Genomic DNA, 57671 nt, shown 5'->3' with positions numbered 1-57671 from the left:
TCCGGCTGGGTGAGTCGGCGTCCCGGCTGCTGGGCACCTGGGCCCGCCCCTACCTCGCCCGGCTGGTCGAGGAGACCGGCGAGACCGCGAACATGGCCCTGCTCGACGGCGACGAGATCGTGTATGTGGCGCAGGTGCCGTCCAAGCACTCCATGCGGATGTTCACCGAGGTGGGGCGGCGGGTGCTGCCGCACTCCACCGGGGTCGGCAAGGCGCTTCTCGCCGGGTTCCCGCCGGAGGAGGTGCGGGCTCTGCTGGCCCGGACCGGGATGCCGGCCGCGACGGAGAAGACGATCACCACGGCGGACGGCTTCCTCGCGGCGCTGGAGGATGTACGGCGCGCCGGATACGCGGTGGACGACAACGAGCAGGAGATCGGGGTGCGGTGCCTGGCCGTGCCGGTGCCGGATTCGCCCACGGCGGCGGCGATCTCCATCTCCGGGCCCGCGGGGCGGGTGACGGAGGAGGCGACGGAGCGGATCGTGCCGGTGCTTCAGGGGATCGCCCTGGAGTTGTCGGAGGCGCTCGCGAGTTCTGGCGCGTAGCCCCTGCCGGGGGGGGAGGTAGGGGGGCGGGTGCGGGTTGTGGTCGCTTCTCGCGCAGTTCTCCCCCAGCGGGGATGCCCCCAGCGCCCCTAAAAGATCCAAAAGACCTCAAAGACCAATAGCCCTCCCCCGGCCGCTAGGTCCTCGGCGATTCGGCGAGTGACTCCACCGCCCGCCTCACCTCCCCCAGGCCCCTTGACAGGGCGCTGACCGAGCCGATGGCCGCTGCGATGAGGAGGAGGGAGCGGCGCAGGCACGGGGGTTCGGGTGGGCCGTGGGTGACCATGGCGGCCAGGGCCGCGAGTTCGTCCTCGGCGATGGTGCGGTCCGGGAAGTCCGCCGGATGCGCGGCGAGTTCGCGGCGCAGCCGGGACACGGCGGTGCGCAGCTCCCTCACCCTCGGATCGTCACCACTGCCCGTCAGAGGCTTCTGCCCCAAGCTGTTGAACACAGTTCTCCCCCTGCGCACGCGCTCGTGCGCTGTCCCTTCGTGTTCCCGCCCTGTCGCCCGCCGGGGGTGGTCGGCACCGGCGGACGCGGGTCAGTAAACGCCACCCGGAGCGGCGCGCGCCACCACGCGGGCCGAAATTCAGTCCGCCGTGCGCGCCCCCGGCGCTCCGGGGAACGCGCGGTTGACTCCGCCGTGTGCGCCCCCGGGCGCACGGGTGGGGTAAGCAGGAGCCATGACAGAACGGGAAGACGGCCCTGGCCCGGTCGCCGGGGTACTGCTCGCGGCCGGTGGGGGGCGGCGGCTCGGCGGGCGGCCCAAGGCGCTGCTGACGCATCGGGGACGGCCGCTGGTGGAGCACGCGGTGGGAGTGCTGCGGACGGCCGGATGTGAGCGGGTGCATGTGGTGCTGGGGGCGGCCGGGGAGGAGGTGCGGGCACGGGCGCGGCTCGACGGGTGCGTGCTCGTGGACAACCCGGACTGGGCGCGGGGCATGGGATCGTCGCTGCGTGCGGGGCTGGACTCGCTGGCGGGGACGGGGGCCCGCGCGGCGCTGGTGCTGCTGGTGGACCAGCCCGGGATCGGCCCGGAGGCGGTCCGCCGGGTGCTCGGGGCGTACGCGGGCGGGCGCTCACTCGTCTCGGCCGCCTATGACGGCGTACGCGGGCATCCGGTGCTGTTCGGGGCCGCGCACTGGGAGGGGATCGCCCGGAGCGCGAGCGGGGATCAGGGGGCACGGGCGTATCTGAGGGCGCACGGGGCGCAGATCGCGCTCGTGGAGTGCGGGGACGTGGCGCGTGCGTACGACATCGACACCGAGGACGATCTCGGCCACCTTGAGTGAGTGCGGTGGCACCCTGCGCCACTTTGGCTCGAATCCGTGATTCTCGATATCGACAGACCGTTGAACTTCCACCATGAGGAAACTACTATCCACTGTTCAGAAGGGTCGTCCGTCTCTCTCGGGTGGGTGTCGCCCTTTTTGCCTGCATGGGCACCCGGTGCCACGCGTGTGCGTGGCGGCGATGCGCATGGTTCGCCGAAGCAGCCCGCCGATCTGGCCCGCCGAAATAGCTCGCTGAAGTAGCTCGCTGAAGGAAGTGACAGCTCATGTCCGCACCAGCGCCGTCTCCGCTGGCCATCGTCGACGCCGAGCCCCTGCCCCGGCAGGAGGAGGTCCTGACCGACGCGGCGCTCGCCTTCGTGGCCGAGCTGCACCGCCGGTTCACGCCCCGGCGGGACGAACTCCTCGCCCGCCGGGCGGAGCGCCGTGCCGAGATCGCCCGCACCTCGACCCTGGACTTCCTGCCGGAGACCGCCGCGATCCGCGCGGACGACACCTGGCGGGTCGCCCCCTCCCCCGCCGCGCTCAACGACCGCCGGGTGGAGATCACCGGCCCCACCGACCGCAAGATGACCATCAACGCCCTCAACTCCGGCGCCCGCATCTGGCTCGCCGACTTCGAGGACGCCTCCGCGCCCACCTGGGAGAACGTCATCCTGGGCCAGGTCAATATGCGCGACGCCTACACCCGGAACATCGACTTCACCGACGCCGTCTCCGGCAAGGCGTACGCGCTCAAGGCGGACGAGGAACTCGCCACCGTCGTGATGCGCCCGCGCGGCTGGCATCTGGGTGAGCGGCATCTCGTCGACGCCGACGGCACACCCGTGCCCGGCGCGCTGGTGGACTTCGGGCTGTACTTCTTCCACAACGCGCAGCGCCTCATCGACCTCGGCAAGGGCCCGTACTTCTACCTCCCGAAGACCGAGTCGCATCTGGAGGCCCGGCTCTGGAACGAGGTGTTCGTCTTCGCGCAGGACTACGTGGGCATCCCGCAGGGCACGGTCCGCGCCACCGTCCTGATCGAGACGATCACCGCCGCCTATGAGATGGAGGAGATCCTCTACGAGCTGCGCGAGCACGCCTCCGGGCTGAACGCCGGCCGCTGGGACTACCTCTTCTCCATCGTCAAGAACTTCCGCGACGGCGGTGAGAAGTTCGTCCTCCCGGACCGCAACGCGGTGACGATGACCGCCCCGTTCATGCGGGCGTACACCGAGCTTCTGGTCCGCACCTGCCACAAGCGGGGGGCGCACGCGATCGGCGGCATGGCGGCGTTCATCCCGTCCCGCCGGGACCCCGAGGTCAACAAGGTGGCCTTCGAGAAGGTCCGCGCCGACAAGGACCGGGAGGCCGGGGACGGCTTCGACGGCTCCTGGGTCGCCCACCCCGACCTGGTGCCGATCGCCATGGAGTCCTTCGACAAGGTGCTCGGCGACCGGCCGAACCAGAAGGACCGGCTGCGCGAGGAGGTGCGTGTGACGGCCGCCGAGCTGATCGCCGTCGACTCACTGGCGGCCAAGCCGACCTACGCGGGCCTGGTCAACGCGGTGCAGGTGGGGATCCGGTACATCGAGGCTTGGCTGCGGGGCATGGGCGCGGTCGCCATCTTCAATCTGATGGAGGACGCGGCCACCGCCGAGATCTCCCGCTCCCAGATCTGGCAGTGGATCAACGCGGGGGTCGTCCTCGACAACGGTGAGCCGGTCACCGCCGAACTGGCCCGCAAGGTCGCCGCGGAGGATCTGGCGGACATCCGCGCGGAGCTGGGCGAGGAGGCGTTCGCCGCCGGGCACTGGCAGCAGGCGCACGATCTGCTGCTGGCGGTCTCCCTGGACGCCGACTACGCCGACTTCCTCACCCTGCCTGCGTACGAGCAGCTCAGGGGTTAGTCAGTCGGCGGTGGCGGTCCGGTCGGAGTGGCCCAGGGTGCGTCCCGGGGCCACCCGGTCGCGGACCAGCCGCTTGACCGCCGTGGGCTCCGGGAAGCCCTGCTCACGGCGATCCCAGACCACCTCGCCGTCCACCCGGACCACGAACACCCCGCCGGTGCCCGGTTTGAGGGCCAGTTCGGTCAGCTCGGACTCGAAGGTGGTGAGCAGCTCCTGCGCCAGCCAGGCCGCGCGCGGCAGCCAGCGGCACTGGGTGCAGTACTCGATCTGAACACGGCTCATCCTGAATGCACCGACCCATCCTGTTCGACCTGTGGTCTGCCGTGCAGGTCGGGGACCTGCTGAAGCCAGGCCGGGCGGCCCTGCCGGGTCCTCGCGGCCCGCAGCTCCTCCTCGGCGGCGATCTCCTCGGACGTCGGGAAGCCGGTGGGCAGCCAGGCGGCGGACGCCCGCACCCGGGCCAGCAGAAACGCGACATACGCGGCGCGGGCCGCGTCCGGGGTCGCGAACCCCGGCTCGTCCGCCAGCCAGGCGTCCGGCACCTCGGCGGCGATCCGGGTGAGCAGCTCCCCGGTCACCTTGGGCGCCAGCTCGGCATCGGCGGCGGTGACATCCGGGCCGTAGGACCCGAGGGCGTGATGGCGGAAGTCGTAGCGCCTGGCCGGGTCGGTGGTGTCCCAGCGGTGGTGGAAGACCAGGGCCGCCCCGTGGTCGATCAGCCACAGCCGGGGCGGGACGGTGCCCAGGGTCGGCCAGATCATCAGGTTGGAGCTGTGGATCGTACGGTCCACATTCACGGTGAGCGCGTCCAGCCAGACGATCCGGCCCGCCTCCGCCGGGTCGACCCGGAACGTCCCCGCGACCTCGGGGGTGAAGTCCCGGGCGCCCGGCAGATAGTCCATGCCGAGATTGAGCCCCGCACTGGCCCGGTGCAGCGCCCGCACCTCCGCGTGCGGTTCATCGGCGGCGATCTCCGGGTCGAAGTGCGCCAGCACCAGCTCCGGGAAGCGCAGCCCGAGCGCCCGCGCCAGCTCCCCGACGATCACCTCGGCGACCAGCGCCTTGCGGCCCTGCGCGGAGCCGGTGAATTTCAGGACATAGGTACCGGAGTCGTCGGCCTCCACCACACCCGGGACGGAGCCGCCGGAGCGCAGGGGCTCGACGTACCGGGTGGCGGTGACCTCTCTGAGCATTCCTCCAGGTTATACGGCGAGGCTCCCGTTGATGCAGGCTCCCTGCCCCACCAGACGCGGACCCGGACACGCAGACATGAACAGTGATGACAGCTCGTAGTCTTGCGAGCGTTCTGGCACGGCACGCACGAGGGACTCGGGCAACTGCATGGTTTCTGATGAGCTGAACGGTCTGTTCCTCGTGTTGACCGGGCAGCAGATGCCCGATGCCGACCCGAAGTTGATGCGCCTCCAGCTGGTGGCACCGCAGCGTGAGCTGGAGGCACAGCTCACCGAGGTGCAGGAGCTGGTGGTGCGGCTGGCCCAGTCGGTGGCGGGTGAGTCGGACGGTCGGTTCAGCGAGGCGTACTACGAGGCGATGCTGACCCTGGCGCAGCCGGAGGGCCGGGCCGTGCTGACGGGTCTGCGGGACGCGGCGCGGCAGTTGGGCGACGCCATGGAGGAGTCGGCCTATCAGGTCGAGTATCTGAATCTCATGATCGCGTTCCAGCTGGGCATGTTCCTGGTGGAGTTCGCGGCGACGTTCGTGATGGCGCTCTTCAATCCGACCCAGGCGCTGATGCGGCAGGCGTTCCTGCGCAATCACTACGGCAGGCTCCTCGCCAGCCTCAAGTTCAGGGTGCTGGCGGCCATCGTGGAGCAGCAGGTGCTCCAGGTCGGGCTGGCGGTGGCGATGGACCGGCTGGCGCAGTGGAGGCTGGCGCGGCAGGGCAAGCACACCCGCCATGGGAAGTCGTATCTGACGCAGGCGGCGGGGTCCGGGGCGGTGGCCGGGTTCGTCGCGGTGCCCGTCCAGTTCGCCGCGTCCTGGCTGGCGCAGAACCTGCTGAAGGGGACGGCCCGCGGTGCCGGGGACGGTCTGTTCGACGAGCTCGATACGGCGCTGGCCGGGCGGCCGGGTGGGCCACCGGTCAAGGATGCCGCCGACCCGCCTGAGCGCGGGGCGGTGCCGAAGCCCGTGCCGAGGCCCCGGCCGGGTCAGGACGCCGACGGTTTCACCGGGAACACGGACACGGTGTTCGCGAGAGCCTTCGCCGATCAGGTGTCCGGTGTGGTGGGGCGGTTGTCGCGGGCCGGTGACCCGGTCACCGTGGGCCGGTCGTTCGTCGACGGCATGGGGGAGGTCTTCGCCCGCCGGTTCGGTGACGGCATGGGCGGCGACGGTCCCGCGCGGAGGCTGGGCAGGGACTGGGCGGACGCGTTTCTGGGGAACCTCGACCGCGACGGTCTCGGTGACGCGCTGCGGTCGGTACTGCTCGACGGGCGGTTACCGGTGTCCGGGCTCGGCGACGACGTGGTGCGGGTCATGTCCCAGCGGGTGGGGCACTGGTTCGGGCCACGGGGATGGGGCGGCAAGCTCCTGGAGTTCTCCGTCCATGGCCTCGGCGACGGTGTGACCGGCGTCGGTTCGGAGGTGGTCTACAACGTGATCACCCAGCAGAAGGTGAGCATCAGCGGTGGCGCCTTCCTGACCGCGATCTCCAGCGAACGCTTCGCGGACGCCTTCACCATGGGCGCGGACTGGCTCGCGGCCAAGTTCAAGCTGCCGGACCTGAACTTGAGTCTGAAGAACGCGGTCCTGAACGTGGGTGGGCCGGGGCCGCTCTCCACGACCAGTACCGACAACGGCACCACCGACCACGGCACCACCGGCGGAGCCTCGGCCCCGACCCGAGCCGTCACCGGCGACATCGACACCGGCCCGCCCGCGACCGGCATCGGGGGCGGTACGCGGTTCGAGGGAGTGGGTCCGGTGTCCGGCCCGCTGAGCGGCGTCGGCGCCTTCGACGTACCGGGCATGCCTGGTTTCGGCCCCACGCCGGTTGTGAGCACCACCGCCCACGGTTCCCTGAGCGATGCCTCACCGGAGAGTGCGGGGGGACTGGGCGAGCCGCTGAACGGCGGCCCGCGCCTCGACAGCCCGACGCCGACCCCCGACCGGCCCGGCGAAGTGCCAGTGCCGGAAAGGGTGGCGGAGACGGTGCCGGAGAGGGTGGCGGAGACAGGGGCGGGCAACGGTCGGGAGCAGCCGTCCGCCCCGCAGCAGCGACAGGGGCCCGCGCTCCCGCCGCTCCCGCCGCTCGTCGGGCCGGGCACCACACCGGGGGAGCCTCTCGGCGCGGTGCGGAACTCGGCCGACGTACCCAGGACCGGAGACACCAGGTCCGCCGACCCCAGAACCCCGGAGCCCAGGCCCGCCGAGCCCCGGCCAACGGTCGGTCAGCCCCTCAGCGACCGGCCCACGACCGCCAGCACCCACACACGCGGTGACCTCTTCACCGCACTCACCTCCGTGCCGGACACCCGCGCAGACGAGACGGATGTATCGGACCTGGATTCCGACAACGTCAGCGTCGTCTCCCGGGACAGCGACGACTCGGCTCTCACCGTGAGCACCGACTTCACCGACTTCACCGATGTCACCGAACTCACCGACATCGACCCCGACCCCCAACCCACGCCCCCTCCCCCAACCTTCGGCGTCCACAGCGAGCAGCGGCTGCGTACCGCCGTGGACGCCGCGATCACCGCCGTCCGTGCCGAGTCCGACGCGGCGGACGGCACGAACCGCACGGACCGCACAAACCACACAGGCGCCACGAACCGCACGAACGCCACAGATCGCACGGACGACCACGCACACGGCCCGGACACCACCCGGAGCACCCCGCCCCCTCCCAACCGCCTCGACTGCTTCCTCCTGCTGGAGCACCTCGTCAGCCGGCTCTACCCGGCTGCCTCCGACACCCCGTTCCCCCGCGCGGTACGGGCCGCGGCGTCCGTCGACGACAGTGTCATCCGTACCCGAGACGCCGAGGAGCGCCTGGCGCCCGGTCCCGGATGGGGCCCCGTCACCTCCTGGCAGGACCTGACCGAGGGGCTCGCCCACCTCGGTCCGGGCTCGACCGCGCTGATCCTCACCCAGCACCGGTCCGGCGCGGGGCATGCCTACGCGCTGTACCAGAGCGATGAGGGCGTCCGCTGGGTCGAGCCGCAGGCGGAACGTTCCGACAAGCGAGTGCGCGATGCGCTGCCCGCGCACTGGCCGTTCCGGACCCGTGCCGTCCTGATCGCCTCGGACGGGCGGATCACCGACCCCGCACAGCCCCTCGTCGGCGCGGAGGGGAAGGCCGCCGCGCATCCGCTGCGGACCGACCCGGCCGAAGCCATGGCCACGGTGCGGCGCACGGCCACGGTCGACGCTCTCGTCGACCCGCCCGGCAGCAATGAGTTCCACGGGCTGGGCTTCGAGGTGGAGCTGCTGTATCCGCTGGAACTGCCGCCGGGGGTGCAGCCTCCTCTGGAGGAGAAGGACGTACTGGCCCGTCATGTGTCGGGGGCGGAGCTGGTCGTCGACAAGCGGACGTTCTTCATCGCCGCCGACGGGACCGTTCACGCCTACGCCAGAGCCGCAGGGCCGGGGGCCAGGGCGGAGTGGAGGTTCATCCCGGAGCTGGCGTCAGCGCCCTCGGCGGTCCTGGCCGGTGAGGACTGGTCGCCGGCGGCGGAGGCGTTCGCGGTGCACAGGGACCTTCGGCTGGCCCTGGAACGCACGGACACAACGGGCAGCACCCTCAACCTCGCGACCCTGCTGGATACGGTTCCGGGGTGGACGGTGGAGCCCCGGATGACCGAGGTCTGGGTGACTCCCTCCCCTGCGGGGCCCGGCCACGCCGCCTACAGTCAGCTCACGGTGGGTGTCCCCACCAGCGGGTTCACCGCCATGCTCGATCTGGCACGGGCCCGCCTGGAGCAGGAGTGGCTGACGCCGCTCGTGGACGCGGCGCGGGACTACGCCGACCGCCTCACCGCGCTGTACGCCGAGGAGTTGCTGGGGCGGCGGCCGGAACCGTCCGAGTACCCCTTCCTGTCCCGGCTGCCGGGCCTGGCCGAACTGCACGGCTACGCCTGGGTGGGCTTCAACCATGTCGCCGCGTATCCCTTCCACCGGTTCGAGCGGCCGGACACGCTCCCCAAGAACCTGCTGCCGGGCGCGTTGCGTACGCCGTTCCACCAGGTGAGGGAGGCGCTCGCACCGGGGGTCGTCGGCTTCCTGGACCGGCGGACGGACGACGCCACCCGGCTGTTCCTGGAGCGCATGACGGCCCTCTACCGCGAGGTGGAGCCCGAGGTGGACGGGGACCAGCTCACCGACCTCCTCTCGGAGACGTACACGGACGAGGCCGAGGGCGAGTCGCACACGCTCGGGGACCGGCTCTCGACCGTGCTGAGCGGCACCTCGTCGCTGGGTGCCCCGCTCACCCAGTGGCAGATGACCGGTATGCAGGACTACGACGGGCTGGACGACAACGAGGGCGGGACCGATCCGCCGCTGGTCCTGATGGAACTGCGCCGCTACACGCCGCGCCCCGAACTGCGTCAGGGCCCCCGGCGCACGAGCATGACGCCCGACGCGCTGGAAGCCTCGTTCGACGAGGTCAGGGCGGTGGCCGCCCGGTCCCACCATGAGGCCCGCACGCTCGCCCCCGCGGACACCACCGGCCTGGGCGACCTGCTGAACAGACGCCTCGCCGACCCTTTGGTGCGCCAGGTCGGCCAGGTCTTCGGCGCGCTGGAGGACACGGTGGAGACCGACGACAAGGGGGCCCGGTGGCGCGCGCTGACGGTCCCGGGCAGTGCCGCGCTGGCCGAGGCCGTGCTCGACCACGCCGAGCGAGGAAACCGCGAGGAGGAGGTCACCGCCCTTCTCAGCAAGCTCCACCAGACGCTCGGGCAGCGGCTCTACGGCACCCGGACGGCCGGAGGGGTCCCGTACCCCGCGCTCCGGGACCGCTACCAGCGGGCCCAGGAGGACATCCAGGTCGCTCTGCGGGGCCTCGCGGGGCAGGGCTGGGACGCCGATCAGCGCCCCGGGACAGCCGGTCCGGCCCGCACCCGGCACACCCGACAGCGCAGCCTCCACCAGCCCTACGTCCTGAACGCGGACCTCAACGCGGTCATGGACGCGGGGCTGGACCGGATGATGGCCGACCTCCGGGCCGACGCCAGGGCACGCCTCGCGCAGGTGCTGGCGCGAGGCGTGCCGTTGAACCCGCCGTCCCGGCCCGTCGGTACGGCGGCGACGAGGAGCCTGCCCGCCCCCGGCACGGGCAGGGTCGCCCACCCGCCTCACGAGTCCGGCCGGACGGGCGGGGAGGCGCGGCCCGGTGACGACGCGTCGGCGGGTCGTATGCCGCCGGATCCGGTCACGGGCTCCGGCCACGGGTCGCCGCGGCCCCCCGGCCGCCCGGCCGACGGTGACGACGCGTCGGCGGATCGTGTGCCGCCGGATCCGGTCACGGACCCCGGCCGCGGGTCGCCGCGTCCCACCGGCCGCCCGGCCGACGGTGACGACGCGTCGGCGGATCGTGTGCCGCCGGATCCGGTCACGGACCCCGGCCGCGGGTCGCCGCGTCCGTCGGGCCGCCCGGCCGTCCGTACGGTGGCGGCGCTGCGCACGGTCGTGGACACCGCCGTGGACACCGCCCGCCGGTCCGGGCGGCTGCCCGGCGACGATCTCCACTCCTGGGGCGCGTGTGTGATCCTGCTGGAGTCCCTCACCGCCGTCCTGCATCCGCCCCGGCCGCTGGACGCGCGACGGGTACCGGCCGCCGCGCACAGCGATGTGCGCTCCCCGACCACGGTGGACGACTCCGTCCTCGACACCGGCACCGGCACCGGTTCCGCCGGGCCTCGTCCGGTGCACGGTGCGGGACGGGCGACCGAGCAGCGCCTGGCGCGGGGGCCGGGCTGGGCGACCGTCTTCTCGTGGCAGGCGCTGGAGCAGGCCCTCGCCCTCGTCGGTCCGGGCGCCACCGCGCTGATCCTGACCCGGCGCCCCCATGACGACGGCCATGCCTACGCCGCCCATCAGACGGACGAGGGGATCCGCTGGATCGAGATGCAGGCGGAGCCGGGCGCGCGGATCACCGAGGACCGCCCGGTCACCGCCCCGCACACCGTCGGCCGGCGGATCACGGAGGCCCTCGCCGTCACCTCCCCGGGGACCACCGGACCGGGCATCGGTCCCGGCCGGGGAGACACCCCCGCCCTGCACACCCGGGCGGTGATCATCGCTCCGGACGGGACGGTCACCGATCCCACCCGGCCGGTCCGCCGCGACGGGACCGAGGCCGACCACCCGCTCGGCCCCGCGCCCCGCCACCGTGTCCCGGATGCGGACGCCCTGACCGACGCGCCCACGTCGTCCGTGTTCCACCGGATCGGCTACGAGGTCGAGTTGCTGTTCCCGCTGAGCTGGGACGGGAAGCAACTCCAAGCCGGGATGGTGCTGGCCCGGCACCTGATCGCGGGCCGTCCCAGCGGGGCACAACTCGTCGTGGACGCCCACCAGTTCTTCCAGTCCGGTACCACCCTGCACGGATGGCGGTCCCAGGCGGGGCCCGGCGCCCAGCCTCGGGGCCTGTTCATCCCGGAACTGGTGGGAGCGCCGCTCCGGGCGCTGCGGGAGGACCGGGGGGCCGGGCGGGACGTGGGGTTCGCCCTGCACAGAAGCGTGCGCGCGATGCTGGGGCGGTCCACCGGCCCGCGGCCCAGGACGCTGGTGGACCTGCTGAGCGAGGACCCCTCCTGGGAAGTGGCGCCCGGGATGGAGTCCGTCAGGGTCCATCCCTCGACGGCGGGTCCGGATCACCCCGCCTACACCCAGTTCACCGTCGGGGTACCCGTCGCGGGACTCACTCCCCTGCTCGACCTCGCGCGCGGGCGGCTCCGGGTCAATCAGCTGATTCCGCTGGTCGACACGGCCCGCAGCTTCGCGGACACGGTCACGGAGCGCTATGCCGGGGAATCGCTCGGACAGCAGGAGCAGGGCGCCCAGTGGACGCTGGAGGCGCGGCACCGCCCGTTCCTCGCCTACCTCCCCGCCCTGACCGAACTGCACGGCTATCTGCAGATGGGTTACCTGCATGCGGCGGCGCTCGCCTACCAGACGCACGTCCAGCCGGAGCGGATCGTGAGGAACATGATCCCGGTCGCGTCCCGGGTGGCCTTCCCCGATCTGCACAGAGCGTTGAGCACACCGGCCAGGCACTTCCTGCTGAGGAACCGCGACCACATCACGCAGTTGTTCGGCACCAGTCTGACCGAACTGCTGCGCGCGACCGCGCCGAACGTGACGAACCGGGTCCTGGCACGGATCATGGACACCCGGCCCGACGTTTTCGAGAGTCCCCGGCGGAGCCTGGACACGGTGCTGATGGGACCGGCGACGCCGGGCGGCCCGGTCCACCTCACGTCCATGACGACGATGGCCGAGATGGGCATGGACACCAGCCTCGGCGCGAACCGCCCCCTGGCGCTGTTCGAGTTGCGGCAGTACTCGCCCCGCCCCGATCTGCGTCAGGGCACCGGCACCATGAGCAGGTTCATGACCGCCGACGCCCTGGAGGCGTCCTTCGACGAGATCGCCAGGACCGCCCAGCACGCCTACGACCAGAGCGCCCGCTTCGCCGCCTACCGGGCCTCCCGGCTCCCCGCCGTGTGGCGGCAGTACCTCCAGCACTCCCTGGTGGAGCGGATCGGCGCGCTCCTGGCATCCGTCGAGGGCCTGACGGAAGCCGGGCCCGACGGCCGTCCGGGTCCGGTCCTGCCCGGCGACATCGCCGCGGAGCTGGCCGCCGCTGCGGTCCAGCACGCCTCGGGCCTCAGTCTGCCCGACAACACCGCCTGGCAACTCGGGGTGGTGCACCGGAAGCTGCGGGACCTGCACACCATGACGGGACCGGACTCCGGCGCGCCCGAGGCGATCCGCGCCCGCCACTCGGCGGCACTCGCCGCCGCGGACAGTGCCGTCGTGGCCGTCGAGGCGGCCGGGCACGCGCAGCGGCAGGCCACCGAGGCGGGCCCGTCCCGTGAGACCCGCAGCGGAAAGAAGTACGCCCCCTACCCGTCCCCCCACACCATCACCCGCATGGTGAACACGGACGACGCCATGGACAGGGGTCTGCGGGCGGTGTTCGGGCAGCAGGGCGACGGCGCGTTCACCGGCCCGGACGGCGCTCCGTCGCCGCTGCCCCCGCTCCGTCAGCTCCAGGGGCTCCACGGCGGGGTGAGCCATGGCGAGTTCACCGCGATCACCGGCGCGGAGGCCGGTCTGCTCTCCGGGGCGGTGCTGCGTGCCGTCCTGCACGGCCTCGCCGGCAGCCTCGCCGTGTCCGCCCTGCTGTCCGGCATCGGGCCGACGCCGCGGAACGTCTGGAAGGAGGGGACCGGACCCGGGCGGACGCACCCCGTCGTCAACCGGTCGGCGCCGCCGCCGCGGCGTCCGGAGCCGGACGGCCTCGGCGGCGACCGGCCCGGCCCCGCCCGTCTCGCACCGACGGACGGCACCCCGGCCCGCACCGACGCGCAGGGCGCCCCCGGCACCACCCCCGGGTCTCTCTCCTCGGCGCAGCGCGTGTTCGACATCCTGTCCGGCACGCCGGACGACCCGGACCGAACGGTCGCCCCCGCCGACACCGCCGATACCGCCGATACCGCCGAGGGCACCGGTCTCCCCGGCACCTCGTACGGCCCCGGTCCCACCGCCGCCGGGAAGCGGCCCGCCGACGGACTCTCCCCGGCGGTCGACGCCGACGACCCTGCCTCCGCGACGGCGTTCGAAGAGGCGCTGGCCGACCACGGCCTCTCGGACATACCGCCGTCCTGGGTGCGGCGGGCCATGCTCATCCACCCCGCACCCATCGACCTCGGCCCCGCCACCACCACGACAACAAACCCACAGGAGCACCGGCAGACGTACTGGCGGCAGATCCAGCGGATCGCCGAGGCCCTCCAGGACACCTTCCCCACCGCCGACCCCGCCGACAGCCTCCCCGGCACACCGGACCCGTCCGACCGCCACGCCACCGAAACCCGCATCGTCAGCGACATCACCGGAGTCCCGCCACGCCCCGCCCCCGGTGTTCGCGGCGGTGCCCCGAACAAGAGGAACGAGAAAGGCGGAAAGGAGGAGAAGGAGAGCGAGCGCTCCAGTCCTTACCCCCCTGCCAAATCCAGGCAGGGCAACCTCTCCGGCGCCAAATTGGCCGAATTGATCCGGAGATACTATGAGCAGAACCCCAAAAAGGTGGGCGTAATGCCCAAAAAAGCGGAGGTGTTCGAAGGGCACAATATCGGAGGGCACTTCGAACGACTCAAGATCGGCAGAAGCGACGACCCGACACTGCGGGACGCCCTGACGGAGGCGGGTTTCCATTTCACCACGGAGAACAAGAAGATCAAACTCCTCGACCGGCGCGGAACGAATTGGGCCGCAATCCTCCGGAAGTACGCCAGCACCTACCCCCAGAGGCGAGGCGTAGTACCCGACAAGAACGCCACATTCGACGGGCACAATATCGGAAGCTTCTTGAACGGCATCAAGTCGACCGCCCGGAAGGACGATCCGGATCTTCGCGCGGCACTGCTGGAATCAGGTTTCGAGCTGGCCGACCTGCACAACTTCATCCTCCTGAAGTCCGAAAACCAGAAGCCCAACTCGGAATGGGCTGAGATAACCCGGAGATTCTATGCCGAGAACCCCGAAATGAGAGGCTTCACACCAGCCGAGTCCACCGTGTTCGAAGGTGAGAACTTCGGAACGTTCCTGAGAAACCTGAAGGCGACGGGCAGACTGTCCGACCCGGTTTTGCGCCGCGCGTTCGAGGACGTGGGGCTGGCCTTCTCGGAGTCGCGCGGCAGGATATGGCTGCACAGCGAATCGCGGCACGCTGCTGCCGTTCGGTCGGGCGGCCTGCGGCGCCGGGCCGCCGAGCAGGGACTGCGGGTGGAGGACATCGTCCGGGACGGGGACTGCTTCATGCATGTGCTGGCCCGGGTGATCCCTCAGCAGGACGGCAACGGGGTCCCGTGGCAGGCACAGCAGTTCCGCACCAGCCTGTCGTTCGGCCTGTTCGACGACCTGACGCGACCGCCGGGGCAACGGCGCTACTGGAGCGGGGCGCTGGACTTCACCGCCCGGACCATGTGGGCCGAGGACGCGGCCCTGCGGTCGGGGAGGTCGCGCGACGATCCGGGCTTCATGGACGCGGTGAACGAGGCCCAGCAGTGGTTCGGCGACGACCAGCGGTTGCAGATCGCCCATGACATCGGGAACGCGGGCCAGTACAACAACGTGACCGGGGATGTCGCACCGCACGCGGCGGCGAGGATCTTCGGCCGGAGACTGCGGGTGTGGAACTGGAACGGCGTCCAACTGACCCCGTACACGGTCGTCGGGCCCCATGACGGCGAACCCCCTGTGCCGGGGGCGCCCGCCGAGCCGGCGTACGAGACGGTCGACGTGGTCCGTGAGATCGGCGGCCCGGACGGCAGTGAGCACTGGCAGCCGGCCTTCCCGCTGCCGCAGACGGCAGCGCCGCCCCGGCGCATCCCGGTGTACGACGTCCAGCACCTCGACCAGAGCTGGGCCGTGCACACCATGGCGCCCGAGGACGCCGACGCGCCGATGGACGAGGACGAGGAACTGCGCATCACCTCCTACGTCGAGTACCGGCTGCACCCCGACCCGGACATGGACAACGCCTTCCCCTGGCGCGACCCGGCCGATCCCCTGCACCGGGTGCGCCCGGAGTTCGCCGATGAGAACGGCCGTCCGCACCCGAACGTCACCGCGACCGAGGCCGACTTCGCCCGCGAGGGGAAGAAACGACTCCTCGCCAGGCTCGGGCAGAATCCGTTCCGGATGAATCTCTCGCCCCAGCAGTGGGATCAGGTCTGGTCGGCCGTCCTGGAGGACGTTCTGCGCGAGGTCCAGCGGCTCATCCGGCACGAGCAGGCGCCGCCCAGGGCGGTGGTCCGCACCGTGCAGGCCCGGCACACCCGCCCGCACGAGAGCATGCTGATCGGGCAGTACGGCCTCTTCCTCGCCGATCCCGCCCGCCCCTCCGGCCCGGTGGACGACTCCACCCCGGCGGACCTCACCCACGTACCGCGGGAGCAGCTGCCGCTGCTGTCCAACGGCAGGATCCTGGGCCTCTATGTGGCTGCCTCGATGCGACCGCGTGAGGTGGACGCCTACCGGCAGACCCACCAGACCGTCTTCCCCGGCTACGCCCTCGAACTGGAAATGGGCACCCAGACGCTCACGATGAGCGCCGAGGGCGCCGCCAACGCCATGCCCTTCGCCAACACCGCGGTCCTGCCGGGAGAGGGTGCCCTGCGCTACGACCACTCCGTCATCAACACCGCGTTCGTCGAACTCAAAATCCGTATGACGCAGCGCAACGGCACCGTCCGCTGGTGGCCCATCGCGGCACTCGTGGCCTTCGACAACGCCGTCTCCCCGGCCAATCCCGAGGGAATGATCGTGCTCGACTACCGGGACAACTACCTCGGCCACCTCAAGGCGGAGATCACCACGATCAAACCCGAACCCGAGGAGCCCGCACTCGACCGCGACCGCACCGCCCCATGACGAGGAGCCCGCGACACTGCCTCCCGCTCCTCCGGCCGCCTCTGCTCGGGCAGCGGTCGTCCGGGCCATGCGATCAGTAGTTGCCGAGCCCCCCGCAGACATTCAACGCCTGGCCGGTGATCGAGGCGGCGGTGTCGGTCACCAGATAGCCGACCAGACCCGCCACCTCCTCCGGCGTCGAGTAGCGCCCCAGGGGGATCTTGGCGGTGAAGCGGTCGTGGACGTCCTGCTCGGTGATGCCCCAGTGCCGGGCGTAGCCCTCGCGGACCCGGACGGCCATCGGGGTCTCGACATAGCCGGGGCAGACGGCGTTGACGGTGATGCCGGTCTTGGCGAGTTCGAAGCCGACGGACTTGCTGAAGCCGACGACGCCGTGCTTGGACGCGGTGTAGGGGGCCGCGTACATCACGCCCTGTTTGCCGCCGGTGGAGGCGATGTTGATGATGCGACCCCAGCCCGCCTCGCGCATCCCGCCGTGGCGCAGCACCTCGCGGGTGACCCGGAAGACCCCGGTGAGGTTGGTGGCGAGGACCTCTTCCCACAGGTCGTCGTCGAGGTCGGCGGTCTGGCCGCCGCCGTTGCGGCCCGCGCTGTTCACCAGGATGTCGATCGAGCCGAACCGGTCGACGGCGGCGGACACGGCGGCGCCGACCTCGGCGGCGGAGGTGACATCGCAGGAGGTGCCGTCCGCCTCATGGCCCTCGGCCCGCAGTTCGTCCACGACGGCGGCGATGTTCTTGGCGTCACGGGCGCAGCCGTAGACGGCGATGCCCTGGGCGGCGAGGCCACGGGCGACCGCGAGGCCGATGCCGCTGCTGGCGCCGGTGATGAACGCGGTCCTGCGGGGGGTGGGTGCGGACGAGGACTTGGAGGGCATGGAGGGCATGGAGGGCATGGGTGCTCCGGGGGGGTGTCGTGGCGTACGGAGGGGAGGTCAGGCGGCGCAGGGGGGCAGGCCGCCGTGGAAGGCGACCATCTCGCGGAAGGCGGTGGCGACATCGATCCGGGCGCCGGGCGCGAGCCCCTCCGCCTCGGCGTAGGCCCGGTGCAGATTGGCGACCAGCCGCTCCGGGTCCTGGAGTGCGGCGAACGGCCCGAGGTCGGTCTCGCGGGCGGTGGCCATGGGGGTGCGGCCGGTGCGCAGTCCCTGCCGGGCGAGGTCGCGCAGCCGCTCCAGATAGGCGGCGGTGGCGTCCAGGACGTCCGGTCCGGCGACGGGGCCGTGCCCGGACACCACCACCTCCGGTTCCAGGGCCCGCAGTACCTCCAGGGCGCGGAGGGAGCCCTCGACCGAGCCCATCAGCACGAAGGGGGTGACCCCGGACCAGACCACGTCCCCGGCGAAGAGGACCCTGCGCTCGGGGATCCAGGCGACCACGTCACCGGGGGTGTGCGCGGGACCGATGTGGAGGAGACGGACCGTCAGGCCCCCGGCGCGCAGGGTCATCTCGTCCGGGAAGGTGATGTCCGGGAGGACGAGGGGGATGTCACCCCAGTCCACCGCGGGCCACAGCCGGCACAGACCGTGGCCCGCCTCCGCGATGTCCGAGCGGGTCTGGTCGTGGGCGACGACGGTGGCGGCCGGGGTGAACTCGACGTTGCCGAAGACATGGTCGCCGTGGAAGTGGGTGTTGACGACGGTGTCCGGGCCGCCCGGCACCACCCGCTCCACGGCCTCGCGCAGCCGCCGGGCACGGGCGCGGGTGGCCGCGGTGTCGACCAGCACGGCACGGCCCCGGTCCGCGATCAGCCCGGCGTTGTTCATGCACCAGCCGCCGGGCAACTGCTCGTAGGCGTGGACGCCGTCGGCGATCTCCAGGAGGGTGCCGTGGCCCTGGCCGGGCGGGGGGTGCGGGGCCGGTTCCGGGACGGGGGCGGCCGGGGCGGGGGCCGCGGCGGGAGAGGGCTCCCCGGCCCCGGTGCCGGGCCCCGGGGCCGGGGAGAGGGCCGGACCGGGGCCCGGCGCCGAAGCCGGGGCCGCGTGGGGGCCGGGCGCCGAAGCCGGGGCAGGGGCCGCGCGGGTGTCGGGCGCGGTCATCGGGCGACCTCGGCGAACCGCGCGAGGGTCTCGCCGGGGCTCGGTCCGTCCAGGGCCTTGAAGATGCGCTCCGCGTCCGCGCCGAGGCGGTCCAGCCGGATGTGCGCCAGTTCGACGCGGGTGGAGCCGCCGGGCTCGGGGGTGAAGAGGACCTCGATCTCGCTGGCCCCCTCGTCGTCGGGGAGCGGCCGGAAGGAACCGTCCACCCGCCAGGTCAGCAGCAGCCGGTGCGGCGGCTCCCAGGTGAGCACCCGCCCCCAGTCGACCTCCTGGCCGTCGGCGTCCCACTCGTAGTAACGGCCCCCGGTGCGCGGCTCCATGGCGAGGCCGGTGCGGGCGGTGGTGAGCAGGACGTGCGACGGCGGCCACCAGTCGGCGAGCCGCTCGGTGAACGCCCGGAAGGCGTCGGCGGGCGGCACCGGGACGACGACCGACTTCCGGACGTCGGGAATGGCCTGGGAGGTCATCGGGAGTTCCTTTCGCGCGGGCCCGGGGCTCGGGCCTGTCGGGGGATCGTCCGGGCGCGCTGCGCGACGCCTGCGCCACACGGTGCTCGGCACGGCTCGACCTCCCGTCGAGGGCGACTCGACGGGCGGCTCGGCGGGCGGCTCGAAGGGGGTCCCCGGGGCGGGCGCCGCGCCCCCGGCTCCGACGGGCCTGAAGCGCGAGTCGAGAGGGCGGACGCACCCTGCGTCCAACGATTCCCGAAGGAGGTCCCATGGTCCGAGACACGCCACGAAGGGCCGTGATCACCGGCATCGGCGTGACGGCACCGGGAGGCATCGGGACCGACGCGTTCTGGCGGCGCCTGGTCAGCGGCACCCCCGCGACCCGGACGATCAGCCGGTTCGACGCGAGCGGTCATCGGTGCCGGGTTGCCGCCGAGTGCGACTTCGATCCGCTGGCCCACGGACTGACCCGGCAGCAGATCCGGCGCACCGACCGGATGGTGCAGCTCGCGCTGGCCTCGGCCCGCGAAGCCCTGCTCGACAGCGGCCTGACCCTGGACGGCGAACTCGCCGAGCGGGCCGGGGTCGCGATGGGCAGCGCGGTCGGCGGCACGACCACGATGGAGCAGGAGTACGCGGTGCAGTCCGCGGAGGGCCGCTCCTGGCTGGTCGACGCCCGCTACGCCGGACCGCATCTGTACGACTACTTCGTCCCGACCTCGCTGGCCGCCGAGGTGGCGCTGCTCAGCGGGGCGCTGGGCCCGGCGTCGGTGATCTCCACCGGCTGCACCTCCGGTATCGACTCGGTGGGGTACGCCGCCGAGCTGATCCGGGAGGGCACCGCCGATGTCATGGTGACGGGCGCCTCCGACGCGCCGATCTCCCCGATCACCCTCACCTGCTTCGACGTCATCAAGGCCACCTCGACCCGCAACGACGACCCGGAGACCGCGTGCCGCCCCTTCGACCGCACCCGCAACGGGCTGGTGCTGGGCGAGGGCGCGAGCGTCCTGGTCCTGGAGGAGTACGAGCACGCCCGGCGGCGCGGGGCGACGATCTACGGGGAGGTCGCCGGGTACGCCTCGCGCTGCAACGCGTACCACATGACCGGGCTGAAGACGGACGGGCTGGAGATGTCCGAGGCGATCGACGCGGCGCTGGACGAGGGGCGGCTGAACCCCGTCGACATCGACTATGTCAACGCGCACGGCTCGGGCACCAAGCAGAACGACCGGCACGAGACGGCCGCGGTCAAGCGGAGCCTGGGCGAGCACGCCCACCGGACGCCGATGAGCGGCATCAAGGCGATCGTGGGGCACTCGCTGGGCGCGATCGGGTCGATCGAGATCGCCGCGTGCGCGCTGTCCCTGAAGCACGACGTGGTGGTGCCGACGGCGAATCTGCACGAGCCGGATCCCGAGTGCGATCTGGACTACGTCCCGCACACCGCGCGCGAGCGGCGGCTGGACGCGGTGCTGACGGTCGGCAGCGGATTCGGCGGATTCCAGAGCGCGATGGTGCTCACGACGGCGGGACGGTCCCGATGACAGACATGAGAGACAGCGCGCAGGACGCGGTGATCACCGGGCTCGGGGTCGCCGCGCCGAACGGCATCGGCACCGAGAACTACTGGGCGGCCACCCTGAAGGGCATCTCGGCGATCCGGCCGACGAGCCGGTTCGACGCCTCGGGCTATCCGGTGCGGCTGTCGGCGGAGGTACCGGCGTCCGAGGCGGAGGTGGCCGTGCCCAAGCGGATGCATCCGCAGACCGACCGGCTGACCCGGCTGGCGCTGCTCTCCTCCGACGAGGCCCTCGCGGACGCGGCGATCATCCCGGCCCAGTTGCCCGGCGAGGCGATGGGCACGGCGGTCACCGGGGTCACCGGCGGGCTGGAGTTCGGTCAACAACAGCTCCAGCTCCAGTGGGGCACGGGCTGGGAGTCGGTCAGCCCCTATATGTCGTTCGCCTGGTACTACGCCGTGCACACCGGGCAGATCTCGATCCGGCACGGGATGCGCGGGCCGGGCGGGGTGGTGGTCTCCGAGCAGGCGGGCGGCGTCGACTCGCTGTCCTACGCGCGCCGCCGGGTGCGCTCGGGCACACCGGTGATGACCGCCGGCGGCTTCGACAGCATGCTGTGCCCGTACGGGGTGTCGGTGCTGTCGGTGGCGGACGGGGTGTGCCGGGACGATGATCCGGCGCGGGCGGGGCTGCCGTTCTGCGCGGCGTCGACCGGCTATGTGCCCGGTGAGGGCGGGGCGGTGCTGATCGTGGAGTCCCGCGCGGGGGCGCTGGAGCGGGGGGCTCCGCACCGGTACGGGGTGATCGCCGGGCACGGTTCGGCGTTCGACCCCGACCCGGCGGGCTCCGGGCGGGGCCTGCTGCGGGCGGCCCGTACGGCGCTCAGGGACGCGGGGCTGGCCCCGGACGACATCGGGGTGGTCTTCGCGGACGCGGTGGGCAGCGGGCCGCTGGACCGGGCGGAGGCGGCGGTGCTGGCGGAACTGTTCGGTGCCCGGCGGGTGCCGGTGAGCGCGCCGAAGGCGCTGGTGGGACGGTTGCTGTCGGGTGGGTCGGCGCTGGATGTGGTGGCGGCGCTGCTGGCCCTGCGCGACGGTCTGATCCCGGCGGTGCCAGGGCTCGGACCCGAGGAGGTCGACCCCCGGGTGAACCTGATCACCGGGTCCGAGCCCCGCGCGGAGCGGGTGGACAGCGCGCTGGTCCTGACGCGCGGGCACGGCGGTTTCGCGTCGGCGCTGGTGCTGACCCGCCCGTAGCGCACGGGCACGGACGCGGACGCGGACGGAGGGGGCACGACGGCACAGTGATGCGCCGTCGTGCCCCCTCCGTCATGTCCCGAGGTCGCCTCCCCAGGTCGGGGTCGCCCGGAGGGCTCAGGCCGCCTCGGCGACCTGGTGGTTGACCAGGGACAGCAGATCGGCCGGGGTCTCCACGTCCGTGGTGGCCTCCTCGGGGAGTTTGACGCCGTAGTGGCGTTCGAGGCGGTTGAGGGTGTCGATGACGGCGAGCGAGTCGAAGCCGAGGTCGACCAGGCGGGTCTCGAGGATGTCGCCGGTGAGGTCGACGCTCTCGTCCTCGCCCGCCGCGTGCAGCAGGAAGTCCTTCAGTTCGTCCAGGGTCAGTGCGGCCATGAGGGGATCCCTTTCATGTTCATGAGAGTGGTGGGCGGTGGTGGTCGGGGGTCAGGGGGTCTGCGGCGCGGGCCGGGCGGCCTCCACGAAGGCGCGGGCGCGGGCCATCGTCGCCCGGCTGTTGCCGCCGAGCGCCGCGCGGACGGCGGCGCGGGCCGCGTCGAGTGAAGCGGGCGGCTCGGGCAGCGCGGCGATGCCCTCGGGGCTGAGCAGGACCTGATGGCGGGCGGTGACCCGGACGGTGCCGGGCTCGGTCTCCGCGAAGAGCCACTCGCCGTTGTGGGCCTGGAGGACCGGGGGCAGGGTGGTCTGCTTGTAGACGATCCGCCGGTCCCGCTCGCACACCCGCCCGGAGACGGTGGTGTGCACGGAGCCGTCCGGCGCCTTGGTGTCCATCCGCAGGTACTGCAACCCCTCGCTGTCCTCGCGCAGTTCGAGGGCGGCGACATGGTCGAGCCGCTCGGGCCACTTCGCGGCGTCGTGGAGGAAGTCGTACACCTCGGAGAGCGGGCCGTGGACGGTCTCGGTGTCGGTGAACTCCAGCAGCAGTTCCGCCTCCTCGCCGGACCGGACGACCGCGCGCCGCAGATTCTCCAGCTCGGCGGTGCTGTTGTGCTCGACGGCCCGCTCGATGCGGGCGAGGTGGGCGGGGTCGTCGTCCACGGCCCGGTAGTGGTGGTCGAGGACGACGGTGCAGCCGCCGGGCCGCTCCTCGACGCTCCAGGCGCCGCCCATCTCGGCGACCGGGGGCCGTGGATGGCTCTGGTGGAACTCGACGCGATGCCGTACGGGGTCGAGCAGGCGCCGGGACCGCCAGGTACGCAGTTCCCCGTCGGCGAGGGCCCAGATCCGCAGCTGCTCCTCCCGCCCGTCGAAGGAGAGCCGCTCGGCCCGCACGGTGGGCGGGAAGTACAGCGGCCACAGACTGACATCGGCGACGATCCGGTAGGCGGCCTCCGGGCCGGACGGCACGTCAATGCGGTGGGTGACTTCGGTGAGCGTCACGACGGCTCCTTGTGCGGGGGGTTGGGGGGTGGTGGGGCGAGGGACGCGGGGCTGTCGTTGGGCGGGGGTGCGGTGGGCGTCGGCTCCGCCGACCCCCGCCCTGCCGGGCGCGGCGGGGCGGACGCCGGGTCGCCGGATGCCAGGCCCTCCGGCGGCCACGCGACGGACGCCGGGTCTGCGGGCCCCGGGCGCGGCGGGGCAGACGCCGCGTCGCCCAACGCCGAGCCATCCGGCGGCCACACGGCGGACACCGGGCCTGCGGGTCCGGGGCGGCCTGGCGGCCACGCGGCGGACGCCGGGTCTCCGGGTCCCGGGCCGCCTGACGGCCACGCGACGGACGCCGAGCCTCCGGGTCCCGGGCGCGGCGGGACGGACGCCGGGTCACCGGACGCCGAGCCCTCCGGCGGCCAGGCGACGGACGCCGGGTCTGCGGGTCCGGGGCGGCCTGGCGGCCACGCGGCGGACGCCGGCCCTCCGGGTCCCGGGCCGCCTGACGGCCACGCGGCGAACGCCCGGCCCCCGGGTCCCGGGCCGCCTGACGGCCACGCGGCGAACGCCCGGCCTCCGGGTCCCGGGCGCGGCGGGACGGACGCCGGGTCACCGGACGCCGAGCCCTCCGGCAGCCACACGACGGACACCGGGCCTCCGGGTCCGGGGCGGCCTGACGGCCACGCGACGAACCCCCGGCCTGCGGGCCCCGGGCACGGCGGGGCAGACGCCAGGTCGCCCGACGCCGAGCCCTCCGGCGGCCACACGACGGACACCGGGCCTCCAAGCCCCGGGCCACCCGGCGGCAGCGCCCCGGACGCCGGGCCGGGCGGCGTCGGCGCGGCCGATGCCCGGCCACGTGGTGACACCGGCACGGCCGACGCCCCACCGGGCAACCCCGGCCCGGCGGTCGACACACCCGGCCCGGCGCCGGACGGCCGTGGCCCGGCGCTGGACGGCCGTGGCCCGGCGTCGGACGGCCGTGGCCCGGCGGGCGTCGGCACCTCCACCCCCGTACCGACGGCCCGCAGCGCCTCCCGGACCCGCTCCGCCGCCTCCCGGTCCGCCGCCTCCCCCCGGTATCGGTCGGGGAGGAGGGGGAGGACCGTGCTGCGGCCCTGGGTGATGGCGGTGCGGCGGCGGGTGAGCATGGTGAGGGTGTTGCCGGGGCCCGCCTCGATGAGGAGGCAGTCGTGGGCGGCCAGCAGGGCCGTCAGGGTGGGGGCGAAACGGACCGTGCCGGATGCCTGGGACGCCCAGAACTCCGGGTCCAGCGCCTGTTCCCGGGCGAGGACGCCCTCGGTGTAGGCGGAGTAGAGGGTCAGCCGGGGCGGGTGGAAGCGGACCGAGCGCCAGCCGGGCAGGGACGCCTTGACCGCGCCCTCCACGACGGGGCTGTGGAACGCCTGCCGGGCCGGTACCTCGCGGCAGACCGTGCCACGGGCGTGCAGGGCGCGGGCCGCCTCGGCGAGCGGGGCGCGCTCACCGGCCAGCAGCAGCTGGCGGGAGGCGTTGACCGCGGCGAGGTGGACGCCCCCGCGCAGCAGATCGGCGACCTCGTCCGGCGTGGCGGACACCGCGAGCATCCCGCCGGGCGGGGTCCGGGCGAACAGGTCGACCCGCTCGCGCATCATCCGTACGCCGTCCGCGAGGTCGACCACCCCGGCCAGGGTGGCGGCGGCGAACTCACCGACGCTGTGCCCGAGCAGCGCGACCGGCCGCACCCCCCACTCCAGCAGCATCCGGCCGAGCGCGTGGTCGACGGCGTACAGCAGGGGCTGGGCGACGGTGACATCGTCGTAGTCGGGTGGGGGGTGTTCGGCGAGCCACGCGCGGCGCAGGCGCGGGCCGTCGGGGCCGAGCAGCCGGAACGCCTCGTCCATCCAGTGGGTGAACGCCTCCTCGTGGCCGTAGAGTCCCGCGGCCATCCGCGGGTGCTGGGCGCCCTGGCCGGGCAGCAGCAGCGCCACGTCCTTCGGGGTGCGCAGGGTCATGGCCGGTTCCGCCTCCCTCTTCGTGCGTCGGGCCGTTCGTCCGGATCGCAGCGTGCGGGAGCGGTGTCGAGCCGCGCCTGAGGACAGTTGGAGCGGCGCTGTGGAGCGCGGGGATCGAGTTCTGCTCGACGCCTGTTCGAGGAGCGGCGGGCAGGGTCGCCCGTATGACCCGTGACGACCCGCCCCCGCCCCCTGCGCTGAGCGCGTTCTACGAGCAGCGCCCCGACTGGTCCGCCTGGTCCGCCGCGCCGGAGGCGGCGGACGGGCTGGAGCAGGCCACCATCGAGGTGCCCCTGGACTACGCCGACCCCGCCGCGGAGCGGCTGACGATCGCGCTGAGCAGGCGCCGGGCGTCCGACCCGGCCCGCCGCCGGGGTGTGCTGCTGGCCGTCAACGGCGGTCCCGGCGGCTACTTCGGACTGGGCCGGCGCTTCCCCGACGCGCTGGCCGCCACCCCGCTCGCCGAGGTGTACGACCTGATCGGCTTCGACCCGCGCGGCACCGGCGCCTCCACCCCGCTGCCGGCCATGACCGCCCCGCGCCGGGTGCCCGTCGACTCGCGTCCGCCGGACGCGGTGTTCGCGGACCTCGCCGAGGAGGCGCGGGAGCGGGAGGACGGCAATCTGCGCGGCGGCGGTGCCCGGCGCCCGCACTTCAGCACCCGCAATGTGGTCCGGGACATGGAGGTGATCCGCGCCGTGCTCGGCGAGGACGCCATCAACTATCTCGGCTACACCTACGGCACCTATGTGGGCGCGGTGTTCGGGACGATGTTCCCGGGGCGGCTGGACCGCAGTGTGCTGGACTCCTGTGTGCACCCGGACTGGACCTGGCGCGAGCAGGGCATGGCGCAGGGCGCCGCGCACCGGGAGAACGTGGAGGTGTGGGCCGCCTGGACGGCCGACCGGGACCGGCACTTCGGTCTGGGCACCTCACCGGCCGCCGTGCTGGAGTCGGTGGAGGAGACCGCCGCCCGGGTCGGCGCGCTGCCCGACGGGGCGCGGCTGCGCACCCTGCTCGACTCGGCGCTCGGCTGGCGGGCCGCGGACCGTTCCCGCTGGGAGCAACTGGGGCTGCTCGTCGCGGAGTTGTGGGCCGCTGACGGTCCGGCGGCCGAGAAGGCGCTCGCCGGGGAGCGGCTGTGGCCACCCGAGGAGACCGGTGAGGTCCGCGGCGGAGTGCTGGACGCGGTCATCCTGGAGAAGGACTGGCCCTCGGACATCGAGACGTACTTCGCGGATGTGCGCCTCTTCCGCGAGCGCTACCCGTACGGCTGCGGGGTGACCCGGGCGCAGCCGCTGCCGGGCGCGTTCCGTACGTTCACCGCGCCGGAGGCACCCGTGGAGCTGGTCCGCGACGGCTATCCGGCGGGGCTGGTGGTGCACGCGGACGGCGATCCCGTGGACCACTATCCGGGGGGCGCGGCGCTGGCCGAGCGGCTCGGCCACCGGCTGGTGACGGTCGTGGACTGCGGCGGCCACGAGATCTACGCCTTCGCCCGCAATCCCGGCGTGGACGCGGTCGTCGAGGCGTATCTGATCGACGGCGTCCTGCCCGAGCGCGATCCGCGCTGCCCGAGCACGGTCCCCCGGCCGGAGGTCCCGGCCGACGACGGTTCCGACGCCGGGTCCGAGGCCAGTTCCGACGCCGGGTCCGACACAGGTTCCCGTTCCCATTCCTCCCGTACCGACTCCGAGAGAAGGCTCGTATGACACGCGTTCTGGTCGTCGGCGGGGGGATCGCGGGCCCGGTGGCCGCCATCGCCCTTCAGAAGGCCGGGTTCGACCCGGTGGTGCACGAGGCGTTCGACCGGACCGCCGACCACGCGGGCAACTTCATGAACATCGCGCCCAACGGTCTGGACGCGCTGGAGTGCGTGGGCCTGGACAAACCGGTGCGCGCGCTGGGCTTCGTCACCCCGGCCATCGCCTTCTACCGCTCCGACGGGCGGCGGCTGACCCGGGACATCTCCACCGAGGCGCAGGCCGGGCGGGGTGCGGTCATCCAGACGCTGCGCCGCGCCGATCTGTACCGCACGCTGCGCGAGGAGGTGGCGGCGCGCGGCATCCCCATCCGGTACGGGAAGCGGCTGACGGACGCGGAGCGGGTGGGCGGCGGGGTGCGGGCCCGGTTCGAGGACGGCACGTACGCCGACGGGGATCTGCTGGTCGGCGCGGACGGGATCCGTTCGCGGGTGCGCGCGATCATCGACCCGGGCGCCCCGGGGCCCCGCTATCTGGGCACGGTGAACGCGTTCGGGGTGTCGCCGCGGCGCCCGCTGGAGGGGCGGCCGGGGGTGCTGCGGATGTACTTCGGGCGGCGGAGCTTCTTCATGTCGGCGCAGCATCCGGACGGTGATGTGTGGTGGTTCGCCAATCCGCCGCGCCCGGCCGAGCCGGACGCCGCCGAGCTGCGCCGCCCCGGACCGGACTGGCGGGAGGAGATCGTGGAGCTGTTCCGCCGGGACGGGATGCCCGCGCTGGACGTGGTGCGGACCTCGACGCAGATCTCGGTGCCGTCGGCCAACTACGACCTGCCGACGGTGCCGCGCTGGCACCGGGACCGGATGGTCCTGGTCGGCGACGCCGCGCACGCGGTCTCGCCGACCGCCGGGCAGGGCGGTTCGGTGGCCCTGGAGGACGCGGTGATCCTCGCCAAGTGCGTCCGGGACGCGCCGGATGTCGACGCGGGGCTGGCGACGTACGAGCAGGTGCGGCGGGGGCGGGTGGAGGGGATCGTCGCCCAGGGCAAGCGCAATGTGGACGGCAATCTGGCGGGGCCGGTGGGCCGGATGGTGCGGGACTTCTTCATAAGAAGAGCGTTCCGCGGCATCGAGGTCAAGGGCCCGGAGAACACCCCGGTGTGGATGCTCGGCCACCACATCGACTGGGACACCCGGGAGACCGCCGGTGGCGGTCGCGGCGTACGGACGGGACGGTGACGGCGGTGTACGGGGCGGAGTTCGCGGAGATCTACGACCTGGTGTACGGGGCGCGCGGCAAGGACTACGCCGGTGAGTGCGCCGAGGTGGTCCGGCAGGTGCGGGCCCGCCGCCCGGACGCGTCCTCGCTGCTGGACCTGGCCTGCGGCACGGGCGCCCATCTCACCCTGCTGCGAGAGCGGTTCGCGCGGGTGGAGGGGCTGGAGCTGTCGGAGCCGATGCTCGCCAGGGCGCGGGAGGCGGTGCCGGAGGTGACCGTCCACCACGGCGACATGCGCGATTTCGCGCTGGGCCGCACCTTCGACGCGGTGATCTGCATGTTCAGCTCCATCGGGTACGTCGGTTCGGTGGCCAATCTGGAGGCGGCGCTGCGCTCCGCCGCCCGGCATCTGGCGCCGGGGGGTGTGCTGCTGCTGGAGCCCTGGTACTTCCCGGAGGCGTTCACGCCGGAGTACATCGCGCATGACGTGGTCCGTACCGAGGACCGGGTCGCGGTGCGGGTGTCGTACTCGATCCGGGAGGGCGACGAGGTGCCGATCGTGGTGCACTACATCGACGCGCTGAAGGGGCGCGGCATCCGGCACTTCACCGATGTGCACCGGATGTCGCTGTTCACCCGGGACCAGTACCGGACGGCGTTCGAGCGGGCGGGCTGCTCGGTGGAGTACGTGGAGGGCGGGCCGTTCCGCTGCGGGCTGTTCGTCGGGGTCCGCAAGGACGGCCCGGTGGAGTGATTCACGTACGACGGAAACGGAGTTGGGGGGCGCCGGCCGGCGCCCCCCTCCTCCGTTGTGCCGACCTTCAGGCGGTGGTGGCGAGGTGCCACATGTCGCCCAGCGAGGATCGGAGGTCGTGGCGGGGCCGCCAGCCGAGCAGGGTGGCGGCGAGGCGGTTGTCGGCGCAGGTCCAGGAGCCGCCGAGGCTGACGGTCTCCCGGCGCCGCTCGCGCAGCGTCGCCGCCGGGAACCCGGCGGCCTCGACGAACAGCCGCGCCACGGAGGTGATGTCGGTGGCGGTGCCGCTGCCGATGTTGACGGCCCGGCCGGTCACCGGGGAGGCCACGGCGAGGGCGACGGCGTCGGCCACATCGCGGACGTCGATGAAGTCCCGCCGGGCGTCGGCCACATCGAGGGTCATGGGCTCCCCGGCGCGCAGGGCCTCGGTGAGCTGCCGGACGAGCCTGCCGGAGAGGCTGACCGGCGAGGGGTGCGGTCCGCACACATTGGTCAGCCGCAGCACCATCGCGTCGACGGCACCGGTGCGGGCCGCCGCCAGGACGGCGGTGGACCCGGCGAGTTTGCTGCGGGTGTAGTCGGTGGCGGGGCGCGGGGGATGGGTCTCGGCGACGACGGTGCCCCAGGGGGTCTCGCCGTATTCGAGGATGGTGCCGAGATGCACCAGGCGGATCCGCCGGGGCAGTCCGGCCGCGGCGGCGACGAGCCGTTCCACCAGGTCGACGTTGAGCCGGGTCAGCGCGGGTTCGCCGACGGTCCAGCCGTCGGTGGCGTTGGCGGCGTCGGTGGCGTTGACGACGGCGGTGACCCCGAAGTCCGCGAGCAGCGCGCGCAGTTCGGCGGTCGGGGCCCCGGCCAGGTCGAGCGGGACGAAGGGGTGCGCGGCGACGGAGGGCGCGGGCCGCCGGGCGACGACGAGGATCTCGGCGCCGGCCCGGGTCAGTTCCGCGCACACCTGGCGGCCCACCCAGCCGGTGCCGCCGAGCACGGCGATCCGCGCGGGCTGCCCGGTCGGGGGCCCGGTCACCGGGGCGTCCGGGGTGGTGTGCGGTGGCTTGCGGGGCGGTTCATGCAGTGGCGGGTGCGGCGGCTCATGCGCCGACGAGGTCTTCGAGGACGACGACGGTCCGCAGCGGCGAGGGCTGGGCGGCGATGTCGTCGCGCACGGCGAGGGCGCGGGCGCGCCGCTCGGGGTCGTCGAGCAGGGTGCGGCACGCCTCACGCAGGGTCTCGGGGGTGAGGGCGGCGGGCGCCACCTCGATGGCACCGCCGTGCTCGGTGAGCCGCCGGATCTCGGTGAGCGGCTTGCCCCGGCCGGGGACGACGACCTGCGGCAGGCCCTGGACGGAGCAGGCCATCATGGTGCCGGGTCCGCCGTGGTGGACGGCGAGGTCGCAGCCGGGCAGGACGGCGGTCAGCGACTGCCACCCGGCCGCGACGACATTGCCGGGCAACTCGCCGAGCTGCGGCAGCAGATGATCGGCGACGGCGACGACCAGTTCGACGGGGAGTTCGGCGACGGCCCGCAGCATCTGCCCGAGCGCGGGCAGCCCGCCGATCTGCGGCTGCACGGAGCCCAGCGTCACCAGCACCCGGGGCACGTCACCGGGGCGCAGGGACCAGGAGGGCACGGCGCCGGGCTCGCCGTAGGGCACGTACCGCAGCGGGACCGCGCCGGCGGCGGCGCCGCCCATCAAGGGCGGGCGGTTGTCGAGGACGAGGTCCGGGGCGGGGAGGGCGTCGAGGCCGCACTCCTTGGTCTCCGGGGCGAGTTCCCGGGCGACGGCGTCCTCGATCGGCAGATCGCCGGGGCCGACGGTGTGCTTGACCCAGGGCACCCCGTGCTCGGCGGCGGCCAGCGCGGCGGCGCCGAACGAGTACGACTCGGTGACGACCAGGTCGGGGCGCCAGGTGGCGACGAGGGCGCGGGTGCCCTCCAGGGTGCGGGTGGCGAGGCGGGCGAAGCCGGAGCCGACGCCGTCGGCCATCTCCTGGTCGGTGTCGGGAACCTTCAGCGGGTTGCCGTCCCGGTCGCGGCCCATGACCTCGCCCATGTCCAGCGGGCCGTACACGGGGGCCATGCGCAGTCCGGCGCCGCCGATCACCGGTTCGAAGCTCTCGGGGGCCGCGACCAGCACCTGGTGGCCGGCCGCGTGCAGCGCCCAGGCGAGCGGGACGACGGGGAAGAAGAGGGGGTGGGCGGGGCCGGTGTTGACCAGGATCTTCATCTGTGTGCACCTCGCTGGGGCTGGCTGGGGACTCGCTGGGAATGGCCGGGCACTCACTGGGAATGGCCGGGGGCGCTCAGCCGCGCGGGGGCCGGGGGATCGGGCGTACCGCCGGGTGCGCCGGCCCGGCGACGGTCAGCCGCGCGCGGGGGCCGGGGCGGCCGGGGCGAGGGCCGCCTCCGCCGCCAGGCACCGGTGGTAGTCGGGCAGCAGCCCCGCCGCGCGGGCCTCGGTGAGGGTCGGCGCGATCCGGTCCCGCTCGGAGAGCAGCTTCTCGGCGCCGTCGGGCAGCGGCAGCCCCAGCGCGGGATCGAGGACGGACACGGCCAGTTCGTTGGCGGCCACGTACTCGGTGGACAGGGTGTAGGCCATGACGGTGTCGTCGCTGAGCGCGGTGAAGGCGTGGCCCACGCCGACCGGGAGGTAGAGCGCGCGGAAGTGCTCGGTGTCCAGGAGCACGCTGTCCCACCGCCCGAAGGTGGGGGAGCCGATCCGCAGGTCCACCACGAAGTCCCGGGCCCGGCCGCGCGGGCAGTACACGTACTTCGCGGTGCCGGGCGGCACGGTGGTGTAGTGGATGCCGCGGACGACGCCCTCGCGGGAGCTGCTGAAGCTGATCTGGGAGACCGGGAAGAGCCGTCTCCCGGTGGCCGCCGCGAGGACGCTCTCCTGGAACGGCGAGACGAACAGCCCCCGATCGTCGCGGTAGACGGGGGGCGTGAACTCCAGGGCCCCGGCCACTTTCAGTGAACGCGTCTGCATGGCCGCTTCCCCTGTTCCTTCCGCCCGGCGCCCGGCAACGCGGACCAGCCTCGGTGCGCCGGCTCGAAGCCGGGTGGACGCGCGGTGGAGGAAGGGCACGCAGTATGGCCGAGTACCCGTTATCGCGGCCGGAAGCTGACCGCGATCTGGCTAGCCTTCCTCACATGGAGATCACAGATTCGCTCCGTGCCCTCAACCGGGCGACCCTGTCACGGCAGTTGCTGCTGGCACGGGCCGACCGCACCCCCCTCGATGTCATCCAGCGGCTGGCGGGCCTCCAGGCGCAGGATCCCGATCCGCCCTACATCGGCCTGTGGAACCGGATACCGGGGTTCCACCAGGACGATCTGACCCTGCTCCTGGAGGAGCGGCGGGTGGTCCGCTCCACCCTGTACCGGGGCACCCAGCACCTGGTCACCGCCGAGGACTACCGCTGGCTGCGCCCGGTGCTCCAGCCGATGCTGGACCGCTGGCAGAAGGGCGCCTGGGGCCGGGTCACCGCCGGTCTGGACCTGGCCGAACTCACCGCGGCGGTACGGGACCTGCTCGCCGCCGGGCCGCTGTCCCGGCCCGAGCTGGCCGCGGCGCTGAAGGAGCGGTGGCCCGACCGGGATCCGGTGGGGCTGGCCCGTTCGGCGCAGGCCCTGCTGGCGATCGTGCATCCGCCGCCGGACGGTGTCTGGGGGCGGCGGGGGACGACGCCGTACACCCTGGCCGAGCGGTGGCTCGGGCGGTCGCTGGAGACGGCGGTGCCGGTGGAGCGGCTGGTGCTGCGCTATCTGGCGGCGTTCGGCCCGGCCACGGTCCGCGATGTCCAGGCGTGGAGCGGGATGACCCGGCTGCGCGAGGTCGTCGAGCGGCTGCGGCCCCGACTGCTGTCCCTGAAGGGCGGGTCAGGCCAGGAGCTGTTCGATCTGCCGGACGCCCCGCGCCCCGGAGCGGACCACCCGGCGCCCGTGCGGTTCCTCGCGCTCCTGGACAACGTGCTGCTGGCGTGGGCCGACCGGGACCGGATGCTCGCCCCAAAGCGCCGGGTCCCGGTGAGTGTGGAACCGGCACTGATCGTGGACGGGCGGGTACACGCCCTGTGGCGGATCCGGCACGACCGGGACGACCGGGCGGTCCTGGTGATCCGGTCCTTCGAGCCGCTGCCGCGCGCCGCGCGGGACGAGATCGGGGAGGAGGGGACGGCACTGCTGCGATTCGCCGCGCCGAAGGCGGCAGCCCATGACATCGAGATTCACCCGATCGAATGAAAGTAGGGCCGAGCCGGAACGGGAACACCTGAAAAGTCGTCGCCCATTCGCCGGTGTCGGGGTCGGCAAACTCCACCGGCAGCGGGTTGCGACCGATAAAGAAACGGCAATGTACACCTTGTCCGCCTGGGTGAACGTATTGAGCCAGACTCAAGCGTCGTGCTTGAGGCTCGCTTGGGGAATCAGCAGGATGATCGTTAGACACCACTGCTCACCTGCGGCGCACCACCACCAACAGGCGCAAGGCACCACCCGGGATGCCCGAACCACGGGAACATCCAGCTGAAGAATCAACCTGGGGGAAAGCATGCACGTACGACTTCTGGGAGAGCTAAAGACAGTCCTGAACAATACTTCGATCGCTCCCACAGCGGCTAAACCCCGCCAGGTACTGGCGCTATTGGCACTGAATGCCGGGCATATCGTGTCCGTACAGAACCTCGTCGAGGAACTGTGGGGCCACCACCCCCCGTCCAGCGTCCGTACCACGCTCCAGACCTACATCCTGCAACTCCGCAAGCTGATCGACTCCGCCCTCCCCAAGGGCTCGGCCCGCACCGCCAAGGACATCCTGGTCACCCGGTTCGACGGCTACCTCCTCGACATCCCGCCGGAGAACGTGGACGTGTGCTGTTACGAACAGCTCGCGAAGGCCGGCCACCAGGCGATGGCCAAGGGCGACCACGAGTCCGTGTCGCAGCTGCTCGCCACCGCGCTGGGCAAGTGGCAGAGCAAGGCCCTCGTCGATGTCCGCATCGGTCCGCTGCTCTCCATCGAGGTGGCCCGTCTGGAGGAGAGCCGGCTCAATGTCCTGGAGAACCGCATCGGCGCGGACATCCAGCTGGGACGCCATCAGGCCGTCCTCAGCGAACTGACCGTGCTCACCGCCCAGCAGCCCATGCACGAGAACCTGTGCGCGCACTACATGGTGAGCCTGTACCGCTCCGGCCGGCAGTGGCAGGCGCTGCACGCCTACAAGACCCTGCGCAACACCCTCAACAAGGAGCTGGGTGTCGAACCCTCGCTGAGACTGCGCAAGTTGCAGCAGGCGGTGCTGCGCTCGGACCCCCGACTGGAGGAATTCCTCGAACCCGCCCCGGACCGCCGTCAGTTCAGCCACGCCTGAGCCCGTGCGGTCACCGCTGCCGCCCACGCCCTTGACGACCCCAAGGAGAGACGCATGAGCACGAGGGAAGCGAACGCCGAGGAATACGTCGAGATCCTGCGCTTCTACGCCCGGCAGATGAATCTGCTCGACCGCCTCGATCTCGACGGGTACGCCGGCACCTTCACCCCGGACGGGGTGACCCACCATGTGCACCACGGCACCGAGCTGGAGGGCCGCGACGCCCTGCTCGCCCACGCCCGCAAGGCGCTCCCCCGCTATCGCGAGGTGACCGCCCGGCACTGGAACGACCACTATCTGGTGGACGTGGCGCCGGACGGCGTCCTCCACGTCGGCTACACCTCGCTGGTGACGGTGACCGACGCGGAAGGACAGGTCCGCTTCGAGTCGACCTTCGCGGTGACGGACGAACTGGTGCGCCAGGAAGGCCGGCTGTTCACCCGGTCGCGGACGATCGTGCGCGACCGTCCCGCGTCCGGATGACCGGGGTGCCCGGTTGACCAGGGCCGTACGGCCCGACCTCGCCGGCCTCAGCAGGGCTGCGGCTGCGTACTCGCCTTCGTCAGATGGGCGGTGGCCGGCGTGGTCCCCAGCTCGACACCGTTCGCGTCGTAGTACGTCCCCTGCCCGGTGGAGGTGAACTCCGAGGGGTTCGACAGCACCGCGGTGTGCGCGAAGCTCAGATAGCCGGTGGTGGTGCCGGAGCCGTCGAAGAAACGTTCCACTCCTTGGTACGCGAAGTCCGACGGCCCGGTACGCCACCAGTTTCCCGAGCCGTCGGCGCCACCACCGGGCCCCGGCGGCTGGGAGGCGCACATCGTGCCGTCCGCCAGGAACGACATGCTGGCCGCGACCTGCGTACCGGCGAACGTGATGGTCCCGGACCACAGCCCCACCGGCGCGGTGGAACGCGGACGTTTCTGCCCCGGCCCCTCGGCGGTGGCCGTGCCCGGCAGGGCCACCGCCAGGGCCAGCCCCACCGCACCGCCCGCCAGCGCGCGCGTCCAGCGGCGCCGCCCGGCGCCCGCCGTCACCGGCCCGGAGCCCCCCGGCCCCGTACCGGCGCGGCGGCTGTCCGCCGCGCCGCCCGGTCCTCCACCGCTCCTCGTACCGCTTCTCCCCATCAGGGGACACCCCCTCGTCCGTCCCTGGCCGGCCCGTGCCGACATTTCCGGACCGATCGGCACGTCCATGCCGTATCGGTCCAGGCGCCCGTCAGCGTTGTGCGTCGCGCTCGGAGGAGGCTCGAATTCCCCTGGATCCCTGTGGTCCGGCGCTCTGGACCTGACGCGCGCCCCCTCACTCAGCCGGATCTCGACCGGGCGTCCAGCGCCCGGCGGCAGGCTTGCGGAACCGGCCCGGAACGGCCGTCACCCGTTCGACGGACCCCCGTCCTCCGGCGGACCGAAGCTGACCGCGACCCCTCGTACGGTGACTGAACCGAAGCGATCACCAACCGTCCACCTGCGGAGATCCCCTGTTCCGCGGGTGATGGAGGAGCAATGACAGACGCAATCCTCGCCGAGGGCCTCACCCGGCGATTCGGCTCCACACAAGCCCTGGACGGCCTCGATCTGGCCGTCCGCGAGGGGTCGGTGATGAGCCTGCTGGGGCCCAATGGCTCCGGCAAGACCACGACCGTACGGGTCCTGTCGACCCTGCTGCGCCCCGATGGCGGACGCGCGTTCGTGGCCGGTCTGGACGTCCTCAAGGACATGGTGAAACTGCGCCGCAAGATCGGTCTGTCCGGTCAGTACGCCGCCGTGGACGAGGACCTCACCGCGCGCGAGAACCTGCGCATGGTCGGCAAGCTGTACCACCTGGGCACCCAGGAGGCGACCCGGCGGGCCGATGAGCTGCTGGAGCGGTTCGGCCTCGCCTCGGAGGCGGACCGCCAGGTCAAGGGCTACTCCGGCGGGATGCGCCGCCGGGTGGACCTGGCCTGCGCGGTGATCGCCCGGCCCGAGGTGCTGTTCCTGGACGAGCCCACCACCGGCCTCGACATCCGCAGCCGGCAGACCCTGTGGGATGTCATCGTCGAACTGGTCCGCGAGGGCAGCACCCTGCTGCTGACCACCCAGTATCTGGAGGAGGCCGACAAGCTCTCCGACCGGATCACCGTGGTCGACCACGGCCGGATCATCGCCGAGGGCACCCCCGACCAGCTCAAGGCCCGGGTCGGCAGCGAGCGCCTGGAACTGACCCTGGCCAGCGTCGAGGATCTGCACACCGCGCGCCGCCTCCTCGACCGGCTGGCGCGCGGCGAGGTCACCCTCGACGAGGAGGAGCGCCAGCTCGTCGTGCCCGTCGAGGACGGCCCCGAGGCCCTGGTCACCGCGATCCGCACGCTCGACGCCGAGGGCGTCGGACCGGTCGGCGCCGGGCTGCGCCGGCCGACCCTGGACGAGGCGTTCCTCGTCCTGACCGAGGGCTCCGCCGCCCCCGCCGCACCGGAACCCGCCGGCGCCGCCGGTACCCCCGTCGCCACGGCCGGCAAGGAGAGCCTTCGATGAGCGCCCTGTCCACCGCGGTGAGCGACGCCCTCACCCTCAGCCACCGCAGCCTGGTCAAGAATCTGCGCAACCCCGATGTCGTGGTGTTCTCCAGCGCCGCCCCCATCGCCTTCGCGCTGCTGTTCGGCTATGTCTTCGGCAGCGCCATCGACCTCGGCGAGGGCTCCAACTACCGGGAGTTCATGGTCGTCGGCATCCTCACCCAGACGATGCTGCTGACCGCCTCCAACACCGGCACCGGTATCGCCTACGACATGAAGCAGGGCCTGGTCGACCGGTTCCGGTCGCTGCCCATCTCGCAGTCCGCGGTGCTGTTCGGCCGCACCAACGGCGACGCGCTCAACAATGTCGTCGTGATGGCGCTGCTGTCGCTCACCGGGCTGGCGATGGGCTGGCGCATCCGGGGTTCGTTCGCCGACGCGGCCCTCGCCTATCTGCTGCTGTTCCTGTTCGCCTACGCGGCGAGCTGGATCGCCGCCACCATCGGGCTGAGCGTGCGCTCCCCCGAGGTGCTGGGCAATGTGCTGCTGATGGCGCTGCTGCCGCTGACGTTCGTCTCCAACGCCTTCGTGCCCGCCGATGAGCTGCCCGGCCCGATGAAGGTGATCGCCGAGTGGAACCCGGTGTCCACCGTCGTCGGCGCCTGCCGCGAACTGTTCGGGAACATCCCGCCGGGCTGGCCCGAGCCGGACGCCTGGCCCCTTCAGCACCCGGTCGCCGCGTCCTTCCTGTGGGTGGCGGTCATCCTGCTGATCTTCGTACCGCTGGCCATCCGCCGCTACACGCGAGCCGTGAGCCAGTGATCCACGCGGCGCCGGGCGCGGCGGACCCGCGCCCGGCGGTCCGCATCTCACTTCGGTCCCTTGGGAGGAACCATGCGTTTCCTGTTCGTCACCGGCGGCGGCTCGGCCCCCGTCCATGCCGGGATCCCTCTGGTGTGGGCGGCGCGCAGCGCCGGGCACGAGGTGCTCGTGGCCTGCCCCCGGGAGAACACCGAGCTGATCGCCGGTCTCGGACTGCCCGCCTACCCGGTGACGGAGCTGGGCATGGGTGACGCCATCCTCAAGGACCGCGAGGGCAACTGGCTGCCGATGCCGACCGGCAGCGAGGAGGAGCAGATGGACTTCGCCGGGCGGGGTTTCGCCCGGCTGTCGGCGGCCTGTCTGGAGGGCACCCTACGGCTCGCCGAGTCCTGGCAGCCCGATGTGATCGTGGGCGGCGAGTACAACCACGCCGCGCACCTGGTGGCATACCGGCTGGGGATTCCGCTGGTCAGCCACACCTGGGCGATCTACGACCGGACGGACGTCGACTGGCAGGGCGCCACCTCGGAACTGGCTCCGGAGCTGACCGCGATGGGCCTGGACGCCATCCCGGACCCGGCCGTGTTCCTGGACATCACCCCGCCCTCGGTGCGCCCGGCGGAGGCGGTGCCGGCCGAGCCGATGCGGTGGACGCCGGGCAACCAGCAGGTGCCGATCGAGCCATGGATGTGCGAGCGCGGCGACCGGCCCCGGGTGGTGATCACCTCCGGGTCGCGCAGCATGTTCGTGCCGACGCTGGGGGTGGAGTTCTTCCGGCCGCTGCTGGACAACCCGGCGCTGCGCAAGGGCGATGTGGAGATCGTCGTCGCGACCTCGCCCGCGGTGGCCGGGCAGCTGCGGGAGATCTGGCCGGACGTACGGGCCGGGTATGTCCCGCTGGATGTGCTGGCGCCGACGACGGACCTGGTGGTGCACCACGGCGGCGGGGTGACCGTGATGACGCTGCTGAACGCGGGGGTGCCGCAGCTGGTGCTGCCGGAGATCCCGGCGTCCGCGATCCCGATGCGCCGGGTCGACGCGTTCGGCGCGTCCGTCACCCTGCCCTCGGCCACCGAGCCCGCCGACACGGTCGCCGCCGCGATCGACCGTCTGCTGGCCGAGCCGTCCTATCGCGAGCGGGCCGGTGAACTCTCCCGGCAGATGGCGGCGATGCCGTCGCCCGCGCGGGTCGTGGAGCGGCTGGAGAAGCTGGTCTGACCCGCCGCTGAAAAGCCCCGGAGCGGGGGCCGCCGAATCCCCCGGGCGGCCCCCGCTCCGGCCATGTCCCCACCGTGACTCAGAGAGCGCGGACCACCTCGCGCAGCGCCGCGACGACCTTGTCCTGGAGGCCGCCGGGCAGGGACGGGTACATGGGCAGCGAGAAGATCTCCCCGGCCAGCCGTTCCGTCACCGGCAGCGCGCCCTCCCGGTAGCCGAGGTGGGCGAAGCCGGTCATGGTGTGCACCGGCCAGGGGTAGCTGATGTTGAGGTGGATGCCGTGGTCCTTCATCGCCTCGATGATCCGGTCGCGCTCCGGGTGGCGGACGACATAGACGTAGTACACGTGCTCGTTGCCCTCGGTGGTGGACGGCAGGACCAGGCCGTGGGCGGCGAGGTCGCCGAGTTCCTCCTCGTAGCGGCGGGCGACGGCGCGGCGGCCCGCCACATAGGTGTCGAGGCGGCGGAGCTTGCGGCGCAGGATCTCGGCCTGCACCTCGTCCAGACGGCTGTTGTGGCCGGGGGTGCGGACCACGTAGTAGACCTTGTCCATGCCGTAGTAGCGCAGTTGGCGCAGCCGGGTGTCGACCTCGGGGGCGTCGGTGAGGACGGCGCCGCCGTCGCCGTAGGCGCCGAGGACCTTGGTCGGGTAGAAGGAGAAGGCCGCGGCGTCGCCCAGGGTGCCGGCCGGGGCGCCGTGGTGGCGGGCGCCGTGGGCCTGGGCGCAGTCCTCCAGGACGGCCAGTCCGTGCCGGTCGGCGAGGGCGCGGACCGGCGCCATGTCGACGCACTGGCCGTAGAGGTGGACCGGGAGCAGGGCCTTGGAGCGGGGGGTGACGGCGGCGGCGAGCTGGTCGGTGTCCATCAGGTAGTCGTCCTCGCGGATGTCCACGAAGACGGGGGTGGCGCCGGTGCCGTCGATGGCGACGACGGTCGGCGCGGCGGTGTTGGACACCGTGATGACTTCGTCGCCGGGGCCGATGCCCAGGGCCTGGAGGCCGAGCTTGACGGCGTTGGTGCCGTTGTCGACGCCGGTGCAGTGGGCGAGGCCGTGGTAGGCGGCGAACTCCTCCTCGAACCCGGCGACGCTGGCGCCCAGCACCAGCCGCCCGGAGCGGAACACGGTGTCGACGGCGTCGAGCAGATCCTCGCGCTCGGCCTCGTACTCGGGCAGGTAGTCCCAGACATAGGTGGTCATCTCAGAGAACACTCCGTTTTCCGTCGGGCGTGTGCGGTCGCTGTACGAACTCGTGCCAGAAGTCCTCCACGGAGGCGGCCAGGGTGCGCCTGGGGTGCCAGCCGAGGAGCCGTGCGGCGGGCCGGATGTCGACCCGCGACCAGTCCTCCGTGGAGTGCCGGACGCCGGTGCCCGGCCGTTCGGTGATCTCGGCGCGGACGCCGCTGCGCTCCACCAGCAGATCGACCAGGGCGCGCACGGGGACGCTCTCCCCGCGGCCCAGGTCGACCAGTTCGCCGGTGAGCGGGGAGGTGGCGGAGGCGATCACCGCGTCGGCGACGTCCCGGACGTCGACGTAGTCCCGGCGGGCCAGCAGCGGGTCCAGTTCGAGCCGGGCGACGCCGTCGGGGCCGGGGCGGGCGAGCCGGCCGGCCACCCGGCCGAGCAGGCTGACCTCGGGGCTGCCGGGTCCCGCGAGGTTGGCGACCCGCAGCACCATCCCCGTGAGGCGGCCGGTGCGGGTGCGGTCCAGCACCGCTTCGGTCGCGGCGAGTTTGGCCCGGCCGTAGGCGCTGGTGGGGCGGGCGGTGACGGCGGCGCGCATGGTGGTGCCGGGCTCCACCCGGCCGTACTCCAGGACGGAGCCGAGGTGGATGAGGCGGGGGCGGTGCCCCTCCGGGAGCAGGTCGAGGGCGTCGAGCAGCCGGAGGGTGGGGGCGGCGACGGCGTCCCACATCTCGGGGTCGGTACGGCCCCAGATGGAGCCGACGGCGTTGACGACGACGGCGGGCCGCAGCGCGGCGAGAACGGCCGCGGTCTCCCGCACCGGCTGGGTGCCGAGGTCGAGCCGCTGGAAGCGGCCCGCGAGGGGCGTGTCCGGGGGCCTGCGGGCCGCCGCGACCACCTCGTGGCCGAGATCGCCGAGTCCCTCGCACACATGCCGTCCCACGAAACCGGTCCCGCCGAGGACCAGGGCACCGGGACGAGCGGGCATGGCTTCCTCCTTCCCTGCGCCGGGGGCGCTCCTGCGCGCCAGCCTGTCCGCCGGCGGTCGGGCATCGCTAGAGAGCGGTTCCGGTCCCCGGGGAGACGGGGGGGCGATGAGGCGGGGGGGGAGGCCGGGGGGAGGCGGGCTCTCGTTCTCTAGCGGTCCTCGACAAGGCCGCGCGAGGCTGGCCCCGGATCACCAGAGGCAGCCAGACAGCCCGGCAGTCAGGCAATCAGGCAATCAGGCAGAAAGGCGGTACCCCATGTACGGCGCCGACTCGGCACGGTTCTACGAGGCGCAGCACACCGCACGCGGCAAGGACTACCGGGGCGAGGCCGAGGTGGTCGCCCGTGAGGTGCTGCGGCGCAGGCCCGACGCGTCCTCGGTGCTGGACGTGGCCTGCGGGACCGGGGGTCATCTGGCGGCGTTCGGGGAGCTGATCGGTGCGGCGGAGGGCGTCGATCTGTCGGCGCCGATGCTGGAGATCGCCCGGCGCGACCATCCGGAGGTGCCGCTGCACCTCGGGGACATGCGCGCCTTCGACCTGGGCCGGTCCTTCTCCGCGGTGACCTGCCTGTTCGCGTCGATCGGCTATGTGACCGGGGAGCGGGAGCTGCGGGAGACGCTGGCCTGTCTGGCCCGGCACACCGAGCCGGGCGGGGTGGTGGCGGTGGAGCCGTGGTGGTTCCCGGAGACCTATCTCGACCGCTGGGTGTCGGGCGATGTGGTGCGCTGGGACGGTACGACGGTGGCGCGGGTGGCGCACACCGTGCGCGACGGGGACGCCTCCCGGATGGAGGTGCACTATCTGGAGGCCACCGCCGACTCCGGGGTGCGGCATCTGACGGAGGTGCACCGGGCGATGCTGTTCACCCGGGCCCAGTACGAGGAGGCGTTCCGGCTGGCGGGGCTGGCGCCGGAGTACGTTCCCGAGGTGCTGTCGGGGCGGGGGCTGTTCGTCGGGGTGCGCACCGGGGAGCCGGGCCGGGGGGCGGCGGCGCAAGCGGGGCTCTGACGGGTTTCGAGCGGGGCGGGGGACGCTCGTGAAGCCACGCGGGTACCGGCCGGTGTCCGTGCCCCCCTTGGAAGGTGTCACCATGGCCCGTCTGCTGCACATCGACTCGTCGTCGTCGAAGGACTCCGTCTCCCGTTCGCTGGCCGCCCGCTTCCGCGAGGTGTGGGACAAGGAGCACGGCGCCGACTCCGTCATCCACCGCGATCTGGTCGCCGAGCCGGTCCCGCATCTCGACCCGGACGCCGTGGTCACGCTGTGGGCGCCGCCCGGGACCGAGGCGCAGCGGGCCACGGCGGCGCTCCAGGAGCGGCTGGTGGAGGAGTTGCTCGCGGCGGACGCGCTGCTGATCAGTGTGCCGATGTACAACTGGACGATCCCGTCCGTGCTGAAGGCGTGGCTGGACCAGTCGCTGATCCTGGGGCGGACTCTGCCGTACGACCCGAGCAGCAAGCCGCTGGGCGGGCGGGCCGCGACCGTGCTCATTGCCTGCGGCGGCTATTACGGGGAGGGGTCGCCGGACGCGGGGATGGATCACTGCGGGCCGTATCTGAGGACGGTGCTGGGGCAGGTGCTGGGGTACGAGGTGGAGATGATCACGGCGTGGCGGACGTTGGCCGGGGCGGGGGCGGGGTCCCCTGAGGAGGCGGAGTTGGCGGGGGAGTCGTTGAGGGAGGCGCGGGAGTTGGCGGGGCGGCGTGCGGCTGGGTTGGCTTCGCCGCGGGCTGTGGGGGCTGTTTGAGGTGGGGGGCGGGTGCGGGTTGTGGGGGCTGGTCGCGCAGTTCCTCCCCCAGAGGGGGTACCCCCAGCGCCCCTAAAAGCACTGGTTGCCGTCGGCTGCCATGGCACCCCTGACCAGCCCCGAGCCACCGCCTGCTGCCCCGCCCGCTGAAAGCACAAGCCACCGCCAGCCGCCCCCGCACCCCCGAAGGCACAAGCCACCGCCAGCCGCCCTGCGCCCCGGAGAGACTGCCCGCGCTCCTGATGGGCGCAAGTCACCCGGCGTCTTCACCTCCCCTTCGACGCGTTCGCTGCGCGTTGGAGGCGGGCGGTCAGGGTGTGGAGGTGGGCGACTAGTTCGGGGGGTTCCTGGACCTCGAAGTCGAAGCCGAACGCGGCGACCCAGACCGCCAGTTGGTCCAGGCTCTCGGAGCCGATGCGCAGGACGCAGGTGTGGTTGTCGACGGGTTCCACCAGGCCCAGGTAGGCCGGGACCTCGTCGGCGACCTCGCGGGCCGCGGCGTGCATGGTGATGACCGCCTGGTAGCGGTGGGCCCGGGTGGTGACGCCGAGGGTGACGTACTGGGCGACGCCCTCGTCGGGCAATGGGCGGGGGCGGAAGCGGGCCCCGTTGGGGACGCGCAGCTCCATCCGGTCGACGCGGAAGGTGCGCCAGTCCTCCCGGGCGGTGTCCCAGGCGAAGAGATACCAGCGGCGTTCGTTGTGGACGAGGCGGTAGGGCTCGACCTCGCGGCGGGAGGCGTCCCGGATGCCCCGGTAGTCGAAGCGGAGCCGTTCGTGGGTGCGGATCGCCGAGGCGATGGCGGTGAGGGTGGCGGGGTCGATGGTGGAGCCGAGGGCGGGCAGGGCGACCAGCGCGGAGTTGATCGAGTTGATCCGGGCGCGCAGCCGGGCGGGCAGCATCTGGTCCAGCTTGGCGAGGGCCCGCGCGGAGGTCTCGGCGATGCCGGTGACCGTGCCCGCCGCCGCGGTGCGCAGTCCGACGGCCACGGCGACGGCCTCCTCGTCGTCCAGCAGCAGCGGCGGCAGACAGGCGCCCGAGCCGAGCTGGTAGCCGCCGCCGACACCGCCGACGGAGTTGATGGGGTAGCCCAGGGAGCGGAGTTTCTCCACATCGCGGCGGACCGTGCGGGGGGTGACGTCGAGGCATGCGGCGAGTTCGTTGCCGCCCCAGTCGTGGCGGGTCTGCATGAGGGACAGCAGTCGCAGCAGCCGTGCCGAGGTCTCCAGCATGGCAGCAGTGTCGCACCCTTCGCGGACGGAGGTTGTCCGCGAAGGGTCCTAGCTTGGGCGGCAGAACGGAAGGAGATCTCTCATGACGATTCTTGTCTCCGGCGCGACCGGCAATGTGGGCCGCCCGCTGGTGGAGCAGTTGCTCGCGGGTGGGCACCGGGTGCGGGCCCTGACCCGTGACCCGAAGAAGGCGAACCTCCCGGCGGGCGCGGAGGTCGTGGCCGGCAATCTGGCCGTGACATCGAGCCTGGACGAGGCGTTCGCGGGGGTGACGGCGGCCCATCTGATCAGCTTCGGCGACGACTACGCCCCGCTGTCCAACGGCCCCGAGATCGCGCAGACCGCGCTGCGGGCCGGGGTGCGCAAGGTGACGATCCTGAAGGGCGACACCGAGAAGACCGGGCTGGACGAGGCCATCGAGGCCAGCGGTCTGGAGTTCACCTATCTGGCGCCGGTGGAGTTCATGTCGAACGCCCTGGAGTGGGCGGAGTCGGTGCAGCAGGAGGGCGTGGTCCGCGAGGGCTTCCCCGAGGTGCCCAGCTCGATGGTGCACGAGGCGGACATCGCCTCCGTCGCCGCGACGGTGCTGACCTCGGACGGCCACTCCGGCAAGGAGTACTGGCTGACCGGCCCCGAGGCGCTGACCGCCCCGCAGAAGGTGGCGGCCATCGCGGAGGTGCTGGGGCGTGACGTGCGGTTCGTCGAGCTGAGCCGGGACGAGATGGTCGCCCGCTGGCGCGAGCAGGGCTACGGCGATGACGACCTGGAGTTCTTCCTGATGATGCGGACCAACCCGCCGGAGGCGGGCCGTACCGCGCTGCCGACGGTGGCCGAGGTGACCGGGCAGCCGGCCCGGCCCTTCACCCAGTGGGTGCGGGAGAACGCGGCGGCCTTCGGCGGGTAGCGCGGCGCGGGGAGGCCGTCGTACGGGTTCGAGTTCGGCTGCACGGACCTTCTAGCAGCCGAGCCGAGCATGACGGCGACAGGTACGGCGGCATACCCCGCGACACGGCATCTTCTGGAGGTGCGCTTTGTCAGCCTTTCCCCCGGCAGCCGCGGTACGGGCACAGGGCGAGCACGGTGACGGATACGCGTCGCTGCCGAGGTCGGCGGCGGTCCGGTCGGGTCCGCTGGGCGGGTCCGAGGACATCGGGCGCTGGCTGGCCGGGCAGCGGCAAAGCGCGGTGATGGATGTCCGGCGGGTGCCGCTGGAGGAGCTGGCCGGGTGGCGCACCGATCCGGACACCGGGGACCTGGTCCACGCCTCGGGGAAGTTCTTCGCCATCGCCGGGCTCGATGTCCAGGTGCCCGGCGCCGCCGTGGAGCGCTGGCAGCAGCCGATCATCGACCAGCCCGAGGTGGGCGTCCTGGGCATCCTCGTACGGGAGTTCGACGGTGTGCTGCACGCGCTGATGCAGGCCAAGGTGGAGCCGGGCAACTGCAACGGCGTCCAGCTCTCCCCCACCGTGCAGGCCACCCGCAGCAACTACACCCGGGTGCACCAGGGCGCGGCGGTGCCGTATCTGGAGTACTTCCAGGACACCGCCCGGCACCGGGTGATCGCCGATGTCCGCCAGTCGGAGCAGGGCTCCTGGTTCCACCGCAAACGGAACCGGAACATGGTCGTCGAGGTCACCGCCGACGCCCCGGACATCGCACCGCACCCCGACTTCCACTGGCTGACCCTGGGCCAGCTCCACGACCTGTGCGCCGAGGACAACGCGCTGAACATGGACACCCGTACGGTGCTGTCCTGTCTGCCGTTCGTCGGACCGGCGCTGCCGGAGCTGCTCGGGCCCGGCCGGGACGCGTTCACCGCCGCGCTGCTGCGCTCCTGCTCGGGCACGGCGGGCGGCCGGTACGGCATGACCGAGGTCCTCAGCTGGGTCACCGGGGCCCGCACCCGGGCGCTCAGCGAGGCCCGCCGCATCCCGCTGCGCGAGGTGGCGCACTGGCGGCGCGAGGGCGGCCGGATCAGCCATGAGAGCGGGCTGTTCTTCGATGTGATCGGGGTCGCGGTGACCGCCGGGGGCCGGGAGGTCGCGGCCTGGTCGCAGCCGCTGGTGGAGCCCTGCGACGACGGGGTGGTGGCGTTCCTCGCCAAGCCCGTCGACGGAGTGCTGCATCTGCTGGTGCACGCCAAGGTCGAGGCGGGGTTCCTGGATGTGGTGGAGCTGGGTCCGACGGTGCAGTGCACCCCGGCCAACTACACCGCGCTGCCCGCCGGGGCCCGTCCGCCGTTCCTGGACGAGGTGCTGGGCGCCGCCCCGGAGCGGATCCGCTTCGACGCGGTGCACTCCGAGGAGGGCGGGCGGCTCCACCACGCCCGCAACCGGCATCTGATCGTGGAGACCCCGGCGGACTTCGAGCCCGACCACCCCGACTACCGCTGGCTGACCCTCGCCCAGCTCTCCCAGCTCCTGCGCCACAGCAACTACCTGAATGTGCAGGCCCGTTCCCTGGTCACCTGTCTGCACAGCATGACGACCACCTAGCCCCTCTACCCCCTCTCTTTTCCGACCCCCTATCTATTCCGATCTATTCCGAGGAGACGGACATGGAGCGCAGCGGCCCGCCCGCCGGCGTCGTGACCTTCATCAACCGGTTCACCGTGACCGGTGACCCCCAGGAGTTCGAAGCCGCCTTCGCCAAGGTGGCCTCGTTCATGACGGCCCAGCCGGGCATCCTGGGCTACACCCTGTCCCGGCACGCCGAGCAGCCCGGCGGCTATGTCAATGTGGCGCTGTGGGAGAACGCGGGCGCGCTGCGGGCCGCCGCCACGCATCCCGACTTCGGCGCCCATGTCGGTGAGCTGCGCCGACTGGCGACCAGCGAGTCCGATGTGTATCTGGAGCGGCAGCGCTACCTCGGTGGTCCGGCCCGGCAGGGCGAGGCGGTGTGACTGCTCCGCACGACACGGCGGCCGACGGCGACATCCGGATCGTCGGAGCCCGTGAGAACAATCTGAAAGATGTGTCGCTGACCATCCCGAAGAACCGGATCACCGTGTTCACCGGGCTGTCCGGCTCGGGCAAGTCCTCGCTGGCGTTCGGCACGGTCGCGGTGGAGGCACAGCGGCAGCTGTACGCCACCTTCAACTGGTTCATCCGCAACCAGCTGCCCCGCTACGGCCGTCCGCATGTGACCAGCATCGAGAATCTGACGGCCCCGGTGGTGGTCGACCAGAAACCGGTCGGCGGCAACGCCCGCTCCACCGTCGGCACGATGACGGATCTGCTGTCGACGGTACGGGTGCTGTTCTCCCGCTGCGCGACCCCGGCGCTGCCGCCCGGCGGGTACTCGTTCAACGACCCGCAGGGCATGTGCCCGGTCTGCGAGGGCCTGGGCCAGATGCGGCAGGTCGACATCGACCGGGTGCTGGACCGGGCCAAGTCCCTGGACGAGGGCGCGATCCGGCTTCCCACCCACAAGGTGGGCGGCATCGACTGGCAGCAGTACGCGAACTCGGGCCACTTCGACACCGCCAAGCCGCTCGCCGACTACACCGAGGACGAGTGGCACACCCTGCTGTACGGCAGCGGCGGCACCGTCACCGTCCACTCGGCGAACACCAGCACCACCCTCAAGTACGAGGGGGTGATCGCCCGGTTCGCCCGCACCAACCTCAAGCGCGATCTCAGCACCCTCGGTGAACGCGCCCGCGCCAATATCGAGCAGTTCATCACGCTGGGCCCGTGCGCCGACTGCGGCGGCAGCCGACTCGGCCCGGACGCGCGGGCGTCGGTGATCGACGGCCGGACGGTCGCCGACTACTCGGGGATGGAGATCAGTGAGCTGATCCAGGTCCTCGCCGGCATCGACGACCCGGTGGGCTCCCGGATCGCCGCCGATCTGCGGGAGGCGCTGGGCCGGGTCGAGGCGATCGGCCTGGGCTATCTCTCCCTGGACCGGCCCACCGGGTCGCTGTCCGGCGGCGAGGCGCAGCGGCTGAAGACCGTACGGCATCTCAGTGGCGGTCTGACCGGGATGACGTACCTCTTCGACGAACCCAGTACCGGGCTGCATCCGAAGGATGTGGGGCGGCTCGGGGAGTTGATGCGGGCGCTGCGGGACCGGGGCAACACCCTGATCGTGGTGGAGCACGACCCGGATGTGATCGCGATGGCCGACCATGTCGTGGACCTCGGTCCGCAGGCGGGCCCGCTGGGCGGCGAGATCGTGTTCACCGGCACGTTCGAGGAGCTGTGCGCGGCGGACACGGTGACCGGGACGGCGCTGCGCCGCCGGGGCTCGGTGAAGAGCGAGGTGCGCCGACCGACCGGCAAACTGTCGGTGGAGGGCGCGGATCTGCACAACCTCAAGAAGGTGAGCGTGGCGTTCCCGACCGGGGTGCTGACCGCGGTGACCGGGGTCGCCGGGTCGGGCAAGTCCAGCCTGGTCACCGGCGCGTTCCGGCAGGCGCATCCGGACGCGGTGTTCGTCGACCAGTCGCCGGTCAGGGCGTCGGCCCGGTCCACGCCGGTGAGCTATCTGGAGGCGATGGACCCGGTCCGCAAGCTGTTCGCCAAGGCCAACAAGGTGTCGGCGAGCCTGTTCAGCTTCAACTCCTCGGGCGCGTGCGGGGTGTGCCAGGGCCGGGGCGAGATCGTCACCGAGCTGGCCTATATGGACCCGGTGCGGCTGCGCTGCGAGGCGTGCCAGGGGCGGCGCTTCCACGAGGAGGTGCTGGAGCACCGGGTGCGGGGCGCGTCGATCGCGGATGTGCTGGAGATGACCGCCGGGGACGCGGCCGGTTTCTTCACCGAGCCGGACATCGCCTCCCGGATCGGCCGCCTGGTCGATGTGGGGCTGTCGTATCTGGCGCTGGGGCGGTCGCTGAGCACCCTGTCCGGCGGTGAGCGGCAGCGGCTGAAGCTGGCGAGCCATCTGGACCGCTCGGAGGGCGTGTACGTGCTGGACGAGCCGACGACGGGGCTGCACATGGCCGATGTCGACGCTCTGGTGGCGCTGCTGGACCGGCTGGTCGAGCAGGGCAACACGGTCATCGTCGTGGAGCACAACCTGGATGTGGTGCGCCGCGCGGACTGGGTGGTCGACCTCGGCCCCGGCGGCGGCCGGCACGGCGGCGAGGTCGTCTTCACCGGCACCCCGAGGGAGCTGCTGGAGACCCCGGACTCGGCGACCGGGGAGCATCTGCGCCGCTACTGCACGACCTGACGGCGAGCCCCGCGCGCACCTCTCAAGCTGGCTTCCAGCCAGGGCCGAGAGGCCGCACGAAGACTCGGTGACAGCCCGCGGGGCTGTGGTGTCCCCCGACGCCACAGCCCCGTTCCCGCTGTGACCCGTCTCTGTGGGGGACCCGATGACCACCGGCCACACCGACCCGACCGCCCAGGAGCCCTTTCCCTACGAACGACGCTGCCCGTTCACCCCGCCCGCCCCGTACGACCAGCTCATCGGCAAGCGCCCGGTGTCCAAGGTGGTGCTGGCGACCGGGAGACCGGCGTGGGTGGTGGCGGGGCTGACGGAGGCCCGGCAGATACTCACCGACAGCCGGATCAGTTCCTCGCGCACCCACGCCGACTACCCGTTCTACTTCGACGCGCCGCCCCAGATGCGCACCGACAGCTCCTTCATCGCCTTCGACCCGCCCCGCCACACCGACGCCCGCCGCAAGGTCGCCACCTCCTTCACCCACCGCAATGTGCAGAAGCTCCGCGCGACCATCGAGCGCACCACCGACGCCTGTATCGACGCCCTGCTCGCCGCGGGACCGCCCGCCGATCTGCACCGGCTGGTGTCCCTGCCCGCGCCGATGGCGATGATCTGCGATCTGCTGGGCGTGCCCCCCGAGGACCGGGAGTTCCTCCAGCGCCACGGCGAGAACCTCTTCGGCGGCACCAGCTCGCAGGCCGAGCGCCAGGCGGCGGTGGTGGAGGTCGGCACCTATCTGGAGAAGCTGGTCCACCGCAAGGACCGCGACCCCGGTGACGATCTGATCAGCCGGACCATCGCCGCCCACCGCGCCGACGACGGGACGTACGACGTCCGGGACGTGGTGAACACCTGCCGGATGCTCATCAACGGCGGCCATGAGACCACCGCCAACCACATCACCCTCGGCGTGGCGGCGCTCCTGGAGCACCCCGAGCAGCTCGACGCCCTGCGCGGCGACCCGTCGCTGATCGGCCCCGCGGTGGAGGAACTGGTGCGCTATCTCGGGCTCGGCGATCTGGCCGTGCCCCGGGTGGCGCTGGAGGACATCGAGATCGGCGGCGAGACCATCCGCGCGGGCGACGGCGTCCTGGTGCTGCTCCAGGCCGCCAACCGCGACCCGCGCGAGTTCGAGGACGCGGACCGGCTGATCCTGTCCCGTGGCAGCCGCCGCCACATCGGGTTCGGGCACGGCGTCCATCTGTGCATCGGCGCCGATCTCGCCCGGCTCGAACTGGAGATCGTCCTCACCCGCCTGTTCCAGCGCGTCCCCACCCTGCGCCTGGTCACCCCGGTGGCCGAACTCCCCACCAAGGAACGGGCGATCGTCTACGGGGTGTGGCGGCTCGACGTCACCTGGTGAACCCCGGCGACCGGCCCGACGATCAGCCCGGCGACCGGCCCGGCGGTGGACGGCGAGTGCGCGGCGACCGTCGGGCGGCCCCGCCGGGCCTCGCCCTGTCCTGTCCGCTTCCGCTCCCCTGGAGGCAGTTGTGAGGTTCGACGACATCTTCGTACGGGGCACCGGCACCTGGCTGCCGCCCCGCCTGCGGCTGGCGGACGCCGTCGCCGCCGGGGACTGCCCACCCGTCCTCGCCGCCCGCACCGAGGTGCTCTCGGTGACGGTCGCCCAGGGCGACTCCGCGCCCGAGATGGCGGTACGGGCGGCCCGCCGGGCGGTGGAGCGGGCCGGGTCCGGCGCCGGGGACGTGGATCTGGTGCTGCACGCCGACACCTGGTTCCAGGGCCATGACGCCTGGGCCGTGGCCTCGTACGTACAGCGGGAGACCGTCGCGGGGCAGTGCCCGGCGCTGGAGATCCGGCAGATGTCCAACGGCGGGCTGGCCGCGCTCGATCTCGCCGCGTCCTATCTGACCGCCGCCCCGGCCCGCCGGGACGCCCTGCTCACCACCGGCGACCGCTACGGCCTGCCCGGCTTCGACCGCTGGCGCACCGACCCCGGCACCCCGTACGCCGACGGCGGCGCCGCCCTCGTCCTGTCCCGGCGCGGCGGCTTCGCCCGGCTGGTGTCGCTGGCCACCCACGCCGACCCGGAACTGGAGCCCCTGCACCGCGGGGAGGACCCGTTCGCCACCGCCCCGCTCGGCCACCGGGTCCCGCTGTCGTTCGAGGACGCCACCCGCGCGTTCAATCTGCGGCACGGCATGTCGTACGCGCTGCGCAGGCTCGCCGAGGGGCAGGCCACCGTGCTCAAGCACGCCCTGTCCGACGCCGGGCTCGAACTGCCGGAGATCGACTGGGTGGTGCTCCCCCACTTCGGCCGGATGCGCCTGGAGTCCCTGTACTACGAGCGGTTCGGCATCGACCCGGCCCGCACCACCTGGGACTGGGGCCGCACGGTCGGCCATCTCGGCGCCGGTGACCAGTTCGCGGGCCTGGACCATCTGGTGACGACCGGCCGGGCCGCCCCCGGCGACCGCTGTCTGCTGGTCGGCGTGGGCGCGGGCTACAGCTGGGGCTGTGCCGTCCTGGACATCCTCGAACGCCCTTCCTGGACCGACACCGACGCCGACGCCGACACCGACACCGACGCCCTCTGAACCCCTCCCCCTCCCTGGATCCCCCTCCCCCTCCCCTCGTGACCCCTGGAGCCGCACAGATGGATGGCACTGTCTCCCGCCCTGTCCCCACCCCCACCCCCACGGACGGCGGTCTCGGACGGCGGAGCGAGCCGGTCGCCGTCGTCGGCGTCTCCTGCCGCTTCCCCGGGGCGCCGTCCCCTGCCGCGTTCTGGCGGCTGCTGAGCGAGGGCGGGCAGACCGTACGGCGGGCGCCGAAGGAACGCAGAGCCGCCGGGGACGTCGAATGGGGCTCCTTCCTGGACGGTGTCGACCGGTTCGACGCCGCCTTCTTCCGGATCTCCCCGCGCGAGGCCGCCGCCATGGACCCGCGCCAGCGGCTGGTGCTGGAGCTGGGCTGGGAGGTCCTGGAGGACGCCGGGGTGGTGCCCGCCGAGGTGGCCGGCACCCGGCTGGGTGTCTTCGTCGGCTCCCTCTGGGACGACTACGCCCACCTCTCCTACCGCACCGCCCGCACCTCGGCGACCCAGCACACCACCACCGGTATCCACCGGGGCATCATCGCCAACCGCCTCTCGCACTTCCTGCGGGTGCACGGCCCCAGCATGACCGTGGACACCGGGCAGTCCTCGTCGCTGGTCGCGGTACATCTGGCCGTCGAGAGCCTGCGCCGGGGCGAGTCGGACACGGCGGTCGTCGCCGGGGTCAACCTCGCCCTGCTCGCCGAGACCACCCTGCTCTCCGAGCGCTGGGGCGGCCTCTCCCCCGACGGACGCTGCCACACCTTCGACGCCCGCGCCAACGGCTATGTCCGGGGCGAGGGCGGCGGCGCGGTCCTGCTGAAGCCCCTGAACCGCGCCCTGGCCGACGGCGACCATGTCTACGGCGTCCTGCTGGGCAGCGCGGTGAACAACGGCTGGGGCGCCGCCCTGACCCTGCCGAGCGCCGACGCCCAGGCCGACGCGATCCGTTCGGCCTGCGCCGAGGCGGGGGTGGCCGCGCACGAGGTGCAGTACGTCGAACTGCACGGCACCGGCACCCCGGCCGGCGACCCGGTCGAGGCGAGCGCGCTGGGCGCGGCCCTGGGCGGTGCCCGGTCGGCGGGGGACGCGCTGCGGGTCGGGTCGGTGAAGACCAACATCGGCCATCTGGAGGGCGCCGCCGGGATCGCCGGGCTGATCAAGACGCTGCTCTGCCTGGACCGGCGCCGACTGCCCGCCAGCCTCAACTTCGAGCGCCCCCACCCGGCCATCGACCTCCCCGGGCTGGGCCTCGCCGTCCAGCGGCGCCTGACGGACTGGCCGCACCCGGACCGGCCGCTGGTCGCCGGGGTCAGCTCGTTCGGGATGGGCGGCACCAACTGCCATGTCGTCCTCGCCGAGGCCCCGACGGCACCGGCCCCCGCCCCCGTCCCGGGCGGCCGGGTCCTGGCGTGGCCGCTGTACGGGCACGGCGGGGCCGCCCTGCGCGCCCAGGCGGGACGGCTGCGGGACTTCCTCACCGGGGCCACGGAGTCCACCGGGGCCGCTGAAGCCACCGGGGCCGCCGAAGCCGCCGGAGCCACCAAGGCCACCGAGACCGCCGAAGCCGTTGCGGCCCCCGGCCCTTCCTCCCTCGCCCGCGCCCTGGCCACCACCCGCTCCCGGTTCGGCGACCGGGCCGTGCTGGTCGGCCGGGACCGTGAGGCACTGCTCGCGGGACTGACCGCCGTCGCGGCGGGCGCACCCGCACCGGGCACGGTCACCGGCCGCACCACCGGCGGCGCCCTCGCCGTCCTCTTCTCCGGCCAGGGCAGCATGCGACCGGGCGCGGGCCGCGAACTGTACGCCGCCCACCCCGCGTTCGCGGACGCCTTCGACGCCGTGTGCGCGGCACTGGACCCGCTGCTCGGCCGGTCCCTGAAGGAGACGGTGTTCACCGACGGCGGCGACGCGATCCGCCGGACCGATCTCGGCCAGGCGGCGCTGTTCGCCGTGGAGATCGCCCTGTACCGGCTGGTCACCGCGCTCGGGGTACGGCCCGAGGTGTTCGCCGGTCACTCGGTGGGCGAACTGGCTGCGGCCCATGCCGCCGGGGTCCTCTCCCTCGCCGACGCCTGCGCGCTGGTCGCGGCGCGCGGACGGCTGATGGCGGCCCTGCCCGAAGGGGGCGCCATGACGGCGGTGTTCGCACCGGAGGCGGAGGTGCTGCCGCTGCTCGTGGACCGCGAGGGGGAGGTGTCCGTGGCGGCGGTCAACGGCCCCGCGTCCGTGGTCCTCTCCGGTACGGCGTCGGTGCTGGCCGAGGTGGTCGAGCAGCTGCACGCCCGGGGTCACCGCACCCGCCCGCTCCCGGTGGCCCACGCCTTCCACTCCCCGCTGATGGACCCGGTCCTGGACGAGTTCGCCGAGGTCTGCGCCGGTCTCACCTACCACCCGCCCCGGCTGCCCGTCGTCTCCACGGTCACCGGACGCCTCGCCGAGGGCACGGACCTGCGCTCACCGGAGTACTGGCGCGGCCATGTCCGCCGCCCGGTGCGCTTCCTGGACGCGGTACGGACGCTACGGGAGCGGGGCGCGGACACCTTCCTGGAACTGGGGCCGGACGCGGTGCTGTCGGCGCTGGTGCCGAGGTGCCTGCCGGACGCGGGTCCGGGCCTGTCGGCGGCGGTACTGCGGCACGGCCGCCCCGAGGAGGAGACCCTGCTGACGGCCCTGGGGCGGATCCACGTACGGGGCGCGGCGGTCGACTGGGCGGCCCTGACGCCGGACGACGGCCGACGCACCCCCCTGCCGACGTACGCCTTCCAGCGGCGGCGGCACTGGCTGCCGGAGGGCGAGCCGCTCCTCGCGACACGGGAGGCCCCGGCCACCGAGGCGCCGGAGGTGGTACCGCCGACCGGCGCACTGGACGCGCGGGAGCGGCGGCGGGCGGTCCTGGACCTGGTCGCCCAGCAGGTCGGCGCGGTCCTCGGCACCCCGGCTGACGAACCGATCGAGGTCACCGCCCCCTTCACCGACCTCGGCCTGGACTCCATGGCGGCGGTCACCCTGAGCGAGACCCTCGCCGCCGCGACCGGCGTGGAGGTGCACAGCGGCTCGGTGTACGACTTCCCCACCCCGGAACGACTGGCGCACCACATCGCCGACCTGCTCCAGCCGGAGGAACACCCGAAGGCACCCGCCCTGGCCACCTCTCCTTCGGACGACGATGACGATCTCATCGCCGTGGTGGGCATCGGCTGCCGCTTCCCCGGCGGCATCACCACCCCCGACCAACTCTGGCAACTCCTCGCCGACGGCAACCACGCCATCACCGACTTCCCCACCAACCGAGGCTGGCCCACCGACCTCCACCACCCCGACCCCCACCACCCCGGCACCACCTACACCCACAAAGGCGGCTTCCTCCACGACGCCGACCAGTTCGACGCAGAATTCTTCGGCATCTCCCCCAGAGAAGCCCTCGCCATGGACCCCCAACAACGCAGCCTCCTCGAAACCGCCTGGCACACCCTCGAACACGCCGGAATCAACCCCACCACCCTCCACAACACCCCCACCGGCGTCTTCGTGGGCGCCTCCCCGCTGGAGTACGGACCGCGCATGCAGGACGCCCCGGCGTCGGTGCAGGGTCATGTGATGACGGGGATGTCACCGAGTGTGCTGTCGGGCAGGCTGGCGTACCACTTCGGTTTCACGGGCCCGGCGATCACCCTGGACACCGCGTGCTCCTCGTCTTTGGTGGCCCTGCACACCGCAGCCCAAGCCCTCCGCAACAAGGAATGCGCCCTCGCCCTCGCCGGCGGCACCACCATCATGTCCACCCCCGGCACCTTCATCGAATTCAGCCGACTCCAAGGACTCTCCCCCGACGGCCACTGCCGCTCCTTCTCCACCCACGCCAACGGCACCGGCTGGTCCGAAGGCACCGCACTCCTCCTCCTCGAACCCCTCACCCAAGCCAGAAAGAACAACCACACCATCCACGCCCTCATCCGAGCCACCCACACCAACCAAGACGGACCCTCCAACGGACTCACCGCACCCAACGGCCAAGCCCAACAACACCTCATCACCCACACCCTCACCACCGCCCACCTCACCCCCCACGACATCGACGCCATCGAAGCCCACGGCACCGCCACCCCCCTCGGCGACCCCATCGAGGTGCGGGCGCTGATGGCGACGTACGGGAAGGACCGACCGGTGGGGCGGCCCGCGCGGCTGGGGTCGGTCAAGTCGAACATCGGGCACACCCAGGCCGCCGCGGGGGTCGCCGGGGTCATCAAGATGATCGAGGCGATGCGCCACGAAACCCTCCCGCGCACCCTGCACGCCGAGGAACCGACCGAGCATGTGGACTGGGCGTCGGGCGGGTTGAGTCTGCTGACCGAGGCGGTGGCCTGGCCGCGTGACCCGGACCGGCCTCGCCGCGCGGCCATCTCCTCCTTCGGCATCAGCGGCACCAACGCCCACCTCATCCTGGAAGAGCCTCCGTCCACCCCCACCACCCCCGAACCCACCACCCCACCACCTCTCACCCCCTACGTCCTCACCGCGAAGACCCCCACCGCCCTCTCCACCCACGCCCAGCAACTCCACACCCACCTGACCACCCACCACCCCCACCTCACCCACACCGCCCACACCCTCACCACCCGCGCCCACCACCGCCATCGCGCGGTCATCCTCACCCCCGACCACCCCGAAGCCCCCCTCACCCACCTCGCCACCGGCCAACCCCACCCCCACCTCACCACCACCCCCGCGACCCCACCCCGCAACGGCGCCAAACTGGCCGTCCTCTTCCCGGGTCAAGGCGCTCAACAGGTGGGCGCTGGAAGGGAGTTGTACGACTCCTACCCGGTCTTCGCCGCCGCGCTGGACGCCGTCTGCGAGGAGCTGGACCCCCGGCTGGACCGGCCGTTGCGCGCGGTGATGTGGGGCACCGACCAGGCACTTCTGGACCGGACCGAGTACGCCCAGCCCGCGCTGTTCGCGCTGGAGGTGGCGCTGTTCCGGCTGGTGGAGTCCTGGGGTGTCCGTCCGGATGTGCTGCTGGGGCATTCGGTGGGTGAACTCGCCATGGCGCATGTCGCCCGGGTGCTCTCCCTCGCGGACGCCTGTGCCCTGGTCGCCACGCGCGGTCGGCTGATGGGTGCCCTGCCCGGGGGTGGGGCGATGATGGCGCTGGAGGCGTCCGAGGCGGAGGTCGCCCCGCTGCTCACCTCCGAGGTGGGCATCGCGGCGGTCAACGGCCCGGTCTCGGTGGTGATCTCGGGCACGGAGGCGGCGGTACGGGATCTCGGCGCGCACTGGGAGGCCGAGGGGCGCCGGACCACAAGACTGCGGGTGAGCCATGCCTTCCACTCCCCGCTCATGGAGCCCGCGCTCACCCGGTTCGCGGAGGTGGCGGAGAGCCTGACCTACGGTGCTCCGGCCATCGCCCTGGTCTCGACGCTCACCGGCGAGGCGGTCACCGACGGCCTGCTGTCCGGCGCCGCGTACTGGGTGCGGCACGCGCGGGAGAGCGTACGGTTCGCGGACGGGGTGCGGGCCGTGGAGCGGCGGGGCGTGGGAACGCTGCTGGAGCTGGGCCCCCGGGGGCCGCTGTCGGCGCTGGTGCCGGACTGCCTCGCCGACCCGGAGTCACTCGTCGCGGTTGCGGCCCTCCAGGAGGACCAGCCCGAGGGGCCGGCTCTGCTGACGGCGGTGGCGCGGGCGTTCGTCCGGGGTGCCGACGTCGACTGGGGCAGCCACTTCACCGGCACCCACGCCCGGCACATCGACCTCCCCCACTACCCCTTCCAGCGCCAACGGCACTGGCTCACTGCGGACTCCGGCCCCAGGGCGACCGGGCTCACCCCCACCAAGCACCCCTTCCTGACCGCCACCACCACCCTCCCCGGCACCGAGGTCACCCTCTTCACCGGCACCATCGACCCGGAACAGCACCCCTGGCTCACCGACCACACGATCAACGGGACCCCTCTCCTCCCCGGCACCGCACTCCTGGACCTGGCCCTCCACGCAGCGGCCACCGGCCCGACCCCTCATATCGAGGAACTCACCCTCACCGCCCCGGTCCCCCTCACCACCCCCCTCGACCTCCAAGTCCACCTCACCCCCACCACCCTCACCATCCACACCCGCCCCACCCACACCAACACCCCCTGGACCACCCACGCCACCGCCACCCTCACCCCCCAACCAACCACCCACCCGACGCTCCCCGAACCCCACCCCGACACCG

The 57671-nt window shown here is 72.7% G+C and carries 40 protein-coding genes (1 of these 40 running past the window's edge); 24 read left to right on the top strand and 16 right to left on the bottom strand.

Features of this window, described 5'->3' with window-relative positions:
• Nucleotides 1-545: the 3' portion of an IclR family transcriptional regulator gene (locus tag ABZX40_RS36065; RefSeq protein ID WP_355747155.1), read on the top strand. Its footprint begins 250 nt before the window's first position; only the last 545 of its 795 coding nucleotides appear in the window; the start codon falls outside the window, past its left edge; its stop codon occupies nt 543-545.
• A 136-nt stretch (nt 546-681) separates the two neighbouring features.
• On the opposite strand, the gene ABZX40_RS36060 is transcribed toward ABZX40_RS36065, so the two are convergent.
• Nucleotides 682-969 carry a DUF5955 family protein gene (locus ABZX40_RS36060; RefSeq protein WP_355747218.1) on the bottom strand — a complete coding sequence of 96 codons (288 nt, stop codon included), beginning with the start codon at nt 967-969 and terminating at the stop codon, nt 682-684.
• A gap of 259 nt (nt 970-1228) precedes the next feature.
• Between ABZX40_RS36060 and ABZX40_RS36055 the strand changes: the two genes are divergently transcribed.
• Both ABZX40_RS36055 and aceB read left to right on the top strand, forming a co-directional pair.
• Nucleotides 1229-1837: a nucleotidyltransferase family protein gene (locus ABZX40_RS36055; RefSeq protein WP_355747152.1), complete on the top strand. Its 609-nt coding sequence runs from the start codon at nt 1229-1231 to the stop codon at nt 1835-1837.
• Between the two features lie 266 nt (nt 1838-2103).
• Nucleotides 2104-3729: a malate synthase A gene (gene aceB, locus ABZX40_RS36050; RefSeq protein ID WP_355747149.1), complete on the top strand. Its 1626-nt coding sequence runs from the start codon at nt 2104-2106 to the stop codon at nt 3727-3729.
• Here aceB and ABZX40_RS36045 read toward each other — a convergent pair whose 3' ends face one another.
• Nucleotides 3730-4011: a SelT/SelW/SelH family protein gene (locus tag ABZX40_RS36045; RefSeq protein ID WP_355747146.1), complete on the bottom strand. Its 282-nt coding sequence runs from the start codon at nt 4009-4011 to the stop codon at nt 3730-3732.
• The gene (locus ABZX40_RS36040) at nt 4008-4922 is read right to left on the bottom strand and encodes a HipA family kinase (protein WP_355747143.1); all 915 of its coding nucleotides are present in this window, start codon (nt 4920-4922) and stop codon (nt 4008-4010) included. Before ABZX40_RS36040 ends, ABZX40_RS36045 begins: the two co-directional genes overlap by 4 nt.
• 148 nt (nt 4923-5070) lie before the next feature.
• Between ABZX40_RS36040 and ABZX40_RS36035 the strand changes: the two genes are divergently transcribed.
• Nucleotides 5071-16362: a hypothetical protein gene (locus tag ABZX40_RS36035; protein WP_355747140.1), complete on the top strand. Its 11292-nt coding sequence runs from the start codon at nt 5071-5073 to the stop codon at nt 16360-16362.
• 73 nt (nt 16363-16435) lie between these two features.
• On the opposite strand, the gene ABZX40_RS36030 is transcribed toward ABZX40_RS36035, so the two are convergent.
• From ABZX40_RS36030 to ABZX40_RS36020, 3 genes are read right to left on the bottom strand one after another with little or no spacing between them, the layout of a single operon-like run.
• Nucleotides 16436-17257: an SDR family NAD(P)-dependent oxidoreductase gene (locus ABZX40_RS36030; protein WP_355747138.1), complete on the bottom strand. Its 822-nt coding sequence runs from the start codon at nt 17255-17257 to the stop codon at nt 16436-16438.
• A 39-nt stretch (nt 17258-17296) separates the two neighbouring features.
• On the bottom strand, nt 17297-18400 hold the full coding sequence (locus ABZX40_RS36025; protein WP_355747135.1) for an MBL fold metallo-hydrolase: 1104 nt from the start codon (nt 18398-18400) through the stop codon (nt 17297-17299).
• A complete protein-coding gene (locus ABZX40_RS36020) occupies nt 18397-18867 on the bottom strand; it encodes an SRPBCC family protein (protein WP_355747132.1) in 471 nt (156 codons plus the stop codon). The genes ABZX40_RS36025 and ABZX40_RS36020 overlap by 4 nt, the downstream gene beginning before the upstream one ends.
• 251 nt (nt 18868-19118) lie before the next feature.
• On the opposite strand from ABZX40_RS36020, the gene ABZX40_RS36015 reads away from it, so the two are divergent.
• Nucleotides 19119-20396 carry a beta-ketoacyl-[acyl-carrier-protein] synthase family protein gene (locus ABZX40_RS36015; protein ID WP_355747129.1) on the top strand — a complete coding sequence of 426 codons (1278 nt, stop codon included), beginning with the start codon at nt 19119-19121 and terminating at the stop codon, nt 20394-20396.
• A complete protein-coding gene (locus tag ABZX40_RS36010) occupies nt 20393-21628 on the top strand; it encodes a beta-ketoacyl synthase N-terminal-like domain-containing protein (protein WP_355747126.1) in 1236 nt (411 codons plus the stop codon). The genes ABZX40_RS36015 and ABZX40_RS36010 overlap by 4 nt, the downstream gene beginning before the upstream one ends.
• 117 nt (nt 21629-21745) lie before the next feature.
• Here ABZX40_RS36010 and ABZX40_RS36005 read toward each other — a convergent pair whose 3' ends face one another.
• From ABZX40_RS36005 to ABZX40_RS35995, 3 genes are read right to left on the bottom strand one after another with little or no spacing between them, the layout of a single operon-like run.
• Nucleotides 21746-22003, bottom strand: a complete 258-nt coding sequence (locus ABZX40_RS36005) for an acyl carrier protein (protein WP_355747123.1) — start codon at nt 22001-22003, stop codon at nt 21746-21748.
• Nucleotides 22004-22054: 51 nt separating this feature from the next.
• Entirely contained in the window at nt 22055-23008 is a 954-nt protein-coding gene (locus ABZX40_RS36000; RefSeq protein ID WP_355747121.1) for an aromatase/cyclase, read from the bottom strand.
• Complete coding sequence (locus ABZX40_RS35995; RefSeq protein ID WP_356009193.1) at nt 23005-24990, bottom strand: acyltransferase domain-containing protein; 1986 nt, start codon at nt 24988-24990, stop codon at nt 23005-23007. Before ABZX40_RS35995 ends, ABZX40_RS36000 begins: the two co-directional genes overlap by 4 nt.
• Before the next feature lie 164 nt (nt 24991-25154).
• Between ABZX40_RS35995 and ABZX40_RS35990 the strand changes: the two genes are divergently transcribed.
• The 3 genes from ABZX40_RS35990 to ABZX40_RS35980 are packed head-to-tail and all read left to right on the top strand — an operon-like array spanning nt 25155 to nt 28665.
• On the top strand, nt 25155-26702 hold the full coding sequence (locus tag ABZX40_RS35990) for an alpha/beta fold hydrolase (protein ID WP_355747115.1): 1548 nt from the start codon (nt 25155-25157) through the stop codon (nt 26700-26702).
• The gene (locus ABZX40_RS35985) at nt 26699-27931 is read left to right on the top strand and encodes an NAD(P)/FAD-dependent oxidoreductase (protein ID WP_355747112.1); all 1233 of its coding nucleotides are present in this window, start codon (nt 26699-26701) and stop codon (nt 27929-27931) included. Before ABZX40_RS35990 ends, ABZX40_RS35985 begins: the two co-directional genes overlap by 4 nt.
• Complete coding sequence (locus ABZX40_RS35980; protein ID WP_355747109.1) at nt 27928-28665, top strand: class I SAM-dependent methyltransferase; 738 nt, start codon at nt 27928-27930, stop codon at nt 28663-28665. Before ABZX40_RS35985 ends, ABZX40_RS35980 begins: the two co-directional genes overlap by 4 nt.
• 67 nt (nt 28666-28732) lie before the next feature.
• Here ABZX40_RS35980 and ABZX40_RS35975 read toward each other — a convergent pair whose 3' ends face one another.
• The 3 genes from ABZX40_RS35975 to rfbC all read right to left on the bottom strand — a co-directional run bounded on the left by ABZX40_RS35975 (nt 28733) and on the right by rfbC (nt 31655).
• Nucleotides 28733-29692, bottom strand: coding sequence for an NAD(P)-dependent oxidoreductase (locus tag ABZX40_RS35975; RefSeq protein ID WP_355747106.1), 960 nt, complete (start codon nt 29690-29692; stop codon nt 28733-28735).
• 64 nt (nt 29693-29756) lie between these two features.
• A complete protein-coding gene (locus ABZX40_RS35970) occupies nt 29757-30893 on the bottom strand; it encodes a nucleotide disphospho-sugar-binding domain-containing protein (protein WP_355747103.1) in 1137 nt (378 codons plus the stop codon).
• Nucleotides 30894-31028: 135 nt separating this feature from the next.
• Entirely contained in the window at nt 31029-31655 is a 627-nt protein-coding gene (gene rfbC / locus ABZX40_RS35965) for a dTDP-4-dehydrorhamnose 3,5-epimerase (RefSeq protein WP_355747100.1), read from the bottom strand.
• 164 nt (nt 31656-31819) lie between these two features.
• Here rfbC and ABZX40_RS35960 point away from each other — a divergent pair, with 164 nt between their 5' ends.
• The 3 genes from ABZX40_RS35960 (at nt 31820) to ABZX40_RS35950 (ending at nt 34520) form a co-directional block, all read left to right on the top strand.
• Nucleotides 31820-32911: a winged helix DNA-binding domain-containing protein gene (locus ABZX40_RS35960; RefSeq protein ID WP_355747097.1), complete on the top strand. Its 1092-nt coding sequence runs from the start codon at nt 31820-31822 to the stop codon at nt 32909-32911.
• Between the two features lie 307 nt (nt 32912-33218).
• On the top strand, nt 33219-34037 hold the full coding sequence (locus ABZX40_RS35955; RefSeq protein WP_355747094.1) for an AfsR/SARP family transcriptional regulator: 819 nt from the start codon (nt 33219-33221) through the stop codon (nt 34035-34037).
• A 54-nt stretch (nt 34038-34091) separates the two neighbouring features.
• Nucleotides 34092-34520 (top strand): nuclear transport factor 2 family protein, encoded by a 429-nt coding sequence (locus ABZX40_RS35950; protein WP_355747091.1) that lies wholly within the window; start codon nt 34092-34094, stop codon nt 34518-34520.
• A gap of 47 nt (nt 34521-34567) precedes the next feature.
• Here the strand turns inward: ABZX40_RS35950 and ABZX40_RS35945 are convergent, their stop codons facing one another.
• The gene (locus ABZX40_RS35945) at nt 34568-35161 is read right to left on the bottom strand and encodes a hypothetical protein (RefSeq protein ID WP_355747088.1); all 594 of its coding nucleotides are present in this window, start codon (nt 35159-35161) and stop codon (nt 34568-34570) included.
• A 378-nt stretch (nt 35162-35539) separates the two neighbouring features.
• Here ABZX40_RS35945 and ABZX40_RS35940 point away from each other — a divergent pair, with 378 nt between their 5' ends.
• From ABZX40_RS35940 to ABZX40_RS35930, 3 genes are all read left to right on the top strand, one after another.
• Entirely contained in the window at nt 35540-36550 is a 1011-nt protein-coding gene (locus ABZX40_RS35940; protein WP_355747085.1) for an ATP-binding cassette domain-containing protein, read from the top strand.
• Nucleotides 36547-37353: an ABC transporter permease gene (locus tag ABZX40_RS35935; RefSeq protein WP_355747082.1), complete on the top strand. Its 807-nt coding sequence runs from the start codon at nt 36547-36549 to the stop codon at nt 37351-37353. The genes ABZX40_RS35940 and ABZX40_RS35935 overlap by 4 nt, the downstream gene beginning before the upstream one ends.
• Nucleotides 37354-37425: 72 nt before the next feature.
• Nucleotides 37426-38571 (top strand): glycosyltransferase, encoded by a 1146-nt coding sequence (locus tag ABZX40_RS35930; protein ID WP_355747079.1) that lies wholly within the window; start codon nt 37426-37428, stop codon nt 38569-38571.
• A gap of 79 nt (nt 38572-38650) precedes the next feature.
• Here the strand turns inward: ABZX40_RS35930 and ABZX40_RS35925 are convergent, their stop codons facing one another.
• The gene (locus ABZX40_RS35925) at nt 38651-39769 is read right to left on the bottom strand and encodes a DegT/DnrJ/EryC1/StrS family aminotransferase (RefSeq protein WP_355747076.1); all 1119 of its coding nucleotides are present in this window, start codon (nt 39767-39769) and stop codon (nt 38651-38653) included.
• Between the two features lies 1 nt (nt 39770).
• Nucleotides 39771-40742: an NAD-dependent epimerase/dehydratase gene (locus tag ABZX40_RS35920; protein ID WP_355747073.1), complete on the bottom strand. Its 972-nt coding sequence runs from the start codon at nt 40740-40742 to the stop codon at nt 39771-39773.
• A gap of 256 nt (nt 40743-40998) precedes the next feature.
• On the opposite strand from ABZX40_RS35920, the gene ABZX40_RS35915 reads away from it, so the two are divergent.
• The gene (locus ABZX40_RS35915; protein WP_355747071.1) at nt 40999-41751 is read left to right on the top strand and encodes a methyltransferase domain-containing protein; all 753 of its coding nucleotides are present in this window, start codon (nt 40999-41001) and stop codon (nt 41749-41751) included.
• A gap of 82 nt (nt 41752-41833) precedes the next feature.
• Nucleotides 41834-42490, top strand: coding sequence for an NAD(P)H-dependent oxidoreductase (locus ABZX40_RS35910; protein ID WP_355747068.1), 657 nt, complete (start codon nt 41834-41836; stop codon nt 42488-42490).
• Nucleotides 42491-42756: 266 nt separating this feature from the next.
• Here ABZX40_RS35910 and ABZX40_RS35905 read toward each other — a convergent pair whose 3' ends face one another.
• Complete coding sequence (locus tag ABZX40_RS35905) at nt 42757-43722, bottom strand: WYL domain-containing protein (protein WP_355747066.1); 966 nt, start codon at nt 43720-43722, stop codon at nt 42757-42759.
• A gap of 82 nt (nt 43723-43804) precedes the next feature.
• On the opposite strand from ABZX40_RS35905, the gene ABZX40_RS35900 reads away from it, so the two are divergent.
• The 7 genes from ABZX40_RS35900 to ABZX40_RS35870 form a co-directional block, all read left to right on the top strand.
• Nucleotides 43805-44626 carry an NmrA family NAD(P)-binding protein gene (locus ABZX40_RS35900; RefSeq protein WP_355747064.1) on the top strand — a complete coding sequence of 274 codons (822 nt, stop codon included), beginning with the start codon at nt 43805-43807 and terminating at the stop codon, nt 44624-44626.
• 127 nt (nt 44627-44753) lie between these two features.
• A complete protein-coding gene (locus tag ABZX40_RS35895) occupies nt 44754-46217 on the top strand; it encodes an NDP-hexose 2,3-dehydratase family protein (RefSeq protein ID WP_355747061.1) in 1464 nt (487 codons plus the stop codon).
• A gap of 62 nt (nt 46218-46279) precedes the next feature.
• Nucleotides 46280-46624 carry an antibiotic biosynthesis monooxygenase family protein gene (locus ABZX40_RS35890; protein WP_355747058.1) on the top strand — a complete coding sequence of 115 codons (345 nt, stop codon included), beginning with the start codon at nt 46280-46282 and terminating at the stop codon, nt 46622-46624.
• On the top strand, nt 46621-48900 hold the full coding sequence (locus ABZX40_RS35885; protein WP_355747055.1) for an excinuclease ABC subunit UvrA: 2280 nt from the start codon (nt 46621-46623) through the stop codon (nt 48898-48900). The genes ABZX40_RS35890 and ABZX40_RS35885 overlap by 4 nt, the downstream gene beginning before the upstream one ends.
• 145 nt (nt 48901-49045) lie before the next feature.
• On the top strand, nt 49046-50260 hold the full coding sequence (locus ABZX40_RS35880; protein ID WP_355747052.1) for a cytochrome P450: 1215 nt from the start codon (nt 49046-49048) through the stop codon (nt 50258-50260).
• 130 nt (nt 50261-50390) lie between these two features.
• Complete coding sequence (locus ABZX40_RS35875) at nt 50391-51458, top strand: ketoacyl-ACP synthase III family protein (RefSeq protein ID WP_355747049.1); 1068 nt, start codon at nt 50391-50393, stop codon at nt 51456-51458.
• A 59-nt stretch (nt 51459-51517) separates the two neighbouring features.
• Nucleotides 51518-57671 (top strand): type I polyketide synthase (locus tag ABZX40_RS35870; RefSeq protein WP_355747046.1); only part of this gene is annotated, 6154 nt, incomplete at its 3' end.

The sequence above is a fragment of the Streptomyces sp. NPDC004610 genome, from assembly GCF_040609715.1.
Lineage (GTDB): Bacteria > Actinomycetota > Actinomycetes > Streptomycetales > Streptomycetaceae > Streptomyces.
The sequence above is the reverse complement of the archived record's forward strand: the minus strand, read 5'-3'. Positions and strand labels throughout refer to the sequence as shown.

Coding starts and splice junctions, on each gene's coding strand:
- ABZX40_RS36055 (WP_355747152.1), top strand. CDS start 1,229: ATGACAGAACGGGAAGACGGCCCTGGCCCGGTCGCCGGGGTACTGCTC.
- ABZX40_RS35995 (WP_356009193.1), bottom strand. CDS start 24,990: ATGACCCTGCGCACCCCGAAGGACGTGGCGCTGCTGCTGCCCGGCCAG.
- ABZX40_RS36010 (WP_355747126.1), top strand. CDS start 20,393: ATGACAGACATGAGAGACAGCGCGCAGGACGCGGTGATCACCGGGCTC.
- ABZX40_RS35910 (WP_355747068.1), top strand. CDS start 41,834: ATGGCCCGTCTGCTGCACATCGACTCGTCGTCGTCGAAGGACTCCGTC.
- ABZX40_RS36005 (WP_355747123.1), bottom strand. CDS start 22,003: ATGGCCGCACTGACCCTGGACGAACTGAAGGACTTCCTGCTGCACGCG.
- ABZX40_RS35920 (WP_355747073.1), bottom strand. CDS start 40,742: ATGCCCGCTCGTCCCGGTGCCCTGGTCCTCGGCGGGACCGGTTTCGTG.
- ABZX40_RS35900 (WP_355747064.1), top strand. CDS start 43,805: ATGACGATTCTTGTCTCCGGCGCGACCGGCAATGTGGGCCGCCCGCTG.
- ABZX40_RS36025 (WP_355747135.1), bottom strand. CDS start 18,400: ATGACCGCGCCCGACACCCGCGCGGCCCCTGCCCCGGCTTCGGCGCCC.
- ABZX40_RS35935 (WP_355747082.1), top strand. CDS start 36,547: ATGAGCGCCCTGTCCACCGCGGTGAGCGACGCCCTCACCCTCAGCCAC.
- aceB (WP_355747149.1), top strand. CDS start 2,104: ATGTCCGCACCAGCGCCGTCTCCGCTGGCCATCGTCGACGCCGAGCCC.
- ABZX40_RS35905 (WP_355747066.1), bottom strand. CDS start 43,722: ATGCTGGAGACCTCGGCACGGCTGCTGCGACTGCTGTCCCTCATGCAG.
- ABZX40_RS35890 (WP_355747058.1), top strand. CDS start 46,280: ATGGAGCGCAGCGGCCCGCCCGCCGGCGTCGTGACCTTCATCAACCGG.
- ABZX40_RS36035 (WP_355747140.1), top strand. CDS start 5,071: ATGGTTTCTGATGAGCTGAACGGTCTGTTCCTCGTGTTGACCGGGCAG.
- ABZX40_RS36020 (WP_355747132.1), bottom strand. CDS start 18,867: ATGACCTCCCAGGCCATTCCCGACGTCCGGAAGTCGGTCGTCGTCCCG.
- ABZX40_RS36040 (WP_355747143.1), bottom strand. CDS start 4,922: ATGCTCAGAGAGGTCACCGCCACCCGGTACGTCGAGCCCCTGCGCTCC.
- ABZX40_RS35930 (WP_355747079.1), top strand. CDS start 37,426: ATGCGTTTCCTGTTCGTCACCGGCGGCGGCTCGGCCCCCGTCCATGCC.
- ABZX40_RS35970 (WP_355747103.1), bottom strand. CDS start 30,893: ATGAAGATCCTGGTCAACACCGGCCCCGCCCACCCCCTCTTCTTCCCC.
- ABZX40_RS36030 (WP_355747138.1), bottom strand. CDS start 17,257: ATGCCCTCCATGCCCTCCATGCCCTCCAAGTCCTCGTCCGCACCCACC.
- ABZX40_RS36045 (WP_355747146.1), bottom strand. CDS start 4,011: ATGAGCCGTGTTCAGATCGAGTACTGCACCCAGTGCCGCTGGCTGCCG.
- ABZX40_RS35985 (WP_355747112.1), top strand. CDS start 26,699: ATGACACGCGTTCTGGTCGTCGGCGGGGGGATCGCGGGCCCGGTGGCC.
- ABZX40_RS36015 (WP_355747129.1), top strand. CDS start 19,119: ATGGTCCGAGACACGCCACGAAGGGCCGTGATCACCGGCATCGGCGTG.
- ABZX40_RS35955 (WP_355747094.1), top strand. CDS start 33,219: ATGCACGTACGACTTCTGGGAGAGCTAAAGACAGTCCTGAACAATACT.
- ABZX40_RS35925 (WP_355747076.1), bottom strand. CDS start 39,769: ATGACCACCTATGTCTGGGACTACCTGCCCGAGTACGAGGCCGAGCGC.
- ABZX40_RS35945 (WP_355747088.1), bottom strand. CDS start 35,161: ATGGGGAGAAGCGGTACGAGGAGCGGTGGAGGACCGGGCGGCGCGGCG.
- ABZX40_RS35940 (WP_355747085.1), top strand. CDS start 35,540: ATGACAGACGCAATCCTCGCCGAGGGCCTCACCCGGCGATTCGGCTCC.
- ABZX40_RS35950 (WP_355747091.1), top strand. CDS start 34,092: ATGAGCACGAGGGAAGCGAACGCCGAGGAATACGTCGAGATCCTGCGC.
- rfbC (WP_355747100.1), bottom strand. CDS start 31,655: ATGCAGACGCGTTCACTGAAAGTGGCCGGGGCCCTGGAGTTCACGCCC.
- ABZX40_RS35960 (WP_355747097.1), top strand. CDS start 31,820: ATGGAGATCACAGATTCGCTCCGTGCCCTCAACCGGGCGACCCTGTCA.
- ABZX40_RS35915 (WP_355747071.1), top strand. CDS start 40,999: ATGTACGGCGCCGACTCGGCACGGTTCTACGAGGCGCAGCACACCGCA.
- ABZX40_RS35880 (WP_355747052.1), top strand. CDS start 49,046: ATGACCACCGGCCACACCGACCCGACCGCCCAGGAGCCCTTTCCCTAC.
- ABZX40_RS35990 (WP_355747115.1), top strand. CDS start 25,155: ATGACCCGTGACGACCCGCCCCCGCCCCCTGCGCTGAGCGCGTTCTAC.